54 protein-coding genes and 1 pseudogene (1 of these 55 cut by a window edge) are annotated in these 55,630 nt (G+C 70.5%); 15 read left to right on the top strand and 40 right to left on the bottom strand.

Going from position 1 to position 55,630, the window contains the following annotated elements:
- The 5 genes from ABT001_RS19390 to ABT001_RS19370 all read left to right on the top strand — a co-directional run.
- Nucleotides 1–378, top strand: partial view of a peptidoglycan D,D-transpeptidase FtsI family protein gene (locus tag ABT001_RS19390; RefSeq protein ID WP_351278822.1) — the 3' portion only. 1,074 nt of this gene lie to the left of the window's left edge; 378 of the gene's 1,452 nt are visible here — the last part of the coding sequence; its start codon lies beyond the left edge, outside the window; the stop codon is at nt 376–378.
- Nucleotides 379–569: 191 nt separating this feature from the next.
- Nucleotides 570–1,142, top strand: coding sequence for a SigE family RNA polymerase sigma factor (locus tag ABT001_RS19385; RefSeq protein WP_351278820.1), 573 nt, complete (start codon nt 570–572; stop codon nt 1,140–1,142).
- On the top strand, nt 1,142–1,870 hold the full coding sequence (locus ABT001_RS19380) for a hypothetical protein (RefSeq protein ID WP_351278817.1): 729 nt from the start codon (nt 1,142–1,144) through the stop codon (nt 1,868–1,870). The genes ABT001_RS19385 and ABT001_RS19380 overlap by 1 nt, the downstream gene beginning before the upstream one ends.
- 107 nt (nt 1,871–1,977) lie before the next feature.
- Entirely contained in the window at nt 1,978–2,811 is an 834-nt protein-coding gene (locus tag ABT001_RS19375) for a pectate lyase (RefSeq protein ID WP_351278815.1), read from the top strand.
- Nucleotides 2,812–2,989: 178 nt separating this feature from the next.
- Nucleotides 2,990–3,595, top strand: a complete 606-nt coding sequence (locus tag ABT001_RS19370; protein WP_351278813.1) for a GOLPH3/VPS74 family protein — start codon at nt 2,990–2,992, stop codon at nt 3,593–3,595.
- 78 nt (nt 3,596–3,673) lie between these two features.
- Here ABT001_RS19370 and ABT001_RS19365 read toward each other — a convergent pair whose 3' ends face one another.
- Complete coding sequence (locus tag ABT001_RS19365; protein ID WP_351278810.1) at nt 3,674–4,429, bottom strand: siderophore-interacting protein; 756 nt, start codon at nt 4,427–4,429, stop codon at nt 3,674–3,676.
- Between the two features lie 322 nt (nt 4,430–4,751).
- On the opposite strand from ABT001_RS19365, the gene ABT001_RS19360 reads away from it, so the two are divergent.
- Nucleotides 4,752–5,345 (top strand): snapalysin family zinc-dependent metalloprotease, encoded by a 594-nt coding sequence (locus ABT001_RS19360; RefSeq protein ID WP_351278808.1) that lies wholly within the window; start codon nt 4,752–4,754, stop codon nt 5,343–5,345.
- 306 nt (nt 5,346–5,651) lie between these two features.
- Here ABT001_RS19360 and ABT001_RS19355 read toward each other — a convergent pair whose 3' ends face one another.
- From ABT001_RS19355 to ABT001_RS19345, 3 genes are all read right to left on the bottom strand, one after another.
- Nucleotides 5,652–7,535: a caspase, EACC1-associated type gene (locus ABT001_RS19355; protein WP_351278806.1), complete on the bottom strand. Its 1,884-nt coding sequence runs from the start codon at nt 7,533–7,535 to the stop codon at nt 5,652–5,654.
- Nucleotides 7,532–7,882, bottom strand: coding sequence for an effector-associated constant component EACC1 (locus ABT001_RS19350; RefSeq protein ID WP_351278803.1), 351 nt, complete (start codon nt 7,880–7,882; stop codon nt 7,532–7,534). The genes ABT001_RS19355 and ABT001_RS19350 overlap by 4 nt, the downstream gene beginning before the upstream one ends.
- Before the next feature lie 344 nt (nt 7,883–8,226).
- On the bottom strand, nt 8,227–8,808 hold the full coding sequence (locus tag ABT001_RS19345; RefSeq protein WP_351278801.1) for a TetR/AcrR family transcriptional regulator: 582 nt from the start codon (nt 8,806–8,808) through the stop codon (nt 8,227–8,229).
- Nucleotides 8,809–8,923: 115 nt separating this feature from the next.
- On the opposite strand from ABT001_RS19345, the gene ABT001_RS19340 reads away from it, so the two are divergent.
- On the top strand, nt 8,924–10,021 hold the full coding sequence (locus tag ABT001_RS19340) for a saccharopine dehydrogenase NADP-binding domain-containing protein (protein ID WP_351278799.1): 1,098 nt from the start codon (nt 8,924–8,926) through the stop codon (nt 10,019–10,021).
- A gap of 134 nt (nt 10,022–10,155) precedes the next feature.
- Here ABT001_RS19340 and ABT001_RS19330 read toward each other — a convergent pair whose 3' ends face one another.
- From ABT001_RS19330 to ABT001_RS19255, 16 genes are all read right to left on the bottom strand, one after another.
- On the bottom strand, nt 10,156–11,283 hold the full coding sequence (locus ABT001_RS19330; RefSeq protein WP_351278796.1) for a dienelactone hydrolase family protein: 1,128 nt from the start codon (nt 11,281–11,283) through the stop codon (nt 10,156–10,158).
- The gene (locus ABT001_RS19325) at nt 11,280–12,383 is read right to left on the bottom strand and encodes a pectinesterase family protein (RefSeq protein ID WP_351278794.1); all 1,104 of its coding nucleotides are present in this window, start codon (nt 12,381–12,383) and stop codon (nt 11,280–11,282) included. Before ABT001_RS19325 ends, ABT001_RS19330 begins: the two co-directional genes overlap by 4 nt.
- Nucleotides 12,384–12,477: 94 nt before the next feature.
- Nucleotides 12,478–13,806, bottom strand: coding sequence for a pectate lyase family protein (locus tag ABT001_RS19320; protein WP_351278791.1), 1,329 nt, complete (start codon nt 13,804–13,806; stop codon nt 12,478–12,480).
- Nucleotides 13,807–13,866: 60 nt separating this feature from the next.
- A complete protein-coding gene (locus tag ABT001_RS19315) occupies nt 13,867–14,697 on the bottom strand; it encodes a rhamnogalacturonan acetylesterase (RefSeq protein WP_351278789.1) in 831 nt (276 codons plus the stop codon).
- A gap of 148 nt (nt 14,698–14,845) precedes the next feature.
- On the bottom strand, nt 14,846–16,180 hold the full coding sequence (locus tag ABT001_RS19310) for an ABC transporter substrate-binding protein (RefSeq protein WP_351278786.1): 1,335 nt from the start codon (nt 16,178–16,180) through the stop codon (nt 14,846–14,848).
- A 44-nt stretch (nt 16,181–16,224) separates the two neighbouring features.
- The gene (locus ABT001_RS19305; RefSeq protein WP_351278784.1) at nt 16,225–17,790 is read right to left on the bottom strand and encodes a glycoside hydrolase family 43 protein; all 1,566 of its coding nucleotides are present in this window, start codon (nt 17,788–17,790) and stop codon (nt 16,225–16,227) included.
- Nucleotides 17,787–18,611 carry a DUF6807 domain-containing protein gene (locus ABT001_RS19300; protein WP_351278781.1) on the bottom strand — a complete coding sequence of 275 codons (825 nt, stop codon included), beginning with the start codon at nt 18,609–18,611 and terminating at the stop codon, nt 17,787–17,789. The genes ABT001_RS19305 and ABT001_RS19300 overlap by 4 nt, the downstream gene beginning before the upstream one ends.
- A complete protein-coding gene (locus ABT001_RS19295) occupies nt 18,608–19,777 on the bottom strand; it encodes a Gfo/Idh/MocA family protein (RefSeq protein WP_351278779.1) in 1,170 nt (389 codons plus the stop codon). Before ABT001_RS19295 ends, ABT001_RS19300 begins: the two co-directional genes overlap by 4 nt.
- A complete protein-coding gene (locus ABT001_RS19290) occupies nt 19,774–21,138 on the bottom strand; it encodes a pectate lyase family protein (protein WP_351278777.1) in 1,365 nt (454 codons plus the stop codon). The genes ABT001_RS19295 and ABT001_RS19290 overlap by 4 nt, the downstream gene beginning before the upstream one ends.
- 5 nt (nt 21,139–21,143) lie before the next feature.
- Nucleotides 21,144–22,061 carry a carbohydrate ABC transporter permease gene (locus tag ABT001_RS19285; RefSeq protein WP_502967487.1) on the bottom strand — a complete coding sequence of 306 codons (918 nt, stop codon included), beginning with the start codon at nt 22,059–22,061 and terminating at the stop codon, nt 21,144–21,146.
- Nucleotides 22,058–22,996: a carbohydrate ABC transporter permease gene (locus ABT001_RS19280; RefSeq protein ID WP_351278775.1), complete on the bottom strand. Its 939-nt coding sequence runs from the start codon at nt 22,994–22,996 to the stop codon at nt 22,058–22,060. Before ABT001_RS19280 ends, ABT001_RS19285 begins: the two co-directional genes overlap by 4 nt.
- Before the next feature lie 121 nt (nt 22,997–23,117).
- Nucleotides 23,118–24,863 carry an L-arabinonate dehydratase gene (araD, locus tag ABT001_RS19275; RefSeq protein ID WP_351278772.1) on the bottom strand — a complete coding sequence of 582 codons (1,746 nt, stop codon included), beginning with the start codon at nt 24,861–24,863 and terminating at the stop codon, nt 23,118–23,120.
- A complete protein-coding gene (locus ABT001_RS19270; protein ID WP_351279061.1) occupies nt 24,860–25,762 on the bottom strand; it encodes a dihydrodipicolinate synthase family protein in 903 nt (300 codons plus the stop codon). The genes araD and ABT001_RS19270 overlap by 4 nt, the downstream gene beginning before the upstream one ends.
- Before the next feature lie 50 nt (nt 25,763–25,812).
- Entirely contained in the window at nt 25,813–26,469 is a 657-nt protein-coding gene (locus ABT001_RS19265) for a GntR family transcriptional regulator (protein ID WP_351278770.1), read from the bottom strand.
- Nucleotides 26,470–26,701: 232 nt separating this feature from the next.
- A complete protein-coding gene (locus ABT001_RS19260) occupies nt 26,702–27,886 on the bottom strand; it encodes a hypothetical protein (RefSeq protein ID WP_351278767.1) in 1,185 nt (394 codons plus the stop codon).
- Entirely contained in the window at nt 27,883–28,842 is a 960-nt protein-coding gene (locus ABT001_RS19255; RefSeq protein WP_351278764.1) for a 5-dehydro-4-deoxyglucarate dehydratase, read from the bottom strand. Before ABT001_RS19255 ends, ABT001_RS19260 begins: the two co-directional genes overlap by 4 nt.
- 339 nt (nt 28,843–29,181) lie before the next feature.
- Here ABT001_RS19255 and ABT001_RS19250 point away from each other — a divergent pair, with 339 nt between their 5' ends.
- Nucleotides 29,182–29,991: an NAD-dependent epimerase/dehydratase family protein gene (locus ABT001_RS19250; protein ID WP_351278762.1), complete on the top strand. Its 810-nt coding sequence runs from the start codon at nt 29,182–29,184 to the stop codon at nt 29,989–29,991.
- A gap of 151 nt (nt 29,992–30,142) precedes the next feature.
- Complete coding sequence (locus ABT001_RS19245; RefSeq protein ID WP_351278759.1) at nt 30,143–31,369, top strand: TerD family protein; 1,227 nt, start codon at nt 30,143–30,145, stop codon at nt 31,367–31,369.
- 114 nt (nt 31,370–31,483) lie between these two features.
- On the opposite strand, the gene ABT001_RS19240 is transcribed toward ABT001_RS19245, so the two are convergent.
- The 6 genes from ABT001_RS19240 to ABT001_RS19215 form a co-directional block, all read right to left on the bottom strand.
- Nucleotides 31,484–31,714, bottom strand: coding sequence for a hypothetical protein (locus tag ABT001_RS19240; protein WP_014156926.1), 231 nt, complete (start codon nt 31,712–31,714; stop codon nt 31,484–31,486).
- Between the two features lie 263 nt (nt 31,715–31,977).
- Nucleotides 31,978–33,450, bottom strand: a complete 1,473-nt coding sequence (locus ABT001_RS19235) for an alkaline phosphatase PhoX (protein ID WP_351278756.1) — start codon at nt 33,448–33,450, stop codon at nt 31,978–31,980.
- A gap of 250 nt (nt 33,451–33,700) precedes the next feature.
- A complete protein-coding gene (locus ABT001_RS19230) occupies nt 33,701–36,019 on the bottom strand; it encodes an esterase-like activity of phytase family protein (protein WP_351278753.1) in 2,319 nt (772 codons plus the stop codon).
- Between the two features lie 168 nt (nt 36,020–36,187).
- Nucleotides 36,188–37,657, bottom strand: a complete 1,470-nt coding sequence (locus ABT001_RS19225) for a hypothetical protein (RefSeq protein ID WP_351278750.1) — start codon at nt 37,655–37,657, stop codon at nt 36,188–36,190.
- Between the two features lie 118 nt (nt 37,658–37,775).
- A complete protein-coding gene (locus tag ABT001_RS19220; RefSeq protein ID WP_351278747.1) occupies nt 37,776–38,483 on the bottom strand; it encodes an antibiotic biosynthesis monooxygenase in 708 nt (235 codons plus the stop codon).
- Nucleotides 38,484–38,566: 83 nt separating this feature from the next.
- Nucleotides 38,567–39,205, bottom strand: a complete 639-nt coding sequence (locus tag ABT001_RS19215) for a DUF4232 domain-containing protein (RefSeq protein WP_351278744.1) — start codon at nt 39,203–39,205, stop codon at nt 38,567–38,569.
- 73 nt (nt 39,206–39,278) lie between these two features.
- On the opposite strand from ABT001_RS19215, the pseudogene ABT001_RS19210 reads away from it, so the two are divergent.
- Nucleotides 39,279–39,398: pseudogene (locus tag ABT001_RS19210) on the top strand (4-hydroxy-tetrahydrodipicolinate synthase); the annotation flags it as partial.
- Here the strand turns inward: ABT001_RS19210 and dapD are convergent.
- Genes dapD through ABT001_RS19195 form a run of 3 tightly spaced genes read right to left on the bottom strand, consistent with a single transcriptional unit; the run spans nt 39,395 to nt 41,305 of the window.
- Nucleotides 39,395–40,393, bottom strand: a complete 999-nt coding sequence (dapD, locus tag ABT001_RS19205; RefSeq protein ID WP_351278742.1) for a 2,3,4,5-tetrahydropyridine-2,6-dicarboxylate N-succinyltransferase — start codon at nt 40,391–40,393, stop codon at nt 39,395–39,397. The pseudogene ABT001_RS19210 and the gene dapD sit on opposite strands and share 4 nt — an antisense overlap.
- Nucleotides 40,394–40,436: 43 nt before the next feature.
- A complete protein-coding gene (locus ABT001_RS19200) occupies nt 40,437–40,985 on the bottom strand; it encodes a TetR/AcrR family transcriptional regulator (protein ID WP_351278739.1) in 549 nt (182 codons plus the stop codon).
- Entirely contained in the window at nt 40,985–41,305 is a 321-nt protein-coding gene (locus ABT001_RS19195; RefSeq protein ID WP_351278737.1) for a DMT family transporter, read from the bottom strand. The genes ABT001_RS19200 and ABT001_RS19195 overlap by 1 nt, the downstream gene beginning before the upstream one ends.
- Before the next feature lie 166 nt (nt 41,306–41,471).
- Between ABT001_RS19195 and ABT001_RS19190 the strand changes: the two genes are divergently transcribed.
- Nucleotides 41,472–42,620 (top strand): DUF7847 domain-containing protein, encoded by a 1,149-nt coding sequence (locus ABT001_RS19190; RefSeq protein WP_351278734.1) that lies wholly within the window; start codon nt 41,472–41,474, stop codon nt 42,618–42,620.
- A 120-nt stretch (nt 42,621–42,740) separates the two neighbouring features.
- Here the strand turns inward: ABT001_RS19190 and ABT001_RS19185 are convergent, their stop codons facing one another.
- Nucleotides 42,741–42,944 (bottom strand): DUF397 domain-containing protein, encoded by a 204-nt coding sequence (locus tag ABT001_RS19185; protein WP_351278731.1) that lies wholly within the window; start codon nt 42,942–42,944, stop codon nt 42,741–42,743.
- Complete coding sequence (locus ABT001_RS19180) at nt 42,941–43,771, bottom strand: helix-turn-helix domain-containing protein (protein ID WP_351278729.1); 831 nt, start codon at nt 43,769–43,771, stop codon at nt 42,941–42,943. Before ABT001_RS19180 ends, ABT001_RS19185 begins: the two co-directional genes overlap by 4 nt.
- A gap of 168 nt (nt 43,772–43,939) precedes the next feature.
- Here ABT001_RS19180 and ABT001_RS19175 point away from each other — a divergent pair, with 168 nt between their 5' ends.
- Nucleotides 43,940–44,134: a hypothetical protein gene (locus ABT001_RS19175; RefSeq protein ID WP_351279059.1), complete on the top strand. Its 195-nt coding sequence runs from the start codon at nt 43,940–43,942 to the stop codon at nt 44,132–44,134.
- A gap of 415 nt (nt 44,135–44,549) precedes the next feature.
- On the opposite strand, the gene ABT001_RS19170 is transcribed toward ABT001_RS19175, so the two are convergent.
- From ABT001_RS19170 to ABT001_RS19130, 9 genes are all read right to left on the bottom strand, one after another.
- Nucleotides 44,550–45,458, bottom strand: coding sequence for an aminoglycoside phosphotransferase family protein (locus ABT001_RS19170; protein ID WP_351278727.1), 909 nt, complete (start codon nt 45,456–45,458; stop codon nt 44,550–44,552).
- 449 nt (nt 45,459–45,907) lie between these two features.
- Nucleotides 45,908–46,246, bottom strand: a complete 339-nt coding sequence (locus tag ABT001_RS19165) for a metal-sulfur cluster assembly factor (protein ID WP_056783575.1) — start codon at nt 46,244–46,246, stop codon at nt 45,908–45,910.
- Nucleotides 46,243–46,698 (bottom strand): Fe-S cluster assembly sulfur transfer protein SufU, encoded by a 456-nt coding sequence (sufU, locus tag ABT001_RS19160; protein WP_351278724.1) that lies wholly within the window; start codon nt 46,696–46,698, stop codon nt 46,243–46,245. The genes ABT001_RS19165 and sufU overlap by 4 nt, the downstream gene beginning before the upstream one ends.
- An 18-nt stretch (nt 46,699–46,716) precedes the next feature.
- Nucleotides 46,717–47,985, bottom strand: coding sequence for a cysteine desulfurase (locus ABT001_RS19155; RefSeq protein WP_351278722.1), 1,269 nt, complete (start codon nt 47,983–47,985; stop codon nt 46,717–46,719).
- Nucleotides 47,982–48,773, bottom strand: a complete 792-nt coding sequence (sufC, locus tag ABT001_RS19150) for a Fe-S cluster assembly ATPase SufC (RefSeq protein WP_351278719.1) — start codon at nt 48,771–48,773, stop codon at nt 47,982–47,984. Before sufC ends, ABT001_RS19155 begins: the two co-directional genes overlap by 4 nt.
- A gap of 7 nt (nt 48,774–48,780) precedes the next feature.
- Entirely contained in the window at nt 48,781–49,098 is a 318-nt protein-coding gene (locus ABT001_RS19145; RefSeq protein WP_014156911.1) for a bifunctional 3-phenylpropionate/cinnamic acid dioxygenase ferredoxin subunit, read from the bottom strand.
- A 1-nt stretch (nt 49,099) separates the two neighbouring features.
- A complete protein-coding gene (sufD, locus tag ABT001_RS19140) occupies nt 49,100–50,281 on the bottom strand; it encodes a Fe-S cluster assembly protein SufD (protein ID WP_351278715.1) in 1,182 nt (393 codons plus the stop codon).
- A 60-nt stretch (nt 50,282–50,341) separates the two neighbouring features.
- Nucleotides 50,342–51,763 (bottom strand): Fe-S cluster assembly protein SufB, encoded by a 1,422-nt coding sequence (gene sufB, locus ABT001_RS19135; RefSeq protein WP_327119774.1) that lies wholly within the window; start codon nt 51,761–51,763, stop codon nt 50,342–50,344.
- Nucleotides 51,760–52,509, bottom strand: coding sequence for a helix-turn-helix transcriptional regulator (locus ABT001_RS19130; RefSeq protein ID WP_351278712.1), 750 nt, complete (start codon nt 52,507–52,509; stop codon nt 51,760–51,762). Before ABT001_RS19130 ends, sufB begins: the two co-directional genes overlap by 4 nt.
- Before the next feature lie 234 nt (nt 52,510–52,743).
- On the opposite strand from ABT001_RS19130, the gene ABT001_RS19125 reads away from it, so the two are divergent.
- The 3 genes from ABT001_RS19125 to ABT001_RS19115 all read left to right on the top strand — a co-directional run bounded on the left by ABT001_RS19125 (nt 52,744) and on the right by ABT001_RS19115 (nt 55,499).
- Entirely contained in the window at nt 52,744–53,670 is a 927-nt protein-coding gene (locus tag ABT001_RS19125) for an ABC transporter ATP-binding protein (RefSeq protein ID WP_351278709.1), read from the top strand.
- Nucleotides 53,667–54,434, top strand: coding sequence for an ABC transporter permease (locus ABT001_RS19120; protein ID WP_351278707.1), 768 nt, complete (start codon nt 53,667–53,669; stop codon nt 54,432–54,434). Before ABT001_RS19125 ends, ABT001_RS19120 begins: the two co-directional genes overlap by 4 nt.
- A gap of 84 nt (nt 54,435–54,518) precedes the next feature.
- Nucleotides 54,519–55,499, top strand: a complete 981-nt coding sequence (locus ABT001_RS19115) for a COX15/CtaA family protein (RefSeq protein WP_351278705.1) — start codon at nt 54,519–54,521, stop codon at nt 55,497–55,499.
- The last annotated feature ends 131 nt before the right edge of the window (nt 55,500–55,630 follow it).

The following is a 55,630-nucleotide window of genomic DNA, read 5'->3' as shown; positions in this document are numbered from 1 at the left end:
GTCGCCGAGGTGACCGACGCCGACGGCTCCACGCTCCAGGAGTACCCGGACGGCGACACCGAGCGGGTCGTGAAGGAGTCGACCGCCGAACAGCTGCGCAGCGCGATGGTCACCGTCGTGGAGGAGGGGACCGGCGGCAACGCGCGGATCGACGGCGCCGAGGTGGGCGGCAAGACGGGAACCGCGCAGAACGGCGTGGACAACAGCAACACCCCGTACGCGTGGTTCACCTCGTACGCGAAGGACGCCTCCACCGGCGAGCAGGTCGCGGTAGCGGTGGTCGTCGAGGACTCCGGAGCGGCCCGCTCCGAGGTCAGCGGCAACGGGCTGGCGGCGCCGGTCGCCCGGCAGATGATGAAGGCGGCACTGGGAAGCTGACGGCCGCGCGCAACGGTACTTCGGCACCAGGACTTCACGTTTTCGCCGTGTTACGCCTTACTGGGAGGCTCACACGCATCGAAGCGCTTCCGGGTACGCGTTGGTACGCTCTCGCCCCGCGAACGGGGTTGGGAACGTACACAACCCGTTCGAGCGAGCGTGCAGGGATCCCGTGCAGAGAAGAGGTACCCGTGGGCACAGTCCTGGACGATGCCGCTGCCGCCGAGTTCCATGCGTTCTTCGAGGCGCACTACGCCGAACTCGCCCGGCTGGCCCATCTGCTGACGGGCGAGGCCGACGCCGCGGACGACCTGGCCGCCGACGCGCTCATGGCGCTCTGGCACCGCTGGGACCGCGTCAGGGGCGCCGACCACCCGGCGGCCTACGCGAGAGGCGTCGTGGCCAACCTGGCACGCACACGCATCCGCAGCGCGGTGCGTGAGCGCCGGAGAATCGCCCTGTTCTGGGCGCCGCGCGGGGCCGGGGACGGCTACGCCGCCGACGGGCCCGACGTGTCGGCGGTGGTGGACGTCCAAGGGGCCCTGCGCCGGCTGCCGTTCCGCAAGCGCGCGTGCGTGGTGCTGCGACACGCCTTCGACCTGTCCGAACGGGACACCGCTCTGGTCCTCGGGATATCGGTGGGTACGGTGAAGAGCCAGACCTCGCGCGGTGTGGCGGAACTCCAGCGGCTGCTCGGACCCCGGACCACGGCGGCACAGGTGCAGGTGGCGGCCGCCGGGCAGCGCACCGGAGAAGGGCAGTGATGGACGAGGACCTGCGGGAGCGGCTGCGCACGGCCGCCGCGGCGCACCGCCCGGACCGGGCACGGATGCTGGCCCGGATCGAGCGAGGCATGGCGGAGGAACCGCCGTCCCGTCCCGCGCGCGGCCCGCGCACGCCGATGCCCTGGCTGCGGGTCGCCGGCGCGACGGCCGCGGTGTGCGGGGTGCTGGCGGCCGGAGCGTTCGCGGTCACCGCGGCGGGGCGGGAGGACCCCTCGGGCGGGCAGCGGGTGGCCGCCGGGCCCGCGTCACCCTCCTCGTCCTCCCCCACCGCCGGTACGCAGCCGTCCCCGGGCCGCGGCGGTGCGCTGCCCGCCGTGAACGGCCCCCTGAGGTCGGAGGGTTCGCTGAACCCGAACAGCAACAGCTACTGGGCGCAGAGCGAGGTGACGGTCACGACGGACCGGCCGCTGACCTCGCTCACCGTCGAGCTGCGGATCGCGCTGAACGGCGGGGTGAACGCCACCGGTTCCTGGCGCTCCCTGCCGGAGCGGGACTTCGTGGTGTCGGCACGCGAGAAGGACGGATTCCTCGTCTACCGCTGGACCCTCAAGCCGAGACGGAGCGTGCCCACCGGTACGCACACCTTCGCGGGGCAGTACAACCACGCGTCGGGCGCCCGGGACGCGGGCCGGGACGACTACACGGCGCATGCGGGTGTGGGGGGCGAACAGACCTCTGTGGGCGGCGTCTTCACCGAGAGGCGCTGAGGCGCGGAAGAAAAACGGATCCGGAACGCGGCAACCCTTTTCCCGGCGGTGGCGACCCATGAGCGCGACACACTCCCCCCACCCTCTAGGAAACGGGACCGACGAACATGAGCGAACGAGCACGCACACACCGGCGCAGGCCCGGCAAGCGCCGCATGGCCGCCGCCCTCACCGCGGCACTGGGCCTCACCGGCGCCGCACTGGCCACCAATGTGATGCTGCAGCCCGCCGGGGCCGCGGCCGCCGCGGTGCCGGCCTGGCCCAGCGCCACCGGGACCCAGGCCGCCTCGAAGACCATCGAGGTCTCGGGGACGTACGACGGATCACTGAAGCGCTTCTACGGGAGCGGAGACCTCGGCGGGGACGGCCAGGAGGAGGGCCAGGACCCGATCTTCAAGCTGGCGGACGGGGCGACGCTCAAGAACGTCATCCTGGGCACGCCCGCCGCCGACGGCGTGCACTGCTCCGGCAGTTGCACGATCCAGAACGTCTGGTGGGAGGACGTCGGCGAGGACGCCGCGTCCTTCAAGGGCACGTCGACCGGCTCCGTCTACACGGTCTACGGCGGCGGCGCCAGGAAGGCCTCCGACAAGGTCTTCCAGTTCAACGGCGCGGGCAAGCTGGTCATCACGAAGTTCCAGGTCGCGGACTTCGGCAAGCTGGTCCGGTCCTGCGGCAACTGCTCCAAGCAGTACAAGCGCGACATCATCGTGAACGACGTCGACATCACCGCGCCGGGCAAGTCCCTGGTCGGCATCAACACCAACTACGGGGACACCGCGGCGCTGCGGTCGGTGCGGATCCACGGCGACAGCAGCAAGAAGATCAAGCCGTGCGTCCGCTACACCGGCAACAGCACCGGCGCCGAGCCGGTGGAGACGGGCAGCGGTCCGGACGGCACGTACTGCCGCTACACCGCGTCGGACCTCAGCTACGGCTGAGGTCCCCCGTCCGGATCAGGCCGGGCAGGAGCGGGAGGGCGCGCCGACACCTGGGGAGGTCGAGGCGCGCCCTTTACGCACCTCCGCCCGTCGGGGCAGAGCCCGTGGAGCGGCTCCGTGGGCCGATACTGGTCGTGCCAGTCGCCTTCTGTGCCGATGCCTCCGAGGGGAACCGTTCATGACCACGGCGAGAGACCTGTTCATCGTCACCGTCGACCCTGGGCCGGAGCATGCCGTGGGGCAGGGGGACCTGTCTCTCGCACTCGCGGGAGCCGAGCTGATCGATCTCATCGGTGCGGGAGTCGTCGCGGTGGACGGCGACCTGGTCGTGCCGGTCGGGCCGTCGACGCCGGACGACCGGCTCCTCGGCGAGGCTGCGGCACAGCTCACCCGGCAAGCGCCGTACGAACGGATCGAGGACTGGCTGTGGCGCCGTGGCCGGGACCTCTCAGCCGCGTACCGGACCGCGTTGGAGGAGGACGGCGAGCTGACGCGGAAGCGCAGCGGCAGGCTGCCCTTCGGCCGCGCGGAGCGCGTCGAACCGGTCGATACGCCCGCCCGCCGCCGGGCAGCCGACCGTCTGGCGGGGAAGGAGCCCGTCCTGGTCTCCCTCGCCTCGGTCGTGGGTCTCGACGGCGGGCAACCCGACGACGAACCCGACCTCGACGAGGCGGTGACGACCGTGGTGGCCGCCGTCCACGACGCGGTGATGGAGCTGGAGGCCGTGCGCCAGAGACGGAACATCGAGAACGCGGCCTTCGCCAACCTGTGGCGAGGCCCGTGAGCCGAGACCGACGGCAGGGTTGAGCCTCACCCGGCCGCCGGGCGGGGCGGGCCACCACTCCGCACAGCGGCCGTGCGCTCAGGCGTGCGCCGGTTCCCGTCGCGTCCCGGCGGCAGCCCGGGCGGTGGGCATGCCGCGCCAGTAACCGCAGAAGTAGATCTGCTGTTTGTCGATGCCGCGCTCGTTCACCAGGTAACGCCGCACCGACGTGGCCAGGGTGGACTCCCCCGCCACCCAGACGTACGGCGTGCCGGGCGGGAAGGGCAGGGAACGCAGCGCCTCCAGCGTCCGGGAACCGGGAGCGCCCGTGCGGTAGAGCCAGGTCGCCTCACCGGCCAGGTCCAGTACGTCCCGCTCGTCCTTGACTTCGAGCAGGGCGTGCACCGGGGTGCGGGCGCCTTCGAGCATGGAGGCGATCGCGGGCAGAGCCGTCTCGTCGCCGATCAGCAGCTGCCAGTCCGCGTCTCCGGCCTCGTACCGGGCGCCGTCGCTCAGGATCCCGATCCGGTCACCCGGTTCGGCCCGGCCGGCCCAGGCCGACGCCGGACCGCTGTCCCCGTGGAGCGCGAAGTCGATGTCGAGCTCCCGGCGCGCATGATCGATCCGGCGGACCGTGTAGTTGCGGACCACCGGGCGCCGCTCCTCCGGCATCTCCTGCAGTTCGGCCCACCAGTCGGAGCCGGTCGGCAGGCGCAGGTCATCGCTGACCGGGAGGAACAGCCGTACCAGGTGGTCGGGGCCCGCGTAGTCGAAGTCGCCTACGCCGTCCCCTGACAACGTGATCCGGACCATGCGCGCCGCGAGCCGGCGCACTCCGGTGACGGTCACGAACATGGGCCGCTGCGGTGGCACTTGACGGGCTGCGGGCGATGGCGACATCGAGGAACCACTCCTGAACAAGGGACACCGATTATTAGGTTAGGTTTAGCTTACTTGCATGGGTGCGGGAGTGCCACACCGGCGGGCGCGACCACCCCACTCCCCCCTCCGCTCGTTTCCGGCCTTCTTTGATGACAGGGGCATGGCAATCAGGGGGTGTGGGGCATAGAACTGAGGCCCCGTGAGAACCCGCGACCGGCGACCCCGCCGGTGCGGTCCTCCTCCCCCGCTCTCGGTTCCGAGCCGAGCCGAGTCCCCCATGAGTGAAGGGACAGCAATGCCACACTCCCTATGGCTGAAGGCAGTCGGCACCGCCGCCGCGGCCACCCTGGCCGCGACGGCAGCGGCGCACGCGGCGCACGCACCGGATCCGGCCACGGCCCCGGCCCCGGCGAAGAACGCGGCAGCGGTGGTGACACTCCGCTACGACGACAGCCGGGCAGCCGGCTGGGAGACGGCGGTCACCGCCGGAGTCGCCTCGTGGAACCAGAACGTCGCCAACGTCAGGCTGGTCGAAGCGGCGCCCGGCACCCGGGCCGAGATCCAGATCGTCGCCACCAGCGGCTGGCCCCAGGCGACACTCGGACCGGTACGGCCGGGAGGCCAGGTGCGCGTCGAACTCGGCAGCCAGGCGGTGTCCCAGGGCCATGACAGAACCCGCATAGCCGCCCACGAGATCGGACACAGCCTGGGCCTGCCCGACACCAAGCCAGGACCGTGCACACAGCTGATGTCCGGGTCGAGCGCAGGCACCAGTTGCAGGAACGCGGTCCCGAACACGACCGAACGAGCACGCGTCGAGTCCGCCTACGCCAACGGCCTGGCCCGGCTCACTCCGGCCGACGGCCGCACCCTGGTGGACGCGCCGTAGACCATGCCCGCGACGTCCCGCCGTGCGCCCGGAGGGCGCGACTCACAGAGGCCGGTGCCACACGGTCGCACGGCGGAGTACCGGCCGCGCACGGGACCGCACCCGGCTGATGCGACGACGCCGCGAAGGTGCGTACCCGGCGTAGCGGGCCAGGCGGGACCGGCTCGCGACCTCGGATGCGCAGTGGGCGCGGATCGAGCCGTACTCCCGGGATGCGGAGTGGGCTTGAGGGGGCATAGCGGAGTGATGCGGCCCGCATTCCTTGCCGGGGGTGTGGGCCATATTTCTGTCAGTGGCGCAGCCCGGTCAGAAGAAGTTGCGCATTTTATATTTCCACGCGTCCAGACGGCCGCACTCCGGGAATTTCACGGTGGGCCGTGTCCATTCTCTGTCCAGGTGTTTCGTTGCCATCTTCTCCAGATTGGTGCTCACGTTCGATTTCCAGTCCTTCGGGATCGCTCGGCACGTCAGATATTCGAAGATCGGGTCACCTGCAAGGATTCCCACGCCGTACGATTCAACGGTGTCGGCGAGCCGAATTACATGCCCCTTTCTTACCTCTTCACCCTCTTCGGTTCGATAGTCGTTCACCTGATTGAGACCTGCGAGGATAATTTCGTCCGTAATGACGACGTGGACTTTCTTGTCATCCCAGCATTGCTGATACGAGGCCTTCGTCGTGTGGTCGATATCCTTCTTCTTCAGGTAGCCCTCCGACGTCGACCCGGTGGCGGTGCAGATTCGGTCCCGGTCGTACGTCCGTCCGATGTCGTCGATTCCTTCTACCGCGGCAGCGCCCTCTTCCGTTTCCCACACCAGCGCGGACAGGCTTGTCTTGAAATAGGGGCCGACGAAATCAAGCGGTGCGCTGGTGTGTTTCCTGGCCTTCGTTGCCTGGGATCCATCCATGGTCCAGGTTGCCACGACAAAATCCACTACGCCGTTCTGCAGCAGTCGGTCACGGTCCTTCGTTTCCACGGCTTGGAAATCCACCTTGTGGCGGGGGAATCCAAGGCTCGCGGCGATGTTGTACGCCAAGTCGATTTCGAAGCCCTGCCATTGTCCAGGTGTTGTTTCCCTGGCGAGGCCTGGCTGATCCGCCTTGACTCCGACCCTGATGGTGTCCTTGCCGTGGATTTGGCGGATCTGAGGGGAGTCCTCGGGCGAGACGGAGAACACGGAGTATCCCCCCAGAAGCAGGGCCAGGGCAGCCGCCGGAAGCCCCACGAGGCGGACTGCCTTCCGTTGCATCACCGGAATCGGATTGCCGTCCGGGATGTTCGCGGTCCGCCGGGAAACCGCGTCAGCCCTTGGGGTGGCAGACGTGCGCGACGGCGGCGGCGTTCCCGTGCCGCTGGTCTCGGAGGGTGGCCGTTGCTGCGCGGGAACAGCCGGCGGAGGGGCGTCACCGGAAGGGGCGTAGGCGGCGTTCTTGATGAACGGGGCGCGGTCCAGGTGGTCGCGGCACTGCTTTGACGGCCGGGGCCTGTTCCTGAGTGTGAGCTCTTTGCTCAGCCGCCGGAAGATGCTGTCGAGATCAAGGTAACGAGGCAGGCACGGGATCCCGTTGCGCAGTACGGTGAGTAACGCGCCTGTGAACGCGGTGAATTCCTCGCCCGGCGGTGACACCGCAGTGGCGGTTTCGCTCGCTGCGGCGAGGACGTAGGTTCCCGCCACCTCAAAAAGGGCGGAGTCGGACTGCAACCCGAAGGCGCGGGCGGCGTAGCAGCAGTCGAGGATGACGATGCGCCGCTCGGCGCGGCTTTTCTCGATGTGTTCCTTGACCCAGGCGTACGGGACCGCGGTGTCGTGCACGGACTCCCGCTCGCTGCTTCGCACCGCCAGGTGAAAGTGTCCGGACCAGTCGATGAGTCCGTGACCTGCGTAGTACACCAGCAGGGTGTCGGTGGCCTCCTTGGCGGCCTCCTCCACGGCGCGCGAGAGATCGCGGGGCGATGCCGGGTCACGAAGGACGGTGCAGTTCGCGACGGGAAGGTTCCAGGCGGCGGTGATGAGATCGGCCAGGTCCTCGACGTTGCGGCGCGTCGCCGGCAACTGGTGAAGTTCGTTGAACCGTCCGGCGCCGATCAGCACGATGCGGGTCCCCGACGGGTCGGGCAGGCCCGTGCCGGCGAGGGGGCTTGTCGATTCGCCGCCGTCGGGGGCCGGAGGCCGCTTCGTGGAGGTCACCCCTCGAAGAGGCGCCGGATCATCGCCTCGGCCTCCTCCCTGGAAGCATCACCGGGAATCTCGATCTGTTCTCCCGCCGCCCGCACGATGACGGATTCGGGCGGGCTGGGGCGGCTGGCTCGCCAGGAAGCTATGGACACGGCCAGCGAAGCAGCACTGAATCCACTGCTGACCAGCAGCGTGATCAGATCCAGCAGATCGCCCTGCAGTCCGGGGATCGCCGGCCGCGCCGATCCCGGTGCAACTTGCGCATGACGGCGCACGGCCGAGTCCGCCTCAAGCCACCGGCCCAACGAGCGGAGTTCGTCCTCGGCTCCGCTGCCGCTGCACTGAACGACGATCTCCAAAACGGCCCCCGTTTCGTGATGAGGCGCCAAGTATATGGTCGGCGGGCGGAGTTGTCGGGGTACGAGCAGTTCGCCCTAAGGGCTGTCCCGCAATTCCCGGTGGATCAGCGCGCGGCGTCAGATGCGGTGCATCGCAAGGCGGAGGGACGTCCGCATACTGGATGTATGGGGATGTTCCGACAACGCGGCGAGGTGCCGTAGCTGTCGTCGTGCGCCCGCCGGGAATTGTGGGACAGCCCTTAAGGGCTGAAGCCTGGGGGCAATTCGTTTCGCACGCAGGGCGATGCTGACGGCTGATGCGCCCGTGCGGGGTCGTGGTAGCGGGAGTGTCGGAGCCGAGGGCGTCAGGCGTGGTTCCCTGTGGCGCCCGTTGCGGTTTCTCGAAACGACGCGGTGGCCGCCTCAAGGCACGTGGCGAAGTCCGCCTGCTCGCCTGCGTCGAGCCACTGGTCGAAGGCGTTCTGGAAGATGAGTGCGGCGATCTGCGCCGCGAGGCGCGCGCTGCGGGGTTCGGTGCCGCGTTGATGGAGTGCGTCACCGATCGCGGCGGTGACGGCGGCGAATTTGGTGCGCTCGCGCTCCTGGAGTTCCGCGCTTGCGTTGATCACGGCTCGACGCTCGGCGGCGTGCTCGATGTGGGCAGTCAACTGGACGCCGGCCTCGGCCAGGGCCGCGAGGGCGGTGGACAGCGGGGTCCCGGCGTCGGCGGCGTCGAGGACGGCCTGATGCAGCGCGGCAGGAAGGCGTTCGGATCCGGAGAAGAGGACCTCGCGCTTGTCGGGGAAGTATCGGAAGTACGAGCGCCGGGTGATGCCGGCGCGCTCGGCGATCTGCGTCACGGTCACCTGGTCGTAGCCGAGCTCGGAGTACAGCTCCAGTGCCGCCTCTGTCAGGCGTTTCTGCGTTCCGGGGTCCCATCTCGCCATGGCGTGACCCTAACAAATGATGTCTCACCGTGTCATCGGTGCTAGCCTGAGTGATGACACAGTGAGACATCACATTGCATCGGTGGTTGTCGGGCCGACGCCCGAGAGGAGCGACATGACACGAGAAATGAACGATGCCGAGCAGACGGGTGCGGTGTGGATCCTGGGCGCCACCGGCCGGATCGGGTCCGCCGTCGCCGCCGACCTGGCCGCCCGGGGGATTCCGTCGGCCCTGGTCGGACGCAATCGCGACCGCCTGCGCAAGGTCCAGGCGGATCTCGGTCAGGGCGACATGGTGAAAATCGTGGTCGCGGACACCACCGAAAGGACCGTGGAAGAGATCCGTCGGGAGCGGCCCGCCGTGGTCGTCAACACCATCGGCGAGTACGCCGCCACAGCCCTGCCCCTCGCCCGCGCCTGCATGCCGGACGGGCACTACGTGGACCTTGCCGCCGACCTGACTGCGGTCAGCCGACTGCTGGACCTGAACCAAGAGGCCGAAGCGGCGGGCAGCACTTTGGTGACAGGCGCCGGATTCGGCGTCCTCGGCACCGAGGCCCTCGTCGTCAGACTCTGCGAAGACCGCCCCACCCCCAGCCAGGTCCGTGTCGATGCCATCGGTTCGGTCGCCATGGAGGCCGGGCCCCTGGGGACCGCCTTCGCCGTCAGCATGATCGACACTCTGGTCACCGGCGGACGGCGTTACGCGCACGGCCGGCTGGTCAAGACCCGGCTCGGCGGGGACGTCCAGCACTTCACCCTCCCCGACGGGCAGAGGGTGAAGACGGCCGGCGCCCCCCAGGGTGAACTCATCGCCGCGCAGCGGGCCAGCAACGCACCCGAGGTCACCGTCACTTCAGGTCTGGCGCCTACGGGCGCGGTCGTACGAGCCCTCCTTCCCCTCGCCGGGAAGCTGCTGTCCCTCCCGGCACTGCGCGACTTCACCGTCCGTAGGTTGGCCGGGGTCGAACTCAAGGCAACCCCCCGCCCTCGCCCGCACTCCTGGGGCCATGCCGTCATCACCTGGCCCGACGGAACCCGGCGCGAAGGGTGGCTGCGCGCCGACGACGCCATGGACTACACCGCCCGTGTGGCCGCCGAGACGGCTGTCCGCCTCGCTCGCGGCGAAGGCAAGCCCGGCGCCTACTTCCCCGCAGCCGCACTCGGCCCTGACCTGGCGGTCGCCGCCGGCGGCACTCTCATCTGCAACTGAGAACACTCCCGGCTCCGCATTGCACCACGCCCGACATCGAAGCCGAGATCTGCGCGTTACGACGCGAGCGGAAGATGGGCATCGCCCGGATCGGGCCGGTCCCGGGAGTGCACGCGTGCCCACCACGTACGACGCTACGAGGCGGTCGGCCGGTCGTCTCCGGACCGTGCCGGACTCCGGGCGAGCCAGGTGTCCAGCCAGGCGTACACCTCGTCCTGCATCGCCGGCGTGAAGGCATGGCCGGTGTCCGGCCACACCTCGGTGGTGAGCCGGTCGCCCGCTCCCTGCGACTCCCAGACCGCGCGCAGCTTCGCGTACGCCGTCTCCACCCCGGCCACCGTGAAGAGGTGGTCCCGGCCGCCGGCGTGGAAGAGGGCGGGTTTCGGGGCTGCGAGGGACGCCACGTCCGGGATGTCCAGGTGCCGGTGCAGCCCGGGGTGGAGCATGAAGTACGCGGACTGCCCGCGCAGCGTGTTGTTGCCCGGAACCATCATCTCCTTGAGCCCCGTCATCCAGCAGACGGCGGCCGCCGCCCCGATGTCGTCGGACAGGGCGGACAACTGCCAGGCGCGGTAGGCGCCCATGGAGAATCCCAGCGCGCCGACGCGCCGCTCGTCCACCTCGGGCAGTGAGGCGAGGAAGGCCGCGGCCCGGATGTCCTCGTGGGCGGCGAGGCCGGCCGGGGAGGTGCCCAGCTGGAGGAGGTTGGCGGCCAGGGCCTGCTGGTCCTCGTAGGCGAGCGGGCCCCTGTCCCCCCAGCCCAGGGTGTCCACGGCGAGCACGGCGTAGCCGCGGGCGGCCAGTTCGTCGCCGACGAACCGGCCGCCGTAGTGCCGCCGGGCCCACGCGGTGGCGCGGGCGAGCCGGTCGGGGGCCTGGCCCGGCCGGGGCCGTACGGCCTTCTCACGGCCGATGGTGAACTCGGCCCCGTGGTCGTGCAGGACCAGCACCGCGGGGAACGGCCCCGTCCCGTGCGGCACCAGCAGCGAGCCGCGGGCCCGGCCGTAACGGCTGAGGTCGAACTCCACCGTGCGGGCGGTGTACCCGTCCGCCTCGCACACGTCGACGGTCACCGGGTGGAACGGTTCGGGGCCGGGATCCGGTGGCTGCAGCAGCGCCTCCCCGACCACGGCGCGCGCCTCCGCGCGCCAGGCCGGGAAGTCGCGGGCCGTGGACCTCTCCCAGGAGAGCGGGAAGGTGAGTTCGTCCCTGATCCGCTCGTAGAAGGCGGGGAGCACCCCCAGGGTGAGGCCCGGGATCACGCGTAGGGGCGCCAGTCGCCCAGGTAGCCGGCCGGGGTGTGCGCGCGGGCCTCGGACCTGGTCAGCTGCGGGCGGTCGGCGGGGTCGGTGATGCGCGCGCCGGGGCCGGTGTTGCGGTACTCGGCGAAGCGCTGGTCCTGCCAGGGGAAGCCCGACGACATCGTGCCGTAGGGCGTGACCGCGTCGATGCCCGCTCCGAGGTGGCTGTCGCGGACGGTCAGCATCGGGTGCGCGGTGAGGTCCGAGGAGGGCACCCAGGGGCGGGCCAGCTTGTAGTACGCGTCGGGGGCGGTGCTGGTGATCCGCGAGCGCAGGACCAGGTAGCCGCGCGGGTTGGCTCCGGCGGTGCTGGGCGCGAAGACGAAGCCGTACGGGGCCGAGGCCAGGTCGGTGCGGGTCAGGGTGCGGAAGTGGCAGTGGTCGTAGACGGCGGTGGCGCGGCCGAAGACGAAGTCGACGTCTCCCTCGACGTAGCAGTCGCGGTAGTACTGGCGGGCGAAGGCGGTGAGGGAGAGGGTGTCGGCGTACAGGGTGTCCTGGTGGCCGAGGAAGCGGCAGCCGTAGAACGCCGACCGGTCGCCCTGCACCTTGATCGCGACGGCCTGGGTGCCGGTGTACTCCGGGTTGTCGGAGCGCAGCCAGTCGTTGGCGAAGGTCACGTCGCGGGCGGTGAAACCGGCGGCCTGGACGGTGACGGTTGCCGAGCCGCTCGTGCCGTGGGTGCCGGAGCCGTCGGGCTTGGGTGTGCCTGCCGCGTTGTCGTACACGATGACGGTGTCGCGCGGGTCGCCGCTCGCGCCGACGAGGGTGAGTTCCGCCCGGGCGGCGGTGACCAGGACCGTGCCGCGGTAGGTGCCGGGGGCCAGGACCAGGGTGTGGCCGGTGCCGGACGCCGCGTCGACGGCGGACTGTACGTCGGTGTGGTCGCCCCTGCCCCTCGGGTCGACGTACAGGGTCCGGGCGTCGAGCCGCCGGGCCGGCGAGCCGTAGCGGCCGAAGGGGCGGGAGCGCGCGGGCCGGGCGTGTGCGGCGGGGGTGCCGAGGGCGAGGGCGGTGCCCGCTCCCGCGAGCAGGGTGAGCGCACTGCGTCTGCTGGGCATGGCGGTACTCCTTGCGAAGAGGGGGCAGGCCGGAGCGGCGCCTTCCGGGGTGGTGGAAGGGTGCGGTGCCGCTCCGGCCGGTTCGGGGGTGGGGTCAGCGGACCGAGAGCTTGCCGGCTCCGGCGCCGAGGCCCACCAGCAGCGGGACGGCCAGCGGGTGGTTGACCTTCTTGCGCAGTTCGGGGGTCCAGCCGGCGCCCTCGGTGAGCTGCTCGGTGGGCACGCCCGCGTTGTGCACGGCGATCAGGTCGGTCTTCCGCCCGTTGACGTAGTTGTTCTCCGCCGTGAGGGAGGACTCGGACCACTTCTTGAGGATGGTCGCCTTGTCGAAGCCCTTCGGGACGGTGAACGCGTTGTGCTCGGCGACGAGCCGGGACTCGGCGCCGATGCCGTACGTGTAGCCGTAGGCGGATCCCTTGGTGGCGACGAAGTGGTTGTTGTAGGAGTCGACCTGGCCGAAGCGGACACGTGGCGCGCGCTCCTTGACGTCCTTGAAGAGGTTGTGGTGCAGCGTCACGCGGAGCTTGCCCCGGTCGCTCGCCCCGGCGCCGTCGCTGTTGCCGATGAGCATGGTCTTGTCGTGGTCCTTGAGGACGTTCCACGACACGGTGACGAGGTCGGCGCCGCGCACGATGTCGAAGAGGCCGTCGTGCTGCTGGTACACCTGCCCGAAGTAGTGGGGCTGGTCGGCGTCGGGGCGGTCCCCGTCGCTGAAGGTGTTGTGGTCGACCCAGACGTGGCTGGATCCGTAGACGACGAGGTTGTCGTACTCGGAGTTCCAGGCGCCGTTGTCACCGTCGGTGGGGTCCCACTGCGGGAAGCAGTCGTAGGTGTCCTCGAAGGAGATGTTGCGGACGATGACGTTGGAGACGTTCTTCACCTGGAGGCTGGCACCGATGATCGTGGCGTCCTCGCCGACGCCGACGAGCGTGGTGTTGGACGGGACGTTCACGTTGACCGCGGCCGCCTGAAGCTTCGCGGACGCGGCGCGGGCGTCCTCCAGCGGGCCCGACGGGACCTCGTCCGTGCCCCAGACCGCCGGGTCGTAGGCGGCGAGGTACTTCTCCAGGGTGTAGCCGTCCTGCTGGTACGCCTCACAGCCGATCGGGGTGCCGGCCGCGTCGGAGTTGCCGTGGACGGTGCCGTCGATCCTGATGATCTTCGGCGCGTCGCCCGCCTCCTCGAAGGCGGCGATGAGTTCTGCCCGGTCGCTCACGGTGTAGACGTGCTCGGGAGCGGCCTCGGCCCCGCCCGTGGTGGAGCCCTCGGCGGCGGCCCAGCCGTCGCCCGAGGGCAGCACTGCGCGCTCGATGCCCTTGCGGTGGTGGGAGGCGGCCTGGGCCGGGACGGTCACGGCGAGGGCCAGCGAGGCACAGCCCAGCACCACGGCGATGGCGCGGACGTGTCTTGCGCGTGCGGGCATGGCGGATCCTTAACTGTCGTACGCGGGAAAAGGGAGTAAGAGGAACGGGGCGGGCGTGGATCAGGCCTGCGGCCAGGTGATCCACGACCCGGGCACCGGATCGTCGAGGCGACGCACGTCGCGCGGGGCGAGCACACGCTCGTCCAGCAGGGCTCGGGCGGTCGTCCTGGCCACGTCGACGGCGCCCTCGGGCCGGAAGTGGGTGTTGTCCTGCTTGCCGGCGGGGTAGTTCGGCGACTCGCCGGGCTCCAGCCAGTTGAAGTACGCCTCGGTCCCGTCCGGGCCGAGTTCCTGCCAGCGGGCGAGCGACAGCGCCTGCATGTCGAGCAGGGTCACGCCTTCCTCGGCCGCCAGGGCGCGCATCGCGGCGGGGTACTCCCCGTGGGTGGGCTTCGCGGTGCCGTCCGCGGCGAAGCGGCGGCGCTCGACCGGGGTGATCAGCACGGGCTCCGCGTTCCGGTCGCGGGCGCCCTCGATGTACTGGCGCAGGTGTTCCTGGTAGGTGGTGTACGGGTCGGTGCCGCGGGCGGGGTCCTCGGTCTTCTCGTCGTTGTGCCCGAACTGGATGAGGACGACATCACCCGGGCGGACGCCGTCCAGGAGGACGGCGAGACGGCCCTCGTCGATGAAGCTCTTCGAACTCCGGCCGTTCATGGCGTGGTTCGCGACGGTGAGCGCCCGGCCGAGGAAGAAGGGCAGCGCCATGCCCCAGCCGGTCTCGGGTGCGGCGGTGGCGTACTTCTGGGCCGCCGTGGAGTCGCCCGCGATGTGGAGTGTCCGGGGCCGGGGCCTGCCTCCTCCGCCGCCGCCGTGTGCGAGTGCGGGGGTGGCGCCGAGGGCGAGGGGCAGCGCGAGGAGCGCGGCTGCCGTCTGTCTGCGGGTGAGTGACACGGGATGACTGCCTCTCTCGGAGGACACACGTGAGGTGGTGCGCAGGACCTGAGGCGGTGCGTGGAAGAGGGACCGGCGGCGGGGTGCGACCCGGACCGCCGCCGGTCCCCCGGTCAATGGGGGTGGGGCGGGAGTGGGGCTGCGGGGATCAGCCGTTGCCCAGCTCCGACCACTCCTTCTGGGCCGTGTTCAGCTCTTCGGCCATCTTGTCCAGGAACTCCTTGGCCGTGACCTTGCCGAGCAGCAGCTTCTGGAACTCCGGCTCGTTGTCGGCCTTGCTGATGTTGTTCCAGTCGGGCAGGTAGTACGGCAGGTCGACGATCTTGGTGGAGCCGTCGGTGAGGGCCTTCGCGGCGAGCTCGGTCGGCTCGGTCTCGTTGATCCACGGGTCCTTGGCCGCGTCGGTGTTGGCCGGGATGGCGCCCGCCGACTCGTTCCACTTGCTGTTGGACTCGTGCGAGGCCGCGAACTCGATGAACTTCCAGGCCGCGTTCTTGTTCTTGCTGGACCGGAACAGGCCGAGACCGTCGACGGGGTTGGAGACCTGGACCCGTGTGCCGCCCTCCCCGATGGGGGCGGGTATACCGGCGAACTTGTCCTCGCCCAGTGCCTTCAGGTGGTCCTGGTAGGAGCCGAGGTTGTGGCTGAGCATCCCGATGGTGCCCGTGTCCCACTGGGCGACCATCTTCGTGAAGTCGTTGTTGACGTCGGCGGCCGGCGTCGTCTTCTTGAAGAGGCCGGCGTACTTCTCCAGCGCCGCGACGTTCTTCGGGTCGTTCAGGGTGGTCTTCTCGCCGTCCCAGAAGTCCGTGATGCCGGTCTGGCCGTAGATCGCGTCCAGGGCCTGGGCGATGGAGCCGGCGCCGCCGCGGATGGTGTAGCCGAACTTGTTGTTCTTGGCGTCGGTGAGCTTGTCGGCTGCCGTGTAGAAGTTCTCCCAGGTGGTGGGAGCCTCCAGCTTCGCCGCCTCGAACAGGTCGGTGCGGTACCAGAGCGCGCCGTTGTTCGCGGAGGTCGGCACGGTGTACAGGTCGTCGCCACGGCCGGCGGCCGATCTGACGCTCTCGACCATGTTCTCGACGAGCTTGCCCTTCAGCGACGACTTCTCCAGCCGGTCGTTGACCGGCTCCAGGGCCTCCTGGGACACCATGTTGGCGAGGTACGCGGTGCCGACGCCACCCACGTCGGGCAGGCCGCCGCCCGCGATCGCCGTGTCGTACTTGGACTGGACGTCCGCGATCGGGATCGGGACGTACTTGACCTTGATGTCCGGGTTCTTCTTCTCGAAGTCCTTGATGATCTCGGTCCAGATGGCGGTGCGCGGACCACCGTTGTTGTCCCAGAAGGTGATCTCGCCCTTCCCGCTTCCCTCCGTGCCTGAGCTGCTGCCGTCGTCGCCACAGCCGGTGGCCGCGAGTGCCAGGACCGCGGTGAGGGACACCGCGGTCGCGGTACGCCCCCGGAGCGTCTTCGAGATGTTCATGTCGGCTCTTCTCTCTCGGATCGTTACGCGTTCGTGGGGGGAGGTCAGTGGTGTGCGCGGTGCGGCGCGGGTGCGGTTCCGGTCGTGCGGAATGCGGTGAAACCGGCCGTCCCTGACGGTCCGTCGCCGGCCGGTGCGGTGGCGAAGAGACCCAGCAGCGCGCCGACCCAGCGCCAGGGGGTGGCGGCGAAGACCTGGCCGGAGGGCCGGAAGCCGGCCCCGTCCCCGGTGTCGGCGGAGAAGCGGCAGCGGGCGCCCCGGGTCACCTCGATCCGGACACGTACGGTGCCCTCGGGTGCGGGGCGGGGGTGTTCGGCGTCCCGTTCGTGCTCGGCGACGGATTCGGCGTACCGGTGCACGAGCCGGGCCGTCCCGTCGGGCCCGGCCTCCAGGCCGATCCACGAGAAGGCGTCCCCGAGGACGGCGAGCCCGGCCTTGGCCCCCGGCTCACCGGTGTCGAGTTGGATGCCGACCTCCGCGGTGAACTCCTCGGCCGGCAGCCGCTGCACCAGGACGTTGGGCAGGGCGCGCAGATCGTGGGCGTACGCGGTCCGTACGCAGCTGAGGCGCAGCCCGTCGCCCGCGTGGCCGATGGTCCAGCCGGGGCGGGGGTTGGCCGCCCACTGCCACTGGGGGCCGTGGCGCCCGCCGGGGAAGTCGTCGTCGGAGGCCGGTGCCGTGACGGCCTGCGCCGGAGCCTCGGGCCGGGGGTGCACCTGGACGGGTTCGCCCTCGTCGCCGATGACGGGCCAGCCCTCGTCGTCCCAGCGCATCGGCTGGAGGTGGACGACGCGGCCGTACGCCCCGCGGGACTGGAAGTGCAGGAACCAGTCCTCACCGGCGGCGGTACGGACCCAGCCGCCCTGGTGGGGTCCGTTGACCTCGGTGCTTCCCTGCGCGAGGACGACCCGCTCCTCGTAGGGGCCGTCGAACGTCCGCGAGCGGAAGGCACCCTGCCAGCCGGTCTCCACTCCCCCGGCGGGGGCGAAGATCCAGAAGTGGCCGTCGTGCCGGTAGAGCTTGGGGCCTTCGAGGGTGAACCAGCCCGGGATCGTGTCGGCGTCGATGAGGGTCGTGCCCTCGTCGAGGAGTTCGCGTCCGTCGGGACTCATCCGGTGACCGGTGAGCCGGTTCTTGATGCCGGAGCGGGACTTCGCCCAGGCGTGCACCAGATAGGCCTCCCCGGTCTCCTCGTCCCACAGGGGGCAGGCGTCGATCAGGCCCTTGCCCGGCTTGACGAGGTGCGGGGCGCTCCAGGGGCCACGGATGTCCTCGGCGTTGATCTGCTGGACGCCGTGGTCGGGGTCGCCCCAGAAGATCCAGAAGCGTCCGTCGTGGTGGCGCAGCGCGGGCGCCCACACCCCGCAGTCCTGGCGGGGCACGGCGAAGTCGGCTTCCGGCCGGAGGTGTTCGAGCGCGTGGCCGATGAGGGTCCAGTTGACCAGGTCACGGGAGTGCAGCAGGGGCAGTCCGGGGACGCGGCCGAAGCTGGACGCGGTGAGGTAGTAGTCGTCGCCGACGCGCACGACGTCCGGGTCGGACCAGTCGGCGTTCAGGACGGGGTTGCGGTAGGTGCCGTCCCCGAGGTCAGCGGTCCAGGGCATCGTCATGCGGCCACCGCCTTGCGGACGTGGGCGGCCGCGGCGTCCCGGTCGAGGCGTCCGTCGGCGACGACGGTGACGATCCGGCGTACGACGGTGGCTCCGGCGGCGACGGGGAGCCGGTGGTCGGCGGCGAGGGAGGAGCCGACCCCCGGGTACTGGGTGGTCCGTACGAACCACGGGTCGCGCCGGGTCTCGTCGGTCGCGCCGGCGAAGACGAGCGTCCAGCCGTCCCCGGCGAGGGCGAGCCAGTCGGATGTCCTGCCGTGCACGGCTTCCTCGCCGTCGTGCGTTGCGCTGAACACGGCGGGCGGGGCGGGTTCCTTGGGTGCGCGCCAGAAGAAGCCGCCGTAGCCGGCGCCGGGGCGGCCGTTGGTGGCGGGGCTGCCGATGGACAGGTCCGTGGAGCCGCGGTTGGTCAGGGAGAAGGAGAGGTCAAGCGCCCACGCGGTGTCGGAGAGTCCGGTCACGGCGACGGTGCGGTGCTCGCGCAGCAGCTCGGCACCGTCCGCCTCCCAGCTGAGCTCCTCCACGAAGCCGTCCGGGTCGCGGAGCTTCCAGCCGATGTGCCGCTGCGCCCCGTGGTTGTCGAGCTCGGTGGGGCCCTGGTCCCGGACGTAGGTGCGCCCGCCCCAGAAGTTGCGTCCGGCCACGTCGGGTACCGCGACGGAGACGCCCAGGTGGTGGATGTGGTCGGCGGGGCGCTCCTCGGTGACGGGCGTGCCGGCGAGGGTCGTGACGGGGTGGAGGTAGGGCCGGCTGCCCGGCTCGGGTCCGTAGCCGTAGCGGCCGACGGAGCGTCCGGCACAGCTGAGGAGTGCGGTGGTCATGGGGTGCTCACCTCGCTGGGTCGCGCCCAGGAGGCGCCTAGTTCGGAGTAGAGGGTGAGGGTGTCGGCGGCGGTGGCGACCATGCCGTCGATGCCGTCGACGATGCGCCGTACGCCGTCGCCCCGGTCGGCGGGCCGGGTGTGCCAGGCGGTGGCGGGGAGGGCGGTGGGTTCGGGGGCGGTGCGTACGGCTTCGAGGACCCGCATGAAGGCACCGGTCCGCTCCGGCGGTACGAGCAGCGGGGTGCCGTGCTCCAGGTGGTCGACGAGGTTCTCCAGGAGGTCGGTCCGCCCGTGCACGGCCTCTTCGGGGCCGTGTCCCGCGCGCTGGACGAGGACTCTGTCCTGTTTGTACCAGAAGGTGATGCGGCCGCGGTCTCCGTGGACGATCACGTACGGTTCGCCGGCCTCCTCCGCGCAGAGGGTGACCGCGACGGTCACCGGCAGCCCGTCGGTGGTGGTGACGCGGACGCAGCTGGTGTCGTCGGACTCGATGTCATGGGCGCGGAACAGCTCGGTCTCGATGGACGCGACGTCCTCGGCCGTTCCCCGGCCGGCGAGTTCGAGTGCCGTGGCGACGGCGTGGGCCAGCGGGTTGGTGAGTACCCCGTCGACCACGTCGGTGCCGCCCATCCTGCGGCGCCCGGCCCACGGTGCCCGGCGGAAGTAGGCGTCGTCGCGGACCCAGGCACCGGCGGCGCCGATGCCCCGTACGGTGCCGATCGCACCGGAGCGTACGAGCTCCTTGACGGCCGGCACGGCGTGCGAGCCGAAGGACTGGAAGCCGATCTGGCAGGCGATGCCCGCTTCCCGTACGCCGTCGGCCATGCGGGCGTAGTCGGCCCAGGTCGCGGCGGGCGGCTTCTCCAGGAGGAGGTGGACGCCCCGGGACGCGGCCGTCAGGGCCAGCGTGGTGTGGGTCGGGATGGGGGTGCAGATGACGGCGGCGCGGGCGCCGGTGGAGTCCAGGAGGGCCCCGAAGTCGGCGGACTGCTCGGGCATCTCACCGGCGAACATCTGGAGTTCGGCGTCGGTCAGCGGGTTCAGTTCACAGATCCCGGCCAGCCTGACGAGGCCCTGGTGCTGGAGGCGGCGGAGGTTGGCGAGGTGCCAGCCGCCGTGGCCGCGGGCTCCGGCCAGGACGACGGGCAGTGGTGCGGCGCTCATCCGGCCCTCCCCGCTCCGGCCCTGCGGGCGACCTCGGCGGCGGCCTTCTCGGCGTTGTCGACGGGGCCGTGCAGGGTGGGTGTCCAGCCGGTGTCGGTGGCCAGGTCGGTCTCGCTGCCCGAGTTGTAGGCGTTGTAGATGGAGACCAGGTCGACCGGGAAGCCGTTGAAGACGGTGCCGCGCTGGGTGAGTGCGCTGCCGTTCCAGCTCTTCAGCAGGTCGGCGACCTCGATGTGGCCCGGGGCCTCGAACGCGTTGTTCTCGGCGACGATCCGGGACTCGGTGGAGACGCCGAGGGAGTAGCGGTAGTCGCCGTCCCCGGGGACGACGTAGCGGTTGTTGTAGAGGTGGACCTGTCCGAAGCGGACCCGGGGCGCGCGCTGCACGACGGAGTGGAACTCGTTGTGGTGCAGGGTGACGCGGAGCTTGCCCCGGTCGGTCGCCCCGGCGCCGTCGCCGTTGCCGATCAGCATCGCCTTGTCGTGGTCGGCGAACCGGCTCCAGGAGACGGTGACGAGGTCGGAGCCGTTGGTGATGTCGAGGAGCCCGTCGTGGCGCAGGTAGTTGCGCCCGAAGTAGGTGGGCTCCCGGTCGTCCGGGTGGCCCTTGTCGCTGGCGGTGACGTGGTCGACCCAGACGTGGGTGGCGCCGCGCAGCCACAGCGTGTCGTACGCGGTCTTCCAGTCGCCGCGGCCACCGGTGTTGGGCTGCCAGGCGGGGAAGCAGTCGTAGGCGTCGCGGAGTTCGAGGTTGCGGATGATGACGTTGTCGGCGTCCTTGACCTGGAGGCTCGCCCCCTTGAGCACGGCGCCCGCGCCGGTACCGACGATCGTGGTGTTCGATCCGACCAGTAGTTCGACCCGTTCGGCCTGACGTGCGGCGGACGCCTTGCGGGCGTCCTCCTGGGGTCCGGCCGGTCTGGCGCCACCCCAGGTGCGGGGGTCGTAGGCGGCCAGGTAGGCGTCGAGGGCGTAGCCGTCGGTGGCGTAGTCGGCGCAGTCCAGCCGCCGTCCCCGGTCGTCGGTGTTGGCGTCGATGGTGCCCGCCACCCGGATGATCTTGGGGACGGAGCTGCCGCCGTCGAGTGCCGCGACGAGCTGGGCACGGTTGCGCACGGTGCGGACACGGTCCTCGTCGGCCGCCGAGCCTCCGGTCGTGCCGGTGCCTTCCGCGGCCCAGCCGTCGTTGTCGGCGAGGACCTCGCGGCCGAGGTCCCTGCCGGGCGCGGCGGACGCCTCCGGGGCCGTGCCCGGGGACGCGGTGGCCGCCCGGGCGCCCGGCTGGAGGGCCAGGCTGCCCAGGAGCAGGGCGAGCGCGGCGGCGGCGCGTCGCGTCGTACGGGGTCGGAGCTTCCAGGTCATGTGCGTCATCCCTTCACGGCGCCGGCGCTGAAGCCGGTGATGAGCCACTTCTGGATGAAGGCGAAGACGATCACCACGGGCACGGCGGCGATGACACCGCCCGCGGCCAGCGCCCCCAGGTCGACGCTGTCGGCGCCGATCAGGGTGTTGAGGCCGACCGGGATCGTCTGCTTGTCCTGTTCACTGAGGAACATCAGGGCGAACAGGAAGTGGTTCCAGCTGTGGACGAAGGCGAACGACCCGACCGCGATCAGCCCGGGACGCAGCAGCGGCAGGACGACGGCGCAGAAGGCCTTGAAGCGCGAGCAGCCGTCCACCCATGCGGCCTCTTCGAGGGAGACCGGCACGTTCTTGATGAAGCCTCTGATCAGGATGATCGACAGGGGCAGCTGGAAGACCGTCTCCGCGATGACGACGCTCCCGAGGGAGTTGATCATCTGGAGGTTCTTGAAGATCTCGAAGAGCGGCACGATCATCAGCGCGCCCGGGATGAACTGCGAGCAGAGCAGCGCCAGCATGAAGGCGCCCTTGATCTTGAAGTCGAACCGGGCCAGGGCGTAGCCGCCGGCCAGCGCGACGAGGGTGGTGGCGATCAGCGTCGCGACGCCGACGATCATGCTGTTCTGGAAGAAGACCGCGAAGCTGCGCTCGTTCCAGACCTTGGAGAAGTGCTCCCCCGTCATGGGCCAGGGCACCAGCGAGGTGGAGCCGGCGGGCCGTACGGCGAAGAGGAGCATCCAGTAGAACGGGATGAGGGTGAAGAGCAGGTAGATGCCGAGCGGCACGTAGATCTGCCAGCGCGGTACGTCGTCGAAGGCACGTTCGCGCTTGGTGCGGCGGCGCGAGGAGGGCGGCGGGAGGTCGTTCCCCCCGGACGGTCCCGGCGTGCGGGTGTCCTTCTTCTCCACGAGTGCGGCAGTCACTTGTTGTCGCCTCCGAACTTGCTCAGGCGCAGATAGACGATCGAGCAGAAGAGGAGGATCACGAAGGCGACGGTGGTGAGCGCTGAGGCGTATCCGAAGTCGTGGCCCTCGATGCCTGTGTTGGCGACGTAGAGGGGCAGGGTGGTGGTCTCGCCCGCGGGTCCGCCGCCGGTGAGGGTGTAGAGCAGGTCGACGTTGTTGAACTCCCAGACCCCGCGCAGCAGGGTGGCCAGGATGATCGCGTCGCGCAGGTGCGGGAGCGTGATGTGGAAGAACTGCCGCAGCCGGCCGGCGCCGTCCACCGACGCCGCCTCGTACAGTTCCTTGGAGACGGACTGCAGGTCGGCGAGGATGAGGATGGCGAAGAAGGGGACTCCGCGCCAGAGTTCGGTGATGGTCGCCGCCCAGAAGACGGTCCCGGTGTCGGAGAGGACCGAGGTGCCGTAGTCACCGAACCCGGCGTCCGCGAGGTAGCGGCTGAAGCCGGTCGAGGAGTTGTAGAGCAGGATCCAGATGGTGCTGGTCAGCACGCCGGAGACGGCCCAGGGCGAGAAGACCATGGCGCGGGAGATGCCGCGGCCGATAAAGGTCTGGTTGACGATCAGGGCGAGGGCCAGTCCGAGCGCGAGCTGCAGGGTCACCTGGGTGAAGACCCACTGGGCGCTGAAGACGAGCGACGGCCAGAACTGCTCGTCATCGGTGAAGATCTTGGTGAAGTTGTCGAAGCCCGCGAAGCCGTTCCGCCACGGCTTGGTGACGTTGTAGTTCTGCAGGCTGTAGTAGAAGACGCTGATCACCGGATAGGCGATGAAGCCCAGCATCAGCAGGCCCGCGGGCGCTATCAGCAGATACGGCAGGCGGCGGGGTGTGGCCGAGCGGCGCTTGGGCGCCTTCCCCTTGGGGGGCGGTGTGGCCACGGCTGCGGATTGGGCCATGACGCGTCTCCGTTCTCTGGAAGTGCTGGATGTGCCGTTCTTTCGAGGGGGGTGCAAGCGCTTACTGTTTGCCGTTCGGTGTCCCGTACGGGTGCGGCGCGCGGAATATTCTTCGCCCGGTTCAGCCCGCGTACGGGTCGGGCACTTCTCCCTGCCGGGCCAGGAACGCGAAGTCGCATCCCGTGTCGGCCTGGGTGATCTGGTCCTGGTAGAGCGCCCCGTAACCACGTCCGTAGCGGGCGGGCGGCTCGGTCCAGCGGGACCTGCGGAGCTCCAGCTCCTCGTCGGACACGTCGAGGTGGAGCAGCCGTGCCTCGACGTCCAGCGTGATCAGGTCACCGGTGCGGACCAGGGCGAGCGGCCCGCCGACGAAGGACTCGGGTGCGATGTGCAGGACACAGGCCCCGTAGCTGGTGCCGCTCATCCGGGCGTCGGAGAGCCGCACCATGTCCCGTACGCCCTGCTTCAGCAGGTAGTCCGGGATCGGCAGCATGCCGTACTCCGGCATGCCGGGGCCGCCCTTGGGGCCGGCGTTGCGGAGCACCAGCACGTGGTCCGGGGTGAGGGCCAGGGCCGGGTCGTTGATGGTGCGCTGCATCTCCTTGTAGTCGTCGAAGACGACCGCGGGTCCGGTGTGGCGCAGCAGGTGCGGCTCGGCGGCGATGTGCTTGATGACCGCGCCGTCGGGGCAGAGGTTGCCGCGCAGGACGGCCACACCGCCCTCCTCCGCCAGCGGGTTGTCGCGCTCCCGGATGACGTCGGAGTTGTGGACGAGCGCCCCGTCGAGCTGTTCGCGCATCGTGCCGTGCGTGACGGTGGGCCGGTCCAGGTGGAGCACGTCGGTGAGCCGCGCCAGGAATCCCGGCAGCCCTCCGGCGAAGTGGAAGTCCTCCATCAGGTACTTGCCGCCGGGGCGGAGGTTGGCGAGGACGGGCACGGTGCGCGCGATGCGGTCGAAGTCGTCCAGGGTGAGCTTCACCCCGGAGCGTCCGGCCATCGCGATCAGGTGGATGACGGCGTTGGTGGAGCCGCCGAGCGCGAGCACGGTGGCCACCGCGTCCGCGTAGGCGTCCGCCGTGAGGATCTGCGACAGCTTCAGCTGCTGCCACACCAGTTCGACGATCCGGATCCCTGACTCCGCCGCCATCCGGTCGTGACCGGAGTCCACGGCCGGGATGGACGAGGCGCCCGGCACCGTGACGCCCAGCGCCTCGGCGGCGGCCGTCAGGGTCGAGGCGGTGCCCATCGTCATGCAGTGGCCCGGTGAGCGGGCGAGCCCGTTCTCCAGCTCGGCCATCTCGCAGTCGCCGATCAGGCCGGCCCGCTTGTCGTCCCAGTACTTCCACATGTCCGTGCCGGAGCCGAGGACCTCGTTGCGCCAGTGCCCCGGCAGCATCGGCCCGGCCGGCACGAAGACGGTCGGCAGGTCGACGGAGGCGGCGCCCATCAGCAGCGCCGGAGTGGACTTGTCGCAGCCGCCCAGCAGCACGGCGCCGTCGACGGGGTAGGAGCGCAGCAGCTCCTCCGTCTCCATCGCCAGCATGTTGCGGTAGAGCATCGGGGTCGGCTTCTGGAAGGTCTCCGAGAGCGTGGAGACGGGGAATTCGAGGGGGAAGCCGCCCGCCTGCCAGACACCCCGCTTGACCGCCTGCGCGCGGTCGCGCAGATGGACGTGGCAGGGGTTGATGTCGGACCAGGTGTTGAGGATCGCGATGACCGGCTTGCCCAGGTGCTCCTCGGGGAGGTAGCCGAGCTGACGGGTGCGGGCGCGGTGGCTGAACGAGCGGAGCCCGTCGGTGCCGTACCACTGGTGGCTGCGCAGCTCCTCCGGAGCGATGCGGCGGCCCTCCGTGCCGGTGCCCGTCATACGGACCACCCGGCGACCAGGCCGGCGACCTCGGCGCGCTGTTCCTCGGGGAGCGCCCGGCTCGGCGCGCGTACGTCGCGACGGCAGAGCCCGAGCGAGGCCAGGGCCTCCTTGACGACCGTGACGTTGTTGGCGGACTGCCGGTCGGCGCGCAGGTCCTCGAAGCGGCGGATCTGCTCCCAGACCTTCATCGCCGCGAGGTAGTCACCGGCCCGCAGCGCCTCCAGCATGGCGAGCGAGACGCCGGGGGCCACGTTGACGAGCCCGGAGGTGAAGCCGGTGGCGCCGGTGGCGAAGTAGGAGGGGGCGTACAGCTCCGCGAGCCCGGCGACCCACACGAACCGTTCCAGACCGGCGTCCCGGGCGAACGCGCCGAAGCGGGCGGCGTCGGGGACGGCGTACTTCACGCCGATGACGTTGGGGCAGGAGTCGGCGAGCTCGGCGAGCCGCTCACCGGCGAGCAGGGGGTTACGGACGTAGGGGACGACCCCGAGCTCGGGGACGGCCTCGGCGACGGCCCGGTTGTAGTCGATCCAGCCGTCCTGCGAGACGTAGGGGTGCACCGGCTGGTGCACCATCACCATCTCGGCCCCGGCGTCCCTGGCGTGCTCGGCGGCGGCCACGGCGGTCGGCACGTCGTGGCCTACCCCCACCAGGACGGTGGCACGGCCGCCCGCCTCCTCGATGGTGAGCTCGGTGACGGTGCGCCGCTCGTCGGGGGTGAGCGCGTAGAACTCACCGGTGTTGCCGTTCGGGGTGACGATGCGGACGCCGCCGTCGAGCAGACGCCGCAGCAGCGCGCGGTGCGCCGGGATGTCGACGCTCCCGTCCTCGGTGAACGGGGTCACCGGGATCGCCACAACGTCTGCGAGGGCCGCCTTCAGCGGGGAGAGGTCCATGCGGACCAGCCTTTCGTCGAGGTGCTGGTGATCCGTTTCCAGCAGGTGGTTCACGGCGTGCCACCCCCGACTTCGTCGTCGGGGAAGGCACGGCGTACGAACGATGCGATGTGGTCGTGCAGGGCCCCTACGGCGGCTGTCGCGTCGTCGGAGAGGGCGAGCCGCAGGATCTCGCGGTGCTCGGCCGCCTCTCGCTCCCAGGAGGGGTTCGCCGACCAGGCCACGGTGGAGACGAGTGCGGCCTGGTCACGGATCTCGTCGAGCATCCGGGCGAGCAGCGGGTTGCCGCAGGGCAGGTAGAGCGCCCGGTGGAAGTCCCGGTTGGCGAGCGACCTGCCGGCCTGGTCGATCGCCGAGTCGGCACGCTCCAGGGCTTCCTGGGCCGCTTCCAGCGAGACCTTGCGGGTGATGGAGCGGCGCAGCGCCTCCGGCTCCAGGAGCAGGCGCACGTCGTACACCTCCCGGGCCATGGTCGCGTCGACGAGCCGCACGGTGGCGCCCTTGTACTGGCTCATGACCACGAGCCCGGTACCGGCGAGCGTCTTCAGTGCCTCACGTACGGGCGTCTTCGACACCCCGAACTGCGCGGCGAGTTCGGTCTCCACGAGCGCCTGCCCCGGCGTCAGCTGCGCGGTGAGGATGGCGTGCTTGATCGCCTCCAGCACGTACTGGGTCCTGGACGGGATCGGGGCAGGCGCAAAGGTCATGGGTGAAGAGCTCTCACATCTCGCGTATCGCGTCTCATATATGACGTACGAAGTACGACGCGATGAAGCTAGAGCGGTGGGAATGTTTCGTCAACGCTTCTGGCAAAAGAAGTTCCGTGTATGCGGAATCCGGCCCGTCCAGCGGCCGCCGCACGGCGCCCGGACCGACGGGAGCAGGCCCCCGGCGGTATGCCGGGGGCCTGCTCTCGGACAGCTTGGGGGACGCGCCCTGTCAGGCGCCGTGGATGGCCGACAGGGCGCCGGCGACGGCGCTCAGGTCCGGTCCCGAGGCCAGGCCCGCGTGGTACAGACGCAGTTGGTTCGCACCGAGCGAAGCCGCGTGCGCGGCGTCGCGTTCGAGGGTGCCGGGGCTGCCGCCCATGCCGCTGACCACGTTGAAATTGGCCGCCAGCACGCCGGAGAGCCCCGCGAACGGCCCGAGCACCGCCTCGCGTGCGGCGTCACCGCCGGTGCAGGGCAGCACGACGCCGTCCGCCGTGGACAGGATGTGGGCGGCGTCCACGCCCACGTTGGCGCCGGTGCGGTAGGGGGCGGGGTCGGCGTGCAGCAGGACCTGGAAGTCGCCCTCCGGAGCGGCGGCCCGCACGGCGGCGACAGCGGCCTCCTGGAGGCTCCTGGCGACCTGCCCGCGCCACCGCAGGGTGGCGCCGGCGAGGTCCGCGCCGAGCAGCTTCTCCACACCGGCCCAGCCCTGCTCACCGGGACCGGAACCGGCCCACACCGGCTCCAGGGCGTGGCGTACGGCCCCGCGCAGTTCCTCGGCGTCGAGCCCCGCGGAGCCGTAACCGGCCCCGCAGTCGGCGCAGAAGCAGAGGGACATCAGGTACTGCGCCGCGTCCCCGAGGGCGACCCCCGAGGTCTTGTCGTGGGCGTGCAGATGCGCGAAGCCGTACCAGCCGAGGGACTCCAGCTCGGTGCCCGACGTGCCGGGGCGTACGGCCGCCTCCGCCGCGAGGTCCAGCAGGTACTCCTGGACGGCGGGCCGCCCGATGCACGGCGCCCAGGGGTAGCGGTCGCCGTAGGCGTTGACCACCGAGGTGTCCGGGTGCTCGGCGCCCAGGCGGGAGCTGTGCGCGAGGACCACCCAGGAGTGCACCTGGAGACCCGCTCCCGCCAGGGCCTCGGCCGCCTCGGCGTACGGGTCCTCCCCCTCCACCCAGGACTGGGTGAAGGGGCGCAGCTCGCGCCCCGACCAGCGCGTGGCGTCCGGCGGGTAGAGCACCGCCGCGTGCTCGGCGGTGACGATCCGGTGGCCCGGGTGCCGCGGGGTCAGGGCCCGGGTGGAGTGGTAGGCGGAGGCGAGCGTCACCTGCTGGACACCGAGCCCGGCGATGCGGGCGGCGGCGTCCGGGTCACCCACGACGTCCCAGGGGTACAGGAAGGCCGAGGTCTTCACTTCGCCTCCTCCGTGCGGTGCTTCTCCAGCAGCGTACGGCCGTTCGCGATGATCGCGGTCAGCTCCTCGACGTGCGCGGGCGGGAGGTCGGTGAGCGGGGTGCGGACCGGGCCGACGTCCAGGCCTTCGAGCCGGACGGCCGCCTTCACCAGCGCCACCGCGTAACCGCGGCCCTTCGCCCGCAGCTCGACGAGCGGCCGGTAGAAGTGGTCGAGCAGCGCGTTGACCAGGTCGTCGTCGCCGGATTCCAGCGCCCGGTAGAAGGCCAGGGCGATGTCGGGGGCGAAGGCGAAGACGGCCGAGGAGTAGAGCGTGACGCCGATGCCCCGGTAGGCGAGCCCGGTGAGCTCGGCGGTGGGCAGCCCGTTGAAGTACAGGAAGTCCTCGCCGGGCAGCCCGGAGCGCACGGCGCTGACGATGCGCTGCATCAGGTCGAGGTCGCCGTACCCGTCCTTGAGGCCGATGATCCCGGGGGTCCGGGCGAGGGCGACGACGGTCTCCGGGGTGAAGACCGCGTTGTCCCGCTGGTAGACGACCGTCTCCAGGGAGGTCGCGGCGGCGAGGGCGGTGTAGTGGGCCAGCAGCCCCTCCTGGCCGGCGACGACGAGGTAGGGCGGCATGGCGAGGAGCCCGTCCGCGCCCGCCTCCTCGGCCAGCTTCGCGTACTGGACGGCGAGCGCCGTGCCGTAGCCGGCGCCCGCGACGACGGGCACCTGTCCCGCGGTCTCCTCGACGGCCGCCCGGACGACGAGCCGGAACTCCTCCGGGCTGAGGGCGTGGAACTCGCCCGTGCCGCAGCAGGCGAAGACGGCCGCGGCACCGGCGTCGACGCCCGCGCGCACGTGCGCGCGGAAGACGTCGAGATCGACGGCGCCGTCCGGCCCGTAGGCGGTGACGGGGAAGAAGAGCGGCCCGGCGACATCGGTGAGTCGGGCGGCAAGAGGGGCTGAGGTCACGGGCGCTCCCTGAGCGGATTCAGGCGTGCACAATTATGATCGGTGTCCATATTCATGAACGATGACACGCTAAGCCAGCCGCGCGGCGCCGGTCAAGCCATGGACACGCGACCCGAGTCGGACAGGTCGAGACCGGGCACCACTTGACGCGACCGTCGCGAGTTCTTAGTTTGTCCACGCATGTGAATGCCATCCATGAAGCCGCCGCATCGGGCGGCCGCGTGACATCCGCGCGTCACGCGCACCCCGCCTTCCGCGCACCCGGCCCTCGCGGCACAGCACCGCACCGTTCACGCACGCCGCGCCCGCACCCCGCGCCCGCACCGAGGAGATCCCCGTATGCCAGCTCCCCGCACCGTCCTGCTCACCGGCGCAGCCGGCGGCCTCGGCACCCTGATGCGGGGACTGCTCCCCGCGTACGGCTACGAGCTCCGGCTCTTCGACGTGGCCCCGATCGAAGGGGAACCGGACGCCGTCGTCGCCGACCTCGGCGACAAGGCCGCGCTGCGGGAAGCCGTGCGGGGCGTGGACGCGGTCATCCACCTCGCGGGCATCTCCCTCGAGTCCTCGTTCGACAAGATCCTGCGTTCCAACATCGAGGGCACCTACAACCTCTACGAGGCCGCGCGCGAGGAGGGCGTCGGGCGCATCGTGTTCGCCTCCTCCAACCACGCCATCGGCTACACCCCGCGCCCGCTCGACGGGGACCCGCTGATCCCCGTCGACACCCCGCGCCGCCCCGACACCTTCTACGGTCTGTCGAAGTCCTTCGGCGAGGACCTCGCACAGTTCTACTGGGACAAGCACGGCGTGGAGACCGTCTCCGTGCGGATCGGCTCCTGCTTCGCGGAGCCGACGTCGGTGCGGATGCTGTCCGTCTGGATGAGCCCCGCCGACGGGGCCCGGCTCTTCCACGCGGCCCTCACCGCCGAGGACGTGCGGCACACGGTGGTCTACGGCTCCTCGGACAACACCCGCCTGTGGTGGGACCTGACGACGGCCCGCTCCCTGGGATACGACCCGCAGGACGACTCCGAGCAGTACGCCGGCAAGCTCGTCGCCGAGCACGGCGAACTGGACCCGGAGAATCCCGACCACGTCCACCTCGGCGGCCACTTCGTCACGAACCCGCCGATCTGGCCCTACTGATCCCGCGCCCCGCCCCGGAGCCCGGCCCTGACGCCGCGCCACGGGGCGGGTCCGAGCCGTGGACGCCGCGCACCGGGCGGGCGCTGAGCCGTACGGGGCGAGCCCGCGAAGGTAAGGGAACGGCAAAGCCGGGTCGTTCGTTACCCCGTGCATGACCGCAATGACCCCCGGCTCGAACATCCCTCTCTCCGCCGCCCGCGTGGCGGTGGACGTCGCCGCCCCGGTGCGGCTCGACGTCTCGGGCCTGCTGCTCACCGCCGACGGCAAGGTGCGCTCCGACGACGACTTCATCTTCTACAACCAGCCCTCGGGCCCCGGTGTGACCTACCGCTCGGGCGGCGGGTCGGCGCCCGACGCCATCGTGGTGGACACCACCGCGGTTCCCCCGGGCATCGAGAAGATCGTGGTCACGGCGAGCCCCGACGCGGCGGGCCAGACCTTCCAGGGTGTCGAGCCCACCGCCACCGTGCGCAACGCGGACGACGGCAGCGCGCTCGCCACCTTCACCCCGCCGCAGCTGGGCGGCGAGACCGCGCTGGTGGTCATCGAGATCTACCTGCGCAACGGCGTCTGGAAGGCCCGCGCGGTCGGCCAGGGCTACGCGAACGGGCTGGCCGGCATCGCCACGGACTTCGGCGTCTCCGTGGAGGAGCCCGCGGCGGCGCCCGCCGCGCCTGTCGCACCGCCCGTCGCCGCACCCGTCGCACCGCCGGCCGCTCCCCCGGCAGCCGCGCCGGTGGACCCCCGGATCGCCCCGCCGGCCCCCGCAGCACCGCCCGCGCCCGCAGCCGCCGGCTCCGGCAAGATCAACCTCGACAAGGGCCGGGTCAGCCTCCAGAAGAACCAGACGGTCTCCCTGGTCAAGGGCGGCAGGCCGCTGCTCTCACAGGTCAAGATGGGCCTCGGCTGGGAGCCCGCGTTCCGCGGCAAGGACATCGACCTCGACGCCTCGGTGATCGCCTACGGCCCCAACCGCAACCACCTGGACAGCTGCTACTTCGGCAAGCTCTCCATCCTGAACGGCGCGGTCAAGCACTCCGGCGACAACCTCACGGGTGAGGGCGCGGGCGACGACGAGGTGATCGTCGTGGACCTCGGCCGGATTCCCGCGGACGCGACCGGTCTGGTCTTCACGGTCAACTCCTTCACCGGCCAGAAGTTCACCGAGGTCGCCAAGGCCTACTGCCGGCTGATCGACGCGGCCACGGGCGAGGAGCTGGTCCGCTTCGACCTCACCGGCGCGGAACCGCAGACCGGCGTGATGATGGCCAAGCTGATCAAGCAGTTCTCCGGCGAGTGGGAGATGACCGGCATGGGCGAGTTCGTGAAGTCGCGGACCGTCCGCGGCATGGTCAAGCCCGCCGCGAAGGCCCTGTAGCACCCCGGTGCCCCGGGAACGGCTTCCGGGGCACCCGTGGGGGTCGTCCGACCCCTCAGGTGCCCCGGATCCGGAGAGTCTCCGGTGGGACGCTGTGCGTGCTCGTGCGCTCTCTCAGAGCTTGGTCAGCTTGGAATACGGGCTCAGGATCCTCCCCTGTCGCCCCGAGAAGTCGATGAGCACTGCGTCGTTGTCGCCCTCGACAGCGAGGACTCGGCCGAGTCCGAACTGGTCATGCGACACCCTGTCGCCCACATCGAAGCATTCGACCGGTGGGGCCGCCTGGGCCGGGCGGTTGAAGGGACTGGAAGGCAGGTGACGCCGGGAACCGGCTGACTGTTTCATTACGGTCGAGTATGCGCCCTGTGAGCGCCCGACGCCATGCCCGACCGGTCCGCAGCGGGCAGTAGTGCCGCATTCGTAATCAGCGGAATCGGGGCCGGTCCGCGCCCCTGCCCGCCGCCGGCAAGGGCACCGCGCGGAACGCCGCGCCGGAAAGACCCCCGAAGGTGTGGCGGTTCTCGCTTCCCGACGGCGCGTCCCGCCGGGCAGGAGACACACCCGCGCGGCGCGCGAGGGGCTCGCCTCACGCGCCGCGCACACGGGTGTCAGTGCTTGTTCGGCTGGCGCTTCCACGGCCCGGTGATGGCGAGCAGGATGCCGGGGTTCTGGATGCTCGCGAAGAGCGTCTTGCCGTCCGGGGAGAAGGTGACCCCGGCGATCTCGCTGTAGGAGGGGTCGTCCTCCGTGCCGGCGTTGAGGTCGTTGCGCGCGATCGGGTAGGTGCGGCCGCTGTCGGTGGCACCGAAGAGGTGCTGGATCCCGTTGCCGTCCTCGGAGATCACGATGCCGCCGTACGGGGACACGGTGATGTTGTCCGGGCCGTCGAAGGCACCGTCCACGGACGGGTCCGGGTTGACGCCGAGGAGCACCTTGAGGGTGATCGTCCGGCGCTTGGGGTCGTAGAACCAGACCTGGCCGTCGTGAGCCACGGGGCTCTCGCTCCGGGCGAACGAGGAGACGAAGTAGGCACCGCCGTCGCCCCACCACATGCCCTCGAGCTTGCGGCCGCGGGTGACCTCGCTGTCGGTGAACTGCTTGCGCACGGAGACGGTCTTCGCGTCGCGGTCGGGCACGTCGGCCCAGTCCACGCCGTAGACGGTACCGATCTCCGTGGCACGGGACAGGTCGTCGACGAACGCGCCCTTCTTGTCGAAGCACTTGGCGGCCTGGAAGTCACCGGCGTCGTCGGCGAGGGTGCGCAGCTTGCCGCGGCCGTGCTTGAAGCCCTGCGGCGGGGTCCAGCGGTAGAGCAGGCCGTTGGGGCCGGAGGCGTCCTCGGTCAGGTAGGCGTGTCCCCGCTTCGGGTCGATGACGACGGCCTCGTGGGCGAAGCGGCCGAATGCCTTGACGGGGCGGGGGTCGCGGTTGGCGCGCTTGTCGTAGGGGTCGACCTCGAAGACGTAGCCGTGGTCCTTGAGGAGACCGTTCTTGCCGGCCTTGTCCTCGGTCTCCTCGCAGGTGAGCCAGGTGCCCCACTCCGTGCTGCCGCCCGCACAGTTGGTCGACGTACCCGCGATGCCGACCCACTCGGCGGTGCGGCCGTCGCGGCGGGTCTCCACGACGGTGCAGCCGCCGGCCGCGACCGGGTCGTAGACGAGGCCCTCGGTGAGCGGGACGGGGTACTTCCAGCCGGCGCGGGTGCCGCTCAGCTCGTGGTTGTTGACCAGGAGGGTGACACCGCGGGGGCCCTCGAAGGCGGCCGTGCCGTCGTGGTTGGAGGGGGTGAACTCGCCGCTCTCCAGCTTGGTGACACCGCTGTGCGTGACGACGCGGTACGTGAATCCGGCGGGCAGCGCGAGGATGCCCTTCGGGTCGTCGATCAGCGGGCCGTAGCCGAGCTCCTTGCCGTGCCCGTGGCCCTTGCCCTTGCCGTGGTCCTCGTCGCCCGGCTCGTGCCGTGCGTCGTCGGCGGCCAGCGCGTTGGGGGCGGTCGCCAGCGCTCCGACGGCGCCGGTGAGGGCGATGCCCGCGCCGGTGAGAGCGGATGATCTGGTGAATTCCCTGCGAGTGAAGGACATCGCGGACTCCTGCTGAAAAAATGACCGAGTGGTTGGCGGGTTCACGTTCCCTCCCCCGTACCAACTCCAGCTGAACGCCACCCGGCGCACCGGGGGACCGTACCTCAACCCGCTCGCCGTATCGGCACAAACCCGCCCAGACGTTCGGCCATAATCAGCCATGCACGGCCGATATTCGCCGGTCCGGTGAGGTGCCGTCCGGGGCCACCTCCACCGTGGGTGGTGGAGGTGGCCCCGGACGGCAGGGTGGTCAGTGGCGGCCGAAGACCTTGCGCGCGGGGCCCAGGTCGAGGAAGACCGTCTCCCCGGTGGAGTCGTCCAGGCCGTCGTTGTCGGTGACCGCGTAGACGTGTCCGTCACCGGCCACGGTGAGGCCTTCCAGCTTCTCCTGCGTCCAGCCCTTCGTGGCCCGCAGGTCGGGCAGCACGTCGTGGGCGAGGGTCTTCGGCAGGACGGTGAGCGCGCCCTGCGGTGCGGCGGTCCTGGGCAGGTCGACCGTGTAGATCCGCTTGACCCCGGCCGCCGGGCCGTTCAGCTTGTCGCGTTCGATGACGGCGAGCCTGTTCCCGACCACGGTGATCTCGGACAGGCCGATCCAGTCGCCGTCCGTGGTGGTGGTGCCGAGCCGGTAGCCGTACCAGCTCCAGGTGCCGGCCCGGACGTCGTAGCGGCCGAGCCGGACCACGCCGGCCGGGTCGGTGCCGGCCTCGCGCTGGAGGGCCGCCCAGACGATCTCGCGGCCGTCGCGGCCGGTGGTGGCGGTGACGCCTTCGAAGCCCTGCGAACCGAGGCCCGCGGCGACGTCGGACGGTATCGGGACGACCTGCTGGGTAACTCCGTGGCGGTCCAGGCGCACCAGCTGGTTGCCGGGACCCTTCTTGCCCTCGACGGCCAGCCAGAAGCCGCCCTGCGGGCGGGCGTGGATGCCTTCGGCGTCGTACCCGACGGGCTCGCCGGCGGCGTCCTTGACGGTCAGCTCGCGCTTGATGACGGCGGGCTCGCTGCCCGCGTCGACCGTGAGGACACGGGTGGTGGAGTACGCGGCGTCGGTGACGGTGTACAGCTCGTCGGCGCGGCCCGGCACGGCCGAGAGGGCGCCGAGCGCGCCCCAGCCGATGGGGGTGCCGGTGGAGTCGTCGGCGGACACGAGCGACGGCGAGGAGGGGGCGCCCTTGCCCAGACGGAACAGGCTCACCGTGGCACGCACACCGGCCTCGGCGTCGTCCTCCTCGCTGGAGACGGCGAGCAGCCCGCGCGAGGGGATGGGCAGCAGACCCTCGGGGCCGTTGGTGGCGGGCAGCACCTGCTTGAACACCGGCCGGGTGGGCCTGCTGACGTCGTAGACGGCGACGAAGTTGCTGCGCTCGGAGCCGACGAAGGCGTAGCGCACCCCGTCGTACGTGGCGACCGCCAGCCCTTCGGGCTCGGTGCCCTTGTTCTCGGAGCGGTCGTCGTTCAGCAGGCCGTGGCGTGCCGCCAGGTGCTCGAAGGTGTTGCCGGCGTCCCAGGCCACCTTGCCGGTGCGGCTGTCGAAGACGGTCCAGCCACGGGTGCCGCCCTTCCAGTCGCCCTCGTTGGCAGTGGCCAGGTAGCGGTCGTCGATCCAGCCGAGCGCGTCGGGTTCGCGCGGTACGTCGCTGATGGACCCGGTCTGGTCGATGACGCCGTCCTCGACGGTGTCGATGCCCTCGACGGAGGCCGTGCCGGCGGTGAACGCCTTGGTGAGGCGCCCCGACGCGAGGTCGATCAGGACGACGCCGTTGTTCTCCTGGAGGGTCACGGCGAGCTGACCCCGGCTGTTGACGGAGACGTACTCCGGCTCCGGGTCGGTGGGCTCGGCGATCCCGGCGGCCACCAGTGCGGGCAGCGCGGAGCCGTCCGCCCCGGTCAGCGGCACCGCGCGGGTGGTCCACCGGGCGGGCGAGGAGTTCTTCAGGTCGACGATCTGCACGAACCCGGCGGGTGCCTGCGGGAGGTCGCCCTCCTCGCCACCGGCGGGGGTGGCTTCCTCGTCGCGCTCGTTCTCGATGGCGACGGCGGCGTACCGCTTGTCCTTGCTGATCGCGATCGAGTCGGGCTGGCCGCCCAGGTCGTGGCTGGCCACCCGCTCACGGGTGGCCAGCGAGATGACGTCGAGGCGGCCGGACGGCCGGGTGTAGCTCGCGCTGGTGTTCACCACGACCAGCACGTACCGGCCGACGACGGACACCGAGGTCGGCTCGTCCTCGGCGTCGCCCAGTTCGGCCAGCGAGAGCGTGCCGAGCCCCTTGGGCCGGTCCGCGTCGCTGATGTCGAGGAAGCCGATCCGCTTGGCCGCGGCGTCCGTGTGGATGAGGGTGCGGCCGTCCTCGCTGGTCGCGGAGATCTCGGCGACCGTCTGCGCCGCGGCGTCCTCACCGGCCGGCCGGTTCTGGAACACCGGGTAGGTGGCGGTACGTTCGAAGGCCACCGGCTTCGGTCCGCGGTCGCCGCCGTGCGGCTGACCCGCGTTCGCCATACCTGCGCCCGCCAGGGTGCCCGCGGTCACGGCCAGGACCGCGAGTGCGGCACAGGTTCTCTTCGGGAGCATCGTTCCTCCGGTTCGGTTCACTGAGGAACCGGATGCTCGCAGCCACGGGCCATGACCGATGGGCGGACCGGTGAACGGACGGCGAAGAACAGGAACACCCCGGGAGACCGCCGACGGGCCGGCTCGACCGCGGCAGCCCGTCCGCCGCGGCCGTGCCGCACCCCCGCCTCAGTCCTTCTGCCGCGACCGCGCCTTGTACGCCGCCTTGCGAGCGGCCTTCGACGCGCCGCGGTCGCTGTGGAGGCGGCCCATCGCCTCCAGGACCTCCGCGGTCGCGGGGTGGTCGACCCGCCAGGCCTCGTCGAAGAAGCCGCTGTGCTGGTCGGAGAGGCCCTCGACCAGCCCCTGGAGCTCGTCGAGGTCGCCGTCGGCGTCGAGTTGCGCGGCAATCGTGTCCACAGCGAGCCAGAAGATCATCGTCTCCGGCGGCGCCGGGACGTCCGCCGCGCCGCGCTCCGCGAGCCAGACCCGTGCCAGCCCACCCAGCTGGGGGTCGCCGAGCACCGCGCGTACCGCGGGTTCGGCCTCCGGCCCGGCCAGCGCGAGCGCCTGCTGGCAGTGGAGCCGACGCAGGGGGGCGCGCCGGTCGTCGCCGCGCGCCGCGTCCAGGAGTTCCGCCGCCGCGGACTCCGTCCCGTCCGCCCCGCGCCCGCCGAGCCACAGACCGATCTCGGTGCGCGCGGCCTCCTCGGGGTAGTACACGATGCCGTCGAGGAGGGCGTCGGCCCCCTTGTCGGCGAGGTCACCGACTGCGGGCGCGTCCACCCCGGCCTCCAGCATCCGCTCGCGGACGCCGTAGAGGCCGAGCGGGGTCAGCTTCACCATGCCGTAGCGGGTGACGTCCTCGTCGTCGGCGGGCGGGGTCGCCTCCTCGCCCTCCTCCGTCAGCAACGTCTCGTCCACCGGCCGGTATTCGACGATCCCGATGGGTTCGAGGACCCGGAACTGGTCGTCCAGCCGCATCATCGCCTCGGACACCTGCTCCAGGACGTCGTCGGTGGGCTCGTCCATGTCGTCGGGCACCACCATGGACGCGGCGAGGGCGGGCAGCGGCACGGTGCCGTCGGCGGGCCCGGCCTCCGAGAGGGTCAGCAGATAGAGGTTGCCGAGCACCCCGTCGAGGAATTCGGCCTCCTCGTCCGGGTCCCAGTCCAGCGCGTCGAAGTCGACGCTGCCGTCCTCGCCGATGAGGTCGGCGAAGTCGTCGAAGGCCGGGGCGGTGGCGTCCGCGTGCACGGCCTCCAGGCCGTCGAGCCAGATCGCGAGGACGTCCTGCGGGGATCCGGAGGTGAGCAGGGCCAGGTTCTCGCCCACGGTGACGGTGCCCTCCGCCTCGCCGTTCCCGCCCTCGTCCTCCTCCGGGTCCTCGACGTCGACGAGCCCGGTGTCGACGGCGAGGCGCCACGCCTCGCTGGCGTACGCCGCGCCGTCCTCGTCGTCGCCGAGGCCGAGGTGCTGGGCGGCTGCGGGCAGCTGCGCCTCGACGAGCTCACCGCCGGCCCCCACCCGGGTCTCCGGGCCCGCCCAGCGGGCGAGGCGGGCGGCGCGGACGAGCAGCGGAGCGGCCAGCGCGTCCCGTGCCAGCTCGGCCTCGGTGTGCAGCCGCACCGGCGGCAGGGAGGGGCGCTCTGCGGACATCAGGGGGTCTCCTCGGGGCATGCGCGGGCTATGTGCGATGGGGGCCGGCCCGGTGTGCACGGGACCTCGGCCGCCGCCCCAGCGTAGACGCATTTCGTCCCGTGCCGCCCGGTTCCCCCTACAGTCCCGCCGCGAGACTGAGCGCCGGGGTGTAGCGGTGCACAGCGCCGCCGGTCATTCCCGGGTAGGTCCGCACCCGTTGCCACTGCGGTGTCAGGTTCCCGCTGTCCTCACCGGCCCCCGCGAGCGCGTCGATGTGCGCCTGCGCGGTCTCCCACTCGGCGTAGTTGAGCACCCGGTCCCCCGCCGTGCCGACGTGGAAGTGTGCGGAGACCCCGCCGGGAGCCGGTTCCGGTCCGGTCGCCACGGCCTCGAACACGGCGTCCACCCAGTCCCGTTGGCGGGCCGGGTCCGGTCCCGCGAACTCGACGTCGACGATCACGACGCAGCCGGGCTCCCGTGCGCCGTCCCCCGGGCGGCCCGAACGGTACAGCTCGAAGGTGTGCAGCCCGAGCCGCTCGATGCCGGGGACGGCCGCGTCGATCTCGGCGTTGCGCGCGTCGCGCCCGCCGCGCACGAAGTCCTGGTACGCCTCCTCGGCGGACCACTGCGAGTAGTGGAGGAGCGTCCTGCCGTCCTCCCCCGTGTGCACGGTGTACGAGAGGAGCCCGGGATGCGGCCATTCCCGGCTGGCCCAGGCCTCGCGGACGGCTTCGACGGTCCGCCGCTGCCGTTCCGGGCCACCGACGTCCCAGGTGCTGACCTTGACGACTCCGACGTCGGAACGGGTGAGGTCGGGACGGGAGTTGAACTGTACGGACGGCATGGTTGTCCTCTCGGCCGCGCACCCCTGCGGTGCGCTCCCGATCACCACCCTCATACGTCAAGTGCGGTCGAGGTCAAGGCCCGTCATCCCGTCGGGCCCACACGCCAGGCCGTCGTGTTCAGCTCATCCATCAGACGTATGTCGTGGCCCTCCAGCGGGAAGACCCTCGCCCCCGTGTCCGGGGCGGCGGCGATCTCCAGGGCGTCGCCCTCGATGAGGTCACCGCCCTCCTTGGTGGAGACCCAGGCCAGCGTGGACCGGACCTGTGCGCCGGGCTTCAGCGCGATGTCCTCCGGCCCCTCGTCGTGGCCGAACATCGATCCGCCGGCGTTCACCGGGACGGGGATGCGCTCGCCGTCGTCGCCCAGCGCGCGGACGGACGGGTAGCCGTGCACGCGGTAGGGCCGCTTCCCGCAGTTGGTGAGCGTGAGGGTCACGGCCCGGCTGAACATCGCCGTCTGGACGGGGCCCATGTCGACGACCACTCCCGAGGCCGGGCAGTCACCGTCGGCGGCCTCCGTGGGACTCGGCGCGCCCTGGGCGGGCGCGTCCGTCGTGGCCCCCGGGTCCACCGGCCGCGTCGGAGCGGCGGGGCCCGGTGCGGCGCTCGTCGTGGGGGCCGGCTCGCCCTCCCCCGCGGGCACCAGGAATCCGGCGCAGCCGGTCAGCGTCATTGCGGCGGCCGTGGCCACGGCCGCCGAGATCGTCCTGCGTACGCGCATGCCGCCTACCCCACCCCTGGAACGGTCCGTCGCCACTCTGTTCGATCATGCCAGACCGCGCCCGGCCCCGTGCGTCACCGCGAAGGCGCTGCTGGACGCCGGAACGGTCCGCGAACCACTGCAGCCCGCCGACCGCGAGGCGGCAGACGGGCTGCGGGACGTGTACGAGGAACTCCTCGCCGCTACCGCCTAGTCGTTGCTGTGCAGTACGTCGTTGAGCCCGTCCCACACCGCGTTGTTCGGACGGGCCTCGACGGCGCCGGTGACCGAGTTGCGGCGGAAGAGGATGTTCGAGGCGCCGGACAGTTCCCGGGCCTTGACGACCTGGCCGTCCGGCATCGTGACCCGGGTGCCGGCCGTGACGTACAGCCCGGCCTCGACGACGCACTCGTCGCCGAGCGCGATCCCGATGCCCGCCTCGGCGCCGATCAGGCAGCGCTGCCCGATGGCGATGCGCTCCTTGCCGCCGCCCGACAGCGTGCCCATGGTGGACGCACCGCCGCCGATGTCCGAGCCGTCACCGATGACGACGCCCGCGGAGATGCGGCCCTCGACCATGGAGGTGCCGAGGGTGCCGGCGTTGAAGTTGACGAAGCCCTCGTGCATCACCGTCGTGCCGGAGGCGAGGTGCGCGCCGAGCCTGACCCGGTCGGCGTCGGCGATGCGTACGCCCTTGGGCGCGACGTAGTCCGTCATCCGGGGGAACTTGTCCACGGAGGTGACCTGGAGGTGCAGGCCCTCGGCGCGGGCGTTGAGCCGGACCTTCTCCAGGTCGTCGACGGCCACCGGGCCCAGCGAGGTCCAGGCGACGTTGGCGAGGAAGCCGAAGATGCCGTCGAGGTTCTGCCCGTGGGGCTGGACGAGGCGGTGCGAGAGCAGGTGCAGCCGCAGGTAGGTGTCGTGCGCGTCGAGCGGCTTGTCGTCCAGCGAGGAGATGACCGTGGACACGGCGACGGTCTCCACCCCGCGGCGCGCGTCCACGCCGAGGGCCTTGGCCGCGCCCTCACCGAGGCGGTTCACCGCCTCCTCGGGGCTGAGGCGCTGCGTTCCGGCGGGTCCGGGCTCGGCGACGAGCTCGGGGGCGGGGAACCAGGTGTCGAGGACGGTGCCGTCACCGGCGATGGTGGCGAGGCCGGCGGCGACGGCGCCGGTGGTGCGGGCGGAGCCCTGGGAAGTCGTGTCGGTCATGCACAGAACCTAACCGCCCGAGCCCCGCGCGGGCGAACCGGTCTCAGCGTGCCGCCCCGTCCGCGATCCTGGCGAGCATCTCCCGGGTGTACTCAGGGTCGAACTCACCGCCGGTGAGCAGCACCTGGAGGGCGATGCCGTCGAGCAGGGCGACGAGGGCCCGCGCCGTCGGCGGGTCGGTGCGGCAGGCGATCAGGTCGCCCACGCCGTCGGTCCACTCCGTGGCGACGGCCCGCAGGGCGGGGCGGCGGAGGGCGGCCAGATACAGCTCGTACTCCAGCTCCATGGGCCCCCGCCCGCCCCCGAACCACTCGCCCATGAGCCGGGTCAGCTCGTCCGCGAGGCTCACCGCCGGGTCGGCGAAGTACGCACTCTCCCGGACGGTCTGCGCGAACGTGTCGTTGCACCGGCGCAGGGCGGCGACCAGCAGTTCGTCGAGCGAGGCGAAGTGGTACGTGGTCGAGCCGAGCGGCACATCGGCCTCGGCGGCCACGGTGCGGTGACTGAGCCCCGCGATGCCCCGCTCCCCGACGATGCGGATGGCCGCCTCGATGATGCGGTCGCGCCGGTCGGGGTCGTACCGCCGGGCCATCAGTGGGCCCCTCCGAGGTTGAGCACGACGACCCCCGCGACGATCAGCGCGACTCCGGCCAGCTTGGCCAGGGAGGCGGACTCGCCCATCCAGATGATCCCGATGGCGGCGACGGCGGCGGTGCCCGCTCCCGCCCAGATGGCATAGGCCGTGCCCATGGAGAGCGTCTTGAGGGTCTGGGCGAGCAGCGCGAACGCCAGGACATAGCCCACGACCGTGCCGATGGAGGGCCACAGCCGGGTGAAGCCCTCGCTGTACTTCATGGCCGTCGTCCCGGCCACCTCTGCCGCTATGGCCGCGGCAAGCAATCCGTATCCCATGCGTACAAGCGTACAAGCGTACACAAGAATATGTACGGCCGTACACATCGAGCATGACCCCCGATCGTGACCGCCCGGGGCGGGATTCGCGCGCGCCTCGGGACGCTACGGTGTCCGGACCGGTAGGACCGGATGACGACCGGACGATACGAACAACGGAGCAGTGGTGGCGCAGGACGCAGGGTGGGGCGGGGGCGCCTACGGGGGCGCGGCGTACGGCGGAAGCCCTTACGGAGGACCGCCGAACTGGGGCGGCTGGGTGCCGCCGCCGAAGCCGGGGGTGATACCGCTCGCCCCGCTGAAACTGGGGGACGTGCTGGGCGGGGCGTTCTCGGCCATGGGCAGGTACTGGAAGCAGCTGTTCGGCATGGCCGCCGCCCTCTACGGCGGCGCCGCGCTCCTGATGACGGCGGCGGTGGCCATCGCCTACTCCGCCGTCTCCGACCATCTGGAACGGGTGGTCTCGCTCGACTACGACGAGAGTGCCTCGTCCACGGACGTCGGTGCGCTCGTGACCGCCGGCGGCCTCCTCGTCCTGCTGGGCATCGCCACCATGGCGATCGCCTCCGGCCTGATGTACGCGGCGGTCCCCGCCGTGCTGCAGGAGGCGGTCCTGGGCAGGCCCGTCGCCTTCGGAACGGTGTGGCGCAGGGCCTGGTCCCGGGTCGCGCCCGTGATCGGCGCCCTGATCCTCACCGCCCTGCTCGCCATCGTCCCCGTGCTGCTGCTCATGCTGGCCCTCACCGCGGTGATCATCGGCCTCGTCACCACGGAGAGCGACGGCGGAACCGCCGCCGCCGTGGCCCTGGGCATCATCGGCGCCCTGCTCACCGGGCCGCTGGCCGTCTGGCTCTGGATAAAGGTCTGCCTGGCACCGGCGGTCGTGGTCTTCGAGGGGCAGGGGCCCGTCGCCGCGATGCGCCGCTCGTCCCAGCTGGTGCGCGGCGACTGGTGGCGGATCTTCGGCATCACGCTGCTGGCAGGCATGATGGCGGCCGTGGCCGGCTACGTCGTCCAGATCCCGTTCTCGGTACTCGGCGTGTTCCCCGGCATCATCGGAACCGCGTCACTGGACGAGGACCCGAGCGCCACAGCGGTGATGGTCGCGATGAGCGGCTACCTGATCGCGAGCGTGCTGGGCGGCCTGGTCAGCCAGATCATCTCGACGACGTTCCCCCAGCTGGTCACGGGCCTGCTCTACGTCGACCGGCGGATCCGCACGGAGAACCTGGGCCCCGTCCTGGCCGAGGCTGCGGGCGTACCGCAGCAGGAACCGATGGCACCGCCGTACGGAGGCACCACCCCGCAGTGGTGACCCGGCCGGCCCCGACCGGTCGGCCGGCGAGCACTGCGGCCTGAGCACGCAGCACTGTCACAGCGACCCCACCATGCCTAGCACGGTGGGGTCGCTCTGCGCTCTGCGGTCTTGAACCTGTCAGACGGTCCCGAACTCGCCGTCTTTGACGCTCGCCACGAAGGAAGCGAACGAGCCGGCGGGGAAGTCCAGAACGGGACCGGTCAGGTTCTTGGAGTCACGGACGGGGACCACGCCGCGCGAAGCAACGAGGTTGGCCGCGATCTCGATGCAGTCGCCACCGTTGCTGCTGTAGGAGGACTTGAAGAACTGCGGATCGGTCACGGTGCGCCCTTTCGAAGCTGTTCGATCATGGCCACGGATTCCGCCTGCGAAGCGGCTTCGGCCTGTAGTTGATGGTAGGCCGTCAACACAGGGAGGACGACCCCGGTGTTCCGGTCCAAGTGCCCCTGCAACGCAGACTCCGCATACGTGATCATCGACCGGTCGGCAAGGGTGACCACCCTGACCGGCAGGTCAAAGGGTCGCCGCTCGGCAAGGGCATACGGAGCGATCTGGAGAACCGTGGACGGCAATTCAGCGAAGGCGAGGAGCTTGTCCAACTGGGCAGCCATGACACCCGGGCCCCCGACGCGTCGCCGGATACAGCTTTCGTCCAGCACTGCGTAGACGAACGGCGGGGGTGACCGGTCAAGGGATCCCTGCCGATTGGCGAGCAGGGTCAGCCGTTCCTCCGCCTGCTGCTCCGTGATCGCTCCCCGCCGTACGGCACCCGTGGTGATCGCCGCCGCGTACTCCGGGGTCTGGAGCAGCCCCGGCACGATCCCGAGTTCGAAGAGCCTGATTTCCGCTGCGCGCACCTCTTGCCGGACGTACTCCGGGAAACCCTCCAGAAGCGCCGTGTTCTGCAGGGCGCGCACCATGCGTTGGAACCTGTCACCCGAGCCGAAAGCCCTGTCAGCACTGAGCGCGAAGCGCCCAGTTGGAGGGCGGCGACCAGTTTCGACAGCGGAAATGTGTGTTCCGGTGCACCCCATCCGCGCGCCCAGCTCGTCCTGTGTCCAGCCGCGTTCATCCCGAAGTTGCCGTAGATGCTGGCCGAACGCTGCCCCGGGTGAGGTCTCGGGGTCCAGTTCCTTCCGGTTCACCATGCAGAGTTCCTAACTCTCCGAGCAAAGCGAGCAAGTTGAAGACAGCGCGACGGTGAGCCACGCTTTCCGCCGAGTAGCGGAACCACTACGGAGAGGAGTGGCGTGTCTGCGCAGCACGCTCCCACAGAAGGGCGGGAACCCGCCGACGTTCCCGAACTCGGCACTCTCATGGTGGACATAGGCCATGACAACCGCGTCGGAGAGTTCCGAGGGCGCACCGGCCCGTACTGGTCACTGCGGCCGATGCGCGGCGGGACCGAGTGGGACGCCGAGCCCGAACACGTGCGCCCCGCCGACCCCATAGAGCGGCTGCGAGCCGAGAACGCTCGGTGCAACGCCAGGAGCCGAGGGGAATTCCTGTGACCTCCCAGCCCCGTCCACCCGCCCGGCTCGCCCATGGTCCGCCCGAGCGGACCACACGCCACAGCCGCAACCCCGGACAACCCAGGAGGACGCATATGCGCCGCCGTACCAGAGACGAAGTGAAAGCCGCGCGGGTCGAGTTGCTGAAGCACCGGGACGACGTGGTCAAGGCGTACCGCGACGGTGCGTCCATGCAGAACTTATGCCGCACATGGGAAGTGGACTCCAAGTGGCTGGCCGCACAGTTCGACACCTGGGGCGAACACCGCAGGGACCGGTCTCAAGCCGCGATCCTTCGCGGTCCGGGTGTCCCCCCACTCGGGCCACGAAGGTGAGGCAACTGCCCTACGTAGAGCATGCGTTCCGGGCCGAACTCGATGGCGCAATCCGCTGCCCCATCCCCTCCGGGACCGGTTCACCGCTCAGCAGCGGCTTCCAGGATCGCCCGGAGCCGCGACAGGCATTCGTTGACGAAGGCGGGATAGGTGGTCCAGTAGTACGACACTCCGCTGACTCCGACGGCAATGGCCCAAGCACGAGCGCGCAGCCAGGTCACATCGTCGATGCCTGTGGCGTCCCGGTACGACTGGCGGGCGCCAGGCGGAAGGTCCCACAGAGGCGCGTGCTCGGCGTCGGGGAAGCCGACAGAGAGGGCTCCGAAGTCGATGACCGCGTGCAGCTTCCCCTGCTGTACGAGAAGGTTGCTGGGTTTGAGGTCTCCGTGGAGCCACACCTGGCGGCCGGACGGCTCGGGCAGGGCGAGCGCACTCCGCCACAGGTGTCGCAGGTGCGCGATGTCGAGGTCGAGGCCGTCGATCAGTTGGCAGTTGTCGAAGCACTCGCTGATCCACCGGTCACAAGCGTGCAGGCCACCTCCGCGGTACCAGCTGAGCTCGCCCTGACGAGTCGCTCCCATGAGGGGGATGGCGTGCAGGCTCTGCACGATCGCCGCCAGGTCGGCCCCGAAGGCAGGCCAATCGGTGACCGTTCCCACCCCGGCTTCATCGCCGTCGATCCAGCGGTACACCGACCACGCGACCGGGAATGCGGAACTCGGGGTGCCGGCGTGCACCGGCTCCGGGACGCGACAGGACAGATGGGGCGCGAGCCTCGGCAGCCAGATCTGCTCCTTCCGTAAGGCCCTCGCCTTGTCCGGGGTGCGCGGCAACCGCACGAGTAGCTGGTCGCCGAGCCGGTACATCCTGTTTTCGGTACCCTCACCGGCCGGTGAGACAGGGAGGGAGGACCATTCCGGTCGCTGCTCCCGCAGCAACGACCGGACGACCGAATCGTCCACACGGATCTCGTTCTCATGAAGTGCCACGCCGAGAGCCTGCTGCCTTGTCTTCGCCGCCGCCAGTGATTTCCTCAGGACGGTTGTCCCTTCTCACTGATCTCGCAGAAGGCGCGCTGTCCGGGGGCAGGTCAAGTGACAGGGGCCCAGGGGGTCCGGAGCCGGTCCTGCTACTGGCCGTGCAACCAGATCCGCAGAGGACCGACCGGTTCGACTCCGCGTTGTTGCGGGCGGCGGCCAGGACCAAGAGCTGCTGCGCAGTCGTCACGAGTGCGGAGCATGACGACTCCGACCCGGTCTGTCGAACCATTTCTCGCAGCCCACGAGGAGGACGTTCCACGCGGAAGCCTTGCCTCGGCCGCGTGCCCCACCCAGGACCCGGCCATCACGGATGCGGCGAACACATACGGAACGGCCCCCGGCGTCAAGCGAGACGTAGCGTCTCAAGTGATGCCGGGGGCCGTCCAGGACGTCCTGGATCAGACGTTGAAGCCGAGCGCGCGAAGCTGCTCACGGCCGTCGTCGGTGATCTTGTCCGGGCCCCACGGCGGCATCCAGACCCAGTTGATCCGCAGCTCGTTGACGATGCCGTCCGTCGCGGACTTCGCCTGGTCCTCGATGACGTCGGTCAGCGGACAGGCCGCGGACGTCAGCGTCATGTCGAGCGTCGCGATGTTCGCGTCGTCCACGTGGATGCCGTAGATCAGGCCCAGGTTGACGACGTCGATCCCCAGCTCGGGGTCGACCACGTCGTACAGTGCCTCGCGGACCTCCTCCTCGGAGGCCGGCTTGGTCGTGAGAGTCTCGTTGTCGCTCATGCGGTCTTCCCTTCGGACAGCGCCTGCGCCGTCGCGTCCTTCCACGCCATCCAGCTCAGCAGCGCGCACTTGACCCGGGCCGGGTACTTGGAGACGCCGGCGAACGCGACCGCGTCCTCCAGCACCTCCTCCATCGCGTCGTCCGGCTCCAGCTGGCCCTTCGACTGCATCAGTTCCAGGAAGGACTCCTGGATCTTCTGCGCCTCGCCGAGCTGCTTGCCGACCAGCAGATCGTTGAGCACGGAGGCGCTGGCCTGGCTGATGGAGCAGCCCTGGCCCTCGTAACTGACGTCGGCGATCGTGTCGCCGTCGTATTTCACGCGGAGCGTGATCTCGTCGCCGCACGTCGGGTTGACGTGGTGCACCTCGGCGTCGCCGTCCCGCAGGCCACGCCCGTGGGGGTGCTTGTAGTGGTCCAGGATCACTTCCTGGTACATGGAATCAAGCTTCACCAGTCAACCCTCTGCCATCTAACCGAAAAAGTTCCGCACGTGCTCAAGGCCGTCCACCAGGGCGTCGACCTCGGCGGGCGTGGAGTACAGATAGAACGACGCTCGCGTCGTCGCAGGAATTCCGTACCTCAGGCAGACCGGCCGTGCGCAGTGGTGTCCGACCCGGACGGCGATGCCCAGCTCGTCGAGTACCTGGCCCACGTCGTGGGGGTGGATGTCGCCGAGCGTGAAGGAGATCGTCGCCCCGCGGTCCTCGGCCGTCGCCGGACCGATGATCCGCAGGTCGGGAACCTCCAGGAGCCGGCGCACCGCGTACTCGGTGATGGCCTGCTCATGGCGGTGGATGTTCTCCATGCCGATGGCCGAGAGGTAGTCCACGGCCGCGCCGAGGCCGACGGCCTGCGCGATCGGGGGCGTACCCGCCTCGAACTTGTGGGGCGCGGGGGCGTACGTCGACGAGTGCATCGACACGGTCTCGATCATCTCGCCGCCGCCGAGGAACGGCGGGAGGTCCTCCAGGAGTTCCTGCCGTCCCCAGAGGACGCCGATGCCCGTCGGGCCGACCATCTTGTGGCCGGTGAAGGCCACGAAGTCGGCCTGCAGCGCCTGCACGTCGAGCACCATGTGCGGGGCCGCCTGCGAGGCGTCGATGCAGACCAGCGCGCCGACCTGCTGGGCACGGCGGATGATCTTCTCGATCGGGTTGATCGTGCCCAGGATGTTGGAGACCAGCGTGAAGGAGACGATCTTCGTCTTCTCCGTGATGATCTCGTCGATGTTCGACAGGTCCAGCCGGCCGTCGTCCGTGATGCCGAACCACTTCAGCTTCGCGCCGGTGCGCTGCGAGAGCAGCTGCCACGGCACGATGTTGGAGTGGTGCTCCATCTCGGTGGTGACGATCTCCGTGTCGCTGTCGACCCGGTACGGCTCGTCGGCCCAGCCGAGCATGTTGGCGACGAGGTTGAGCGACTCCGAGGCGTTCTTGGTGAAGATCACCTCGTTGCGGCTGGGTGCGTTGATGAAGGCGGCGACCTTGTCGCGAGCGCCTTCGTACAGCGCGGTGGCCTCCTCGGCGATCGTGTACACGCCGCGGTGGACGTTGGCGTTGTGCCGCTCGTAGTACTCGTTGAGCGCGTCGAGGACCTGGCGCGGCTTCTGCGAGGTCGCCGCACTGTCCAGGTAAACGATCTTCTTGCCGTCGTGGACCGTGCGGTCCAGGATCGGGAAGTCCTTGCGGATCGCCTCGGTGTCGAGGAGGCCGGAGAGCCCCTGTCGGGCGTCAGTCACGCGGCTGTACCTCCTGAGTTCGCTCCGCTCACGGGGCCACTCTTGGTGTAGGCCTCGTAGCCCTCGTTCTCCAGCGTGTCGGCGAGCTCGGCGCCACCGGAGGCGGCGATCCGGCCGTTGGCGAAGACGTGCACGAAGTCGGGCTTGATGTACTTGAGGATGCGCGTGTAGTGCGTGATCAGCAGGGTGCCGACCTCGCCGCTCTCGCGCACCCGGTTGACGCCTTCGGAGACCGTCTTCAGCGCGTCGACGTCGAGGCCGGAGTCGGTCTCGTCGAGGATCGCGATCTTCGGCTTGAGGAGCTCCAGCTGAAGGATCTCGTGGCGCTTCTTCTCACCGCCGGAGAAGCCCTCGTTGACGTTGCGCTCGGCGAAGGCCGGGTCCATCTGGAGTTCGGCCATCGCCTCCTTGACCTCCTTCACCCACGTCCGCAGCTTGGGGGCCTCACCGCGGACGGCGGTGGCGGAGGTGCGCAGGAAGTTGGAGACCGAGACGCCGGGGATCTCGACCGGGTACTGCATGGCGAGGAACAGGCCGGCGCGGGCCCGCTCGTCCACGGACATCTCCAGGACGTCCTCGCCGTCCAGGGTCACCGTGCCGCTCGTGATCGTGTACTTGGGGTGACCCGCGAGCGAGTACGCGAGGGTGGACTTGCCGGACCCGTTCGGGCCCATGATGGCGTGGGTCTCGCCCTGCTTCACGGTCAGGTCGACGCCCTTGAGGATCTCCTTCGTGGCGTTGTCGGCCTCGACGGAGACGTGCAGGTCGCGGATTTCAAGCGTTGCCATGGGTGACTCAGGACTCCTGGGTGACGGAGACGAGCACATCGTCCCCTTCGATCTTTACGGGGTAAACGGGGACGGGGCGCGTCGCGGGAAGACCGGACGGCTTACCGGTGCGAAGGTCGAAGCTCGATCCGTGCAGCCAGCACTCGATCGCGCAGTCCTCCACCTCGCCCTCCGAGAGGGAGACGTTCGCGTGCGAGCAGATGTCGTTGATCGCGAACACCTCGCCCTCGGTGCGGACGACGGACACCGGCGTGCCGTCGAGCTCCACCCTCTTGGGGGTGTCGTCCTCCAGCTCGCTCAGCGCACAGGCTTTGACGAAGGCCATCTCAGACCGACGCCTTCAGCTCGGTCTCGATCTTGTCGAGGAGACGGGCTTCGACGTCCGGCAGACCGATCTGCTGGACCAGCTCGGCGAAGAAGCCGCGCACGACGAGTCGGCGGGCCTCCTCGGCCGGGATACCGCGGGACTGCAGGTAGAACAGCTGCTCGTCGTCGAAGCGGCCGGTCGCCGAGGCGTGGCCGGCTCCGACGATCTCGCCGGTCTCGATCTCCAGGTTGGGCACGGAGTCGACCCGGGCACCGTCGGTGAGAACCAGGTTGCGGTTCATCTCGTAGGTGTCGGTGCCCTCGGCGGCGGCCTGGATGAGGACGTCGCCGATCCAGACGGCGTGGGCGCCGTCGCCCTGGAGCGCACCCTTGTACACCGCGTTGGACTTGCAGTGCGGGGTGTTGTGGTCGACCAGGAGGCGGTGCTCCTGGTGCTGGCCCTTGTCGGTGAAGTACAGGCCGAAGAGTTCGGCCTCGCCGCCGGGCGCCGCGTAGGCGACCCGCGGGTGGAGGCGTACGAGGTCCCCGCCGAACGTCACGATGATCGACTTGAAGGAGGCGTCGCGGCCGACCAGCGCGTTGTGCTGGCCGACGTGGACGGCCGTGTCGTCCCAGTCCTGGACGGAGACGACGGTCAGCTTCGCACCGTCGCCCAGGACGTAGTCGACGTTGGCCGCGAGCACGGCGTCACCGGTGTGGTCGATGACGACGACGGCCTCGGCGAAGGCGCCCAGCTCGATGACCTGGTGGCCGTAGGCCACACCGCCCTCACCGTGCACGGTGATCCGGACCGGCTCGCTGAGCACGGCCTCCTTGGCGACCGTGACGACCGAGGCCTGCTGGAAGGACGAGTACGCCTGGGCGGCGACCCGGTCCACCGGGGTTCCGGCCTTGCCGAGACGCGCGTCGTCGCGGCCGACGGTCTCGACCGTGACGCCCGAGGGCGCCTCGACGACGACCTTGACCCCGCCGCCGGAGGCGACCGCGGTGCCGTCGTGCAGGCCTCGCAGCCGCTCCAGCGGGGTGAAGCGCCACTCCTCCTCGCGGCCGTGCGGGACCGGGAAGTCCGCGACGTCGAAGGACGGGGGCGCACTCATGCGCGTGGCGACGGTGGACTCGGCCGCCACCGCGATGGAACCGGCGGTGGTGGAACCCACCGGGGAATTCTGAGCCTCAGCCATGGCTGTCGTAGTGCTCGCTTTCTCAGTCAAGAACTCTTCGGGACGCGGTCGGCGGACGTGCTAGCCGACCGAGCCCTCCATCTGCAGCTCGATCAGCCGGTTGAGCTCCAGGGCGTACTCCATGGGCAGCTCCTTGGCGATCGGCTCGACGAAGCCGCGCACGATCATCGCCATGGCCTCGAACTCCGTCATGCCGCGGCTCATCAGGTAGAAGAGCTGGTCCTCGGAGACCTTGGAGACGGTCGCCTCGTGACCCATCGACACGTCGTCCTCGCGGACGTCGACGTACGGGTAGGTGTCCGAGCGGGAGATGGTGTCCACGAGCAGCGCGTCGCACAGCACGTTGGACTTGGCGCCCGGCGCGCCCTCACCGATCTCGATGAGACCGCGGTAGGAGGTGCGGCCACCACCTCGCGCCACCGACTTGGAGACGATGTTGGAGGAGGTGTTCGGTGCCATGTGGACCATCTTGGCGCCGGCGTCCTGGTGCTGGCCCTCGCCCGCGAAGGCGATGGACAGGGTCTCGCCCTTGGCGTGCTCGCCCATCAGGTAGACGGCCGGGTACTTCATGGTGACCTTGGAGCCGATGTTGCCGTCGACCCACTCCATGGTCGCGCCCTCGTACGCCACGGCGCGCTTGGTGACCAGGTTGTAGACGTTGTTCGACCAGTTCTGGATGGTCGTGTAGCGGCAGCGGCCGCCCTTCTTCACGATGATCTCGACGACCGCGGAGTGCAGGGAGTCCGAGGAGTAGATCGGCGCGGTGCAGCCCTCGACGTAGTGGACGTAGGCGTCCTCGTCGACGATGATCAGCGTCCGCTCGAACTGGCCCATGTTCTCCGTGTTGATCCGGAAGTAGGCCTGGAGCGGGATCTCGACGTGCACGCCCTTCGGCACGTAGATGAAGGAGCCGCCGGACCACACGGCGGAGTTCAGCGAGGCGAACTTGTTGTCACCGACGGGGATGACGGTGCCGAAGTACTCCTTGAAGAGCTCCGGGTGCTCCTTCAGCGCGGTGTCGGTGTCCATGAAGATGACACCCTGCGCCTCCAGCTCCTCGTTGATCTGGTGGTAGACCACCTCGGACTCGTACTGAGCGGCGACACCGGCGACCAGGCGCTGCTTCTCCGCCTCCGGGATGCCGAGCTTGTCGTACGTGTTCTTGATGTCCTCGGGCAGGTCCTCCCAGGACTCCGCCTGCTTCTCCGTGGACCGCACGAAGTACTTGATGTTGTCGAAGTCGATGCCCGACAGGTCCGAGCCCCAGTTCGGCATGGGCTTCTTGCCGAACAGCTTCAGGCCCTTGAGCCGGAGGTTGAGCATCCACTCCGGCTCGTTCTTCTTCTCCGAGATGTCGCGGACGACAGCTTCGGACAGGCCGCGCTTCGCCGCCGCGCCTGCCGCGTCGGAGTCGGCCCAGCCGAATTCGTACGTGCCCAGGCCATCGAGCTCAGGGTGGGCAGTCTCCGTAGGGAGCGTCATGCGGGGTTCCTCCCGGCCGTACTTGCAGATACTGAATGGGTGGTCTGTGAAGCCTGTGGTGCTGCGGGGCTGCCGCGCGGAACGAACGTCGTGCACACACCGTCGCCGTGGGCGAGGGTGGCGAGACGCTGCACATGGGTCCCGAGCAGACTGGAGAAGAATTCCGTCTCCGCCTCGCACAGCTGCGGGAACTGCTCGGCCACGTGCGCGACCGGACAGTGGTGCTGGCAGAGCTGCTCGCCCTGCTGGGGGCCGGGCGCGCTACGAGCCGTAGCAGCGTACCCGTCGGCGGACAAGGCCTTGGCCAAGGCCTCGGTGCGCGCCTCGGGGCCGGCGGCCTCGATCACGGCGCGGTACGCCTCGGACTGGGCGGCCATCCTGGCACGGGCGAAAGCGACGAGCGCCTCGTCCCCCGCCGTGTCGGCGATCCAGCGCAGGGCGTCGGCGGCGAGCTTGTCGTAGGACTGGTCGAACGCGTCCCGCCCGCAGTCGGTGAGGGCGAAGACCTTGGCCGGGCGGCCACGGGTCCGCGCTCCGTAGACCCGCTGTTCGCGGGCCTCGACCACATCGTCGGAGACGAGGGCGTCCAGGTGGCGGCGGACCGCCGCCTGGGTCAGGCCGACGCGCTTGGCCAGGTCGGCGGCGGTGGACGGGCCGTGGTCCAGGATGGAGCGCGCGACCCGGTTGCGCGTCGAGCGCTCACCGGTCGCGAGTTCCTCCTGAGGAGCCTCGCCAACGTATTTCACAACGCCATTGTTGCGTAATTCCTTCGGGCCTGACAACCCACCCCGGAGCCGGGCGCGGTGCGCTTCATCACTTAGGCAAACCTAAGTTGACCTGCGAAAACAGTGGATCACAGCAGCCCGCCGCAGGTGGGCGGGGTACGGGCCGCCCGGTGACCGGGCCACCGGGAGCGCTCCGGTCACGTCGGGGAACCCGGCGCGCCGTACGCCCGAGCGGCCCGCCTAGACTTGCCCGCCATGAGCAGCGAGCCCGTCGTACAGGCCAGGGGCCTGGTCAAGCGGTACGGCACCAGGACGGCGGTCGACGGTCTCGACCTGGAGGTCACGGCGGGCGCGGTGACCGCGGTCCTCGGCCCCAACGGCGCCGGGAAGACCACCACCGTCGAGACCTTCGAGGGCTACCGCCGGCCGGACGAGGGCACCGTGCGGGTCCTGGGCCTCGACCCGGTGGCCGACGCCGCGGCGCTCCGCCCCCGCATCGGCGTGATGCTCCAGTCCGGCGGGGTCTACTCCGGCGCCCGCGCCGACGAGATGCTCCGCCACATGGCGAAGCTGCACGCCCATCCGCTGGACGTCGACGCGCTCGTCGAACGTCTCGGGCTCGGCAGCTGCGGCCGGACCACCTACCGCCGGCTCTCCGGCGGCCAGCAGCAGCGTCTCGCGCTGGCCATGGCCGTCGTCGGCCGCCCCGAACTTGTCTTCCTGGACGAACCCACGGCCGGCCTCGACCCGCAGGCGCGCCGCTCGACCTGGGACCTGATCCGGGAGCTGCGCGCCGACGGGGTCTCCGTCGTCCTCACCACCCACTTCATGGACGAGGCCGAGCAGCTCGCCGACGACGTCGCCGTCATCGACGCGGGCCGGGTCATCGCCCAGGGCAGCCCCGAGCAGCTGTGCCGCGGGGGCGCCGAGAACACCCTGCGCTTCACCGGCCGACCCGGCCTGGACCTCGGCTCGCTGCTGAAGGCGCTGCCCGACGGCAGCGAGGCGGCCGAACTGACCACCGGCGCGTACCGCATCACCGGGCAGATCGACCCGGAGCTGCTCGCGACCGTCACCTCCTGGTGCGCCCAGCACGGTGTGATGCCGGACGGCATCGCGGTCGAGCGGCACACCCTCGAGGACGTCTTCCTGGAACTGACCGGCAAGGAGCTGCGCGCATGAGCGCCGGTACGTACACCCCGCGCCCCGGCGCCGCCCCGCTGCCCCGCATGATCGCCGCACAGGCCGCACTGGAGACGCGGATGCTCCTGCGCAACGGTGAGCAGCTGCTGCTGACGGTGGTCATCCCGACCCTGCTGCTCGTGCTGTTCAGCGCGGTCGACATCGTCGACACCGGCGCGGGTGAGCCGGTCGACTTCCTGGCGCCCGGCGTCCTGGCGCTCGCGGTGATGTCCACGGCCTTCACGGGACAGGCCATCGCGACCGGTTTCGAACGCCGCTACGGGGTGCTCAAGCGGCTGGGAGCCTCTCCGCTCCCCCGCTGGGGCCTGATGACGGCGAAGACCCTTTCGGTGCTGGTCACCGAGGTGCTGCAGATCGCCCTGCTGACGGTGATCGCCTTCGCCCTGGGCTGGTCCCCCTCGGGCAACCCGTTCGCCGTGCTGCTGCTCCTGGTGCTGGGCACCGTGGCCTTCTCCGGGCTCGGGCTGCTGATGGCGGGGACCCTGAAGGCCGAGGCGACGCTCGCCGCGGCCAATCTGGTCTTCCTGCTGCTGCTGGTCGGCGGCGGGGTCGTCGTGCCGCTGGACGAGTTCCCGGAGGCGGCCCGGGCGGTCCTCGGCCTGCTGCCGATCTCGGCACTCTCCGACGGACTCAGGGACGTCCTGCAGGACGGCGCGGCGATGCCCTGGGGCGATGCGGGGATCCTGGCGGTCTGGGCGGTACTGGGGCTGGGAGCGGCGGCACGGTTCTTCCGCTGGGAGTGAGCGGGCGCCCGCCCACCGCCGGTGTCCCGGGCCATCCGGGAAACCGGCACCCCTCGTGAAAACATGCACAAGCCGTTGCCTACCATGGTGCGCGTGGAAACCCCCCTCTCCTACATCGCCAAGCGCTGGACACCGTCGGTGAAGACGGCCAAGCGCGCCGCACTCTCCGCGGTGGTGATGAGCGTCTTCATCATCATCACCGGCGGCGCGGTGCGGCTGACCGGTTCCGGTCTGGGCTGCGACACCTGGCCCAAGTGCACGGACGACAGCCTCTTCGCCACGCCGGAGCAGGGTCTGCACGGCGCCATCGAATTCGGCAACCGGATGCTCACCTACGTCCTGTCGGCCGCGGTCGGCTGGGCGATCATCGCGGCGCGTGCGCTGAAGCCCCGTCGCCGCGGTCTCACCCGCCTGGCGTGGTCGCAGTTCTGGCTGGTGATGGGGAACGCCGTCATCGGCGGCATCACGGTCTGGGCCGGCCTCAACCCGTGGTCGGTGGCCGGGCACTTCCTGCTCGCCAACTGCCTGCTCACGGTGGCCGTGATCACCTGGGTGCGGATCGACGAGGGCGACGGCGTCCGGCGCCCGCGCGCCCCGCGCCCGGTGCGGCAGCTGTCCTGGGCCGTCGTGGCCACCACGGTCGTCCTGATCGCGCTCGGCACCACCGTGACCGGCTCCGGCAAGCACGCCGGTGACAGCAGCGACGTACCGCGCATGCCGTGGGACTGGAGCGCCGCCGCGCACGTCCACGCCATCGCCGCCTGGGTCGTCTGCGTCCTGGCCGTCGCGATGTGGTTCGCCCTGCGTGTCGTCGACGCGCCCGTAGACACCCGGGCGCGCGCCCGGGACCTGCTGGTCGTGCTGGTGGCGCAGGGCGTCATCGGCTACGTGCAGTACTTCAACGACGTGCCGGAGATCCTGGTCGGCCTCCACATGTTCGGCTCGGCCCTGCTGCTGATCGCGGTCCTGCGCCTGCAGCTGTCGATGCGCGAGCGCCCGGCGGCCGACGCCGGCCTTCCCGCACCGGCGGCCGGGGACCTGCCGGAGCACGCCGCGGCGCGCTGAACTGAAGGCGCACATGTGTGGAGGGCCCCCGTCCGGCCGGACGGGGGCCCACCCCCCCAGTATGGGGGCAAAAAAAAAAAGCTTAAAAAACAAAGAAAAACAAAAAAAAAAAAACGGATATGGGTAAAGGT

The organism is Streptomyces sp. NPDC002793 (assembly GCF_040295485.1).
Taxonomy (GTDB): Bacteria; Actinomycetota; Actinomycetes; order Streptomycetales; family Streptomycetaceae; genus Streptomyces.
This window is presented reverse-complemented; position numbering and strand designations above follow the sequence as displayed.

Excerpts from the sequence above, each read along its gene's own strand:
- ABT001_RS19370 (WP_351278813.1), top strand. The coding sequence starts at position 2,990 with ATGACCACGGCGAGAGACCTGTTCATCGTCACCGTCGACCCTGGGCCG.
- ABT001_RS19145 (WP_014156911.1), bottom strand. The coding sequence starts at position 49,098 with ATGGCCTTCGTCAAAGCCTGTGCGCTGAGCGAGCTGGAGGACGACACC.
- ABT001_RS19125 (WP_351278709.1), top strand. The coding sequence starts at position 52,744 with ATGAGCAGCGAGCCCGTCGTACAGGCCAGGGGCCTGGTCAAGCGGTAC.
- ABT001_RS19290 (WP_351278777.1), bottom strand. The coding sequence starts at position 21,138 with ATGACCTGGAAGCTCCGACCCCGTACGACGCGACGCGCCGCCGCCGCG.
- ABT001_RS19360 (WP_351278808.1), top strand. The coding sequence starts at position 4,752 with ATGCCACACTCCCTATGGCTGAAGGCAGTCGGCACCGCCGCCGCGGCC.
- ABT001_RS19320 (WP_351278791.1), bottom strand. The coding sequence starts at position 13,806 with ATGCCCGCACGCGCAAGACACGTCCGCGCCATCGCCGTGGTGCTGGGC.
- ABT001_RS19380 (WP_351278817.1), top strand. The coding sequence starts at position 1,142 with ATGGACGAGGACCTGCGGGAGCGGCTGCGCACGGCCGCCGCGGCGCAC.
- ABT001_RS19165 (WP_056783575.1), bottom strand. The coding sequence starts at position 46,246 with ATGAGCGACAACGAGACTCTCACGACCAAGCCGGCCTCCGAGGAGGAG.
- araD (WP_351278772.1), bottom strand. The coding sequence starts at position 24,863 with ATGACGGGCACCGGCACGGAGGGCCGCCGCATCGCTCCGGAGGAGCTG.
- sufD (WP_351278715.1), bottom strand. The coding sequence starts at position 50,281 with ATGGCTGAGGCTCAGAATTCCCCGGTGGGTTCCACCACCGCCGGTTCC.
- ABT001_RS19230 (WP_351278753.1), bottom strand. The coding sequence starts at position 36,019 with ATGCTCCCGAAGAGAACCTGTGCCGCACTCGCGGTCCTGGCCGTGACC.
- ABT001_RS19250 (WP_351278762.1), top strand. The coding sequence starts at position 29,182 with ATGCCAGCTCCCCGCACCGTCCTGCTCACCGGCGCAGCCGGCGGCCTC.
- ABT001_RS19200 (WP_351278739.1), bottom strand. The coding sequence starts at position 40,985 with ATGGCCCGGCGGTACGACCCCGACCGGCGCGACCGCATCATCGAGGCG.
- ABT001_RS19245 (WP_351278759.1), top strand. The coding sequence starts at position 30,143 with ATGACCGCAATGACCCCCGGCTCGAACATCCCTCTCTCCGCCGCCCGC.
- ABT001_RS19115 (WP_351278705.1), top strand. The coding sequence starts at position 54,519 with ATGGTGCGCGTGGAAACCCCCCTCTCCTACATCGCCAAGCGCTGGACA.
- ABT001_RS19345 (WP_351278801.1), bottom strand. The coding sequence starts at position 8,808 with ATGGCGAGATGGGACCCCGGAACGCAGAAACGCCTGACAGAGGCGGCA.
- ABT001_RS19225 (WP_351278750.1), bottom strand. The coding sequence starts at position 37,657 with ATGTCCGCAGAGCGCCCCTCCCTGCCGCCGGTGCGGCTGCACACCGAG.
- ABT001_RS19270 (WP_351279061.1), bottom strand. The coding sequence starts at position 25,762 with ATGGACCTCTCCCCGCTGAAGGCGGCCCTCGCAGACGTTGTGGCGATC.
- ABT001_RS19325 (WP_351278794.1), bottom strand. The coding sequence starts at position 12,383 with ATGCCCAGCAGACGCAGTGCGCTCACCCTGCTCGCGGGAGCGGGCACC.
- ABT001_RS19175 (WP_351279059.1), top strand. The coding sequence starts at position 43,940 with ATGGTGGACATAGGCCATGACAACCGCGTCGGAGAGTTCCGAGGGCGC.
- ABT001_RS19215 (WP_351278744.1), bottom strand. The coding sequence starts at position 39,205 with ATGCGCGTACGCAGGACGATCTCGGCGGCCGTGGCCACGGCCGCCGCA.
- ABT001_RS19240 (WP_014156926.1), bottom strand. The coding sequence starts at position 31,714 with ATGAAACAGTCAGCCGGTTCCCGGCGTCACCTGCCTTCCAGTCCCTTC.
- ABT001_RS19340 (WP_351278799.1), top strand. The coding sequence starts at position 8,924 with ATGACACGAGAAATGAACGATGCCGAGCAGACGGGTGCGGTGTGGATC.
- ABT001_RS19195 (WP_351278737.1), bottom strand. The coding sequence starts at position 41,305 with ATGGGATACGGATTGCTTGCCGCGGCCATAGCGGCAGAGGTGGCCGGG.
- ABT001_RS19295 (WP_351278779.1), bottom strand. The coding sequence starts at position 19,777 with ATGAGCGCCGCACCACTGCCCGTCGTCCTGGCCGGAGCCCGCGGCCAC.
- ABT001_RS19310 (WP_351278786.1), bottom strand. The coding sequence starts at position 16,180 with ATGAACATCTCGAAGACGCTCCGGGGGCGTACCGCGACCGCGGTGTCC.
- ABT001_RS19265 (WP_351278770.1), bottom strand. The coding sequence starts at position 26,469 with ATGACCTTTGCGCCTGCCCCGATCCCGTCCAGGACCCAGTACGTGCTG.
- ABT001_RS19375 (WP_351278815.1), top strand. The coding sequence starts at position 1,978 with ATGAGCGAACGAGCACGCACACACCGGCGCAGGCCCGGCAAGCGCCGC.
- ABT001_RS19300 (WP_351278781.1), bottom strand. The coding sequence starts at position 18,611 with ATGACCACCGCACTCCTCAGCTGTGCCGGACGCTCCGTCGGCCGCTAC.
- ABT001_RS19220 (WP_351278747.1), bottom strand. The coding sequence starts at position 38,483 with ATGCCGTCCGTACAGTTCAACTCCCGTCCCGACCTCACCCGTTCCGAC.
- ABT001_RS19120 (WP_351278707.1), top strand. The coding sequence starts at position 53,667 with ATGAGCGCCGGTACGTACACCCCGCGCCCCGGCGCCGCCCCGCTGCCC.
- ABT001_RS19180 (WP_351278729.1), bottom strand. The coding sequence starts at position 43,771 with ATGGTGAACCGGAAGGAACTGGACCCCGAGACCTCACCCGGGGCAGCG.
- ABT001_RS19280 (WP_351278775.1), bottom strand. The coding sequence starts at position 22,996 with ATGGCCCAATCCGCAGCCGTGGCCACACCGCCCCCCAAGGGGAAGGCG.
- ABT001_RS19365 (WP_351278810.1), bottom strand. The coding sequence starts at position 4,429 with ATGTTCGTGACCGTCACCGGAGTGCGCCGGCTCGCGGCGCGCATGGTC.
- ABT001_RS19235 (WP_351278756.1), bottom strand. The coding sequence starts at position 33,450 with ATGTCCTTCACTCGCAGGGAATTCACCAGATCATCCGCTCTCACCGGC.
- sufC (WP_351278719.1), bottom strand. The coding sequence starts at position 48,773 with ATGGCAACGCTTGAAATCCGCGACCTGCACGTCTCCGTCGAGGCCGAC.
- ABT001_RS19305 (WP_351278784.1), bottom strand. The coding sequence starts at position 17,790 with ATGACGATGCCCTGGACCGCTGACCTCGGGGACGGCACCTACCGCAAC.
- dapD (WP_351278742.1), bottom strand. The coding sequence starts at position 40,393 with ATGACCGACACGACTTCCCAGGGCTCCGCCCGCACCACCGGCGCCGTC.
- sufB (WP_327119774.1), bottom strand. The coding sequence starts at position 51,763 with ATGACGCTCCCTACGGAGACTGCCCACCCTGAGCTCGATGGCCTGGGC.